Source organism: Pseudomonas sp. CHM02 (assembly GCF_000612585.1).
GTDB lineage: Bacteria > Pseudomonadota > Gammaproteobacteria > Pseudomonadales > Pseudomonadaceae > Aquipseudomonas.
On the sequence record NZ_JFCA01000038.1, the window covers coordinates 1 to 57,671 of the forward strand.

Sequence of the window (57,671 nt, forward strand, 5' to 3'; positions counted from 1 at the left end):
GGGCGGTCGAAAAGTACGTTGAGGCCTGTCCGCGAAAAGCATTAACGATGACCGGAAGCTCCAATCCTCCGGATCTTGCCCTTCCATCCCATCAACACCAGCCTTTCCACTGCCATTCTCCTCATAAAAAACGACTCATCAGCGTGCCGTTGGGGAAATCGATGCAAAGTGTTTCCGCATTTTTGGTATGGTGCAGCACATTTTCACAGGGATTGATCTTTCATCCGCAGGACGCGGCGTCGACCTTCTTCAACGAGATGCTGTAGAAATGCCTGAACCGATACCGATCAAGGATCACGAAAAAGAAAACCGCCTGGTCAACAAGCGCCTGCTCGCCTGCGCGCTGCTGGTCATTGGCATCACCTGCGCCCTGGTGGGACGCATGTACTTCCTGCAGGTCGTACAGTTCGACTACCACTCCACGATTTCCGAGAACAACCGCGTTCACGTATTGCCTATTACGCCGACGCGCGGGTTGATCTATGACCGCAACGGCGTTGTGCTGGCCGATAACCGTCCAAGCTACAACCTCACCATCACCCGTGAGCGCACTACCGACCTCAAGGGCGAGCTGGATGCCATCGTCAGTTTGCTGCACTTGCCCGCTGAAGACCGCGCGGTATTCGACAAGGCACTGAAACAGGCGCGCCACCCCTTCGTTCCTGTGACATTGTTCTACGAGCTGACCGAAGAGCAGATTGCGCTGCTGGCTGTGAACGAATTCCGTCTGCCTGGGGTAGATGTAGAGCCGCAATTCGTCCGCCACTATCCCTTGGGCGCCCACTTTGCCCATTCCATTGGTTACGTAGGACGGATCAACGAGAAAGAGTCCAAAGCCCTCGACTCGGTGGAGTACCGTGGTACGCAGTCCATCGGCAAGACCGGTATCGAGCGCTTCTACGAGTCCGAGCTGCATGGGCACGTAGGCTATGAAGAAGTCGAGACCAACGCCCAGGGTCGCGTATTGCGTGTGCTCAAGCACACCGACCCGATTCCCGGCAAAAATATCGTCCTGAGCCTCGACGTCCACCTCCAGGAAGCGGCGGAAGAAGCCTTGGGGGATCGCCGTGGCTCGGTGGTCGCTCTCGACCCGCAAACCGGTGAAGTGCTGGCCATGGTCAGCAAGCCGAGCTTCGACCCGAACCTGTTTGTTACCGGCATCAGCTTCAAGGAATATGCTGCACTGCATGATTCCATTGACCGGCCGCTGTTCAATCGCGTCCTCAGGGGGCTTTACGCGCCGGGTTCAACCATCAAGCCTGAAGTCGCCATCGCCGGCCTCGACAGCGGTGTCGTCACTGCGCAGACCCGCGTGTTCGACCCCGGTTACTACCAACTGCCGGATTTCGACCACAAGTATCGCAACTGGAACCACAGTGGTGACGGCTGGGTAGACATGGACGCAGCCATCATGCGCTCCAACGACACCTACTTTTACGACCTCGCCCACAAGCTCGGCATCGATCGTCTGCACGACTATCTGGCCGAGTTCGGCCTCGGGCAGAAAGTGTCGCTGGATATGTTCGAAGAGTCAGCGGGCCTGATGCCATCCCAGGCCTGGAAACGCGCTACCCGCCGCCAGCCCTGGTTCCCCGGTGAGACCGTGATCCTTGGCATCGGCCAGGGCTACATGCAGGTCACACCGCTGCAACTGGCCCAAGCCACCGCGCTGATCGCCAATAAGGGCGTCTGGAACAGACCCCACTTGGCCAAGACCATCAATGGCGTGCCGCCGGTGGACGAAAACCCCATGCCCAACGTAGTCCTCAAGGACCCACGGGATTGGGAGCAGGTCAACCACGGCATGCAGTTGGTGATGCACGATCCACGTGGCATTGCCCGCGCTGCAGCACAAGGTGCGCAATACCGCATCGCCGGCAAGAGTGGTACTGCGCAAGTGGTGGCGATCAAGCAGGGCGAGCGTTACAACCGCGATAAAACCCTGGAGCGCCACCGTGACAACGCCTTGTTCGTCGGCTTCGCGCCGGCTGAACACCCAAAAATCGTAATTTCGGTGATGATCGAAAACGGCGAGGCCGGTGGTCGTGTTGCGGGACCGGTGGTGCGCCAGATCATGGACGCCTGGTTACTCGACCAGGAAGGCCACCTGAAGCCGCAATATGCGACGCCGGCTAAAGCGCCTGGCGACCCAAAGGTGTGAATCAAACCTTCCACTCGTCCCATTGCTCTACGCCTTCATAGGCTAGCCAGGGCACTGCGTGGGTCGTCCAGATGTGCGCGGTGGGCCTGACGCCCGGATCATCATCCAGCGTCGCCACCCGCACAATGACGTGGGGTTGATGCCCACGCTCCGCCATGAGGTGCGAGCCGCAGCGCGAGCAGAAATGCCTGAGTTTGCCCGGCGATGATTCGAATGACGCCAACAGCTCTGTGCCCTGGGTCCAGCGAAAGCGCTCACGCATCACGCCTGCCGTCGCCACAAATGCTGCTGCATGCACCTTGCGGCAACTCTCGCAGTGGCAGTGGTTGATGGGCATGTAGAGGCTGTCTATCTGATAGCGCACGCCCTTGCAGAAGCAACTTCCATTCAACGGGTCAGTCATAACGTATTGCCGGTTCAAGGATGGGGTCATCATCATTGCTTACAACCCGAGGTTGCGCATTGTTTGATGTCGCCTACTGTCAATGGAGGAGGTGACTTATGCACGTATTAGATCGCATAGAACGAAAAGTCCTGCTCAATGCGTCACGTAAACAGGTGTGGGAAGCCCTCACCGATGCCGAGCAATTCGGCAGCTGGTTCGGTATCGCCCTTAAAGACCAAACCTTTGTTGCCGGGGCAACCATCGAAGCGCCGATCACTTATCCCGGTTACGAGCATGTGATCTGGAAAGCCAAAATCGAACGTATCCTGCCGCAAACGTTGTTCTCGTTCTGGTGGCACCCCTTTGCTGTCGATAAGGGGGTCGACTACGACAAGGAAACCCCGACACTGGTGGAGTTCACCATTGAGGACCGTGCGCCCGGCATTCTGTTGCGGGTGGTCGAGTCCGGCTTTGACGCCGTGCCTGAAGCCCGTCGACAAAAGGCCTTCAAGATGAATTCCCGGGGCTGGGACGAGCAGATGGGCAACATCGAAACCTTCCTGGGCCAAGCTCGCCAGGCCTGACCGTAACGGGCATCACGTTTGATGCCCGTCTCAGCCATACAACTCTTCCACGCGTTTAGCGATTGCAATCGTGGTTGTATCGCCAGTTGAAGTGCCCCCAACATGTGGCGGCCTGGCAACGGATGGGCAGCCTGTTGCAGCAACCGATTGGCGACTTGCACCGGCTCGAGGCCCACAGCCCCGGTCTACTGCGCGCCGTATCGCGGGCGCTGATGACCCCTGATACGGTCTCGCGGCGCAACGTGCTGCGAGGTGGCCTGGCCCTGGCCCTGGTGCTGTTCGGTGTCAGTGGTGTGGCTATTCTTGACCGCACCCAGCCGCTCAACGGTTTGTGGGCCGACCCTGCTCTACCTCGAACCCAGCGGGTGGCAGCGAAGGCTGCCACCCGTGGGTGATCAGAAGTCGACAGTGGCCGACAGCTTGGCGACACGCGGATCGCCTTGGCTGAGGAAACCGCCCTGGGCTGATTCCCAGTACTTCTCGTTGGCAACGTTCTCCACGGTGGCACCGAGAGTGACATCACGCTGAGCCACCTTGAAGTTGTAGCGTGCGCCCACATCGAAGCGGTTCCACGCTGGCAGGCTGAGGTTGTTGGCGGCGTCGGCATACTGCCCACCAGTGCGCAGCATACGGCCGTTGAGGGTCACGCCCTGCAGGCCGGGCACATCCCAATCCACGCCGGCGTTGAGCTGGAACGAAGGTACGCCGATAGCGCGGTTGCCGTCGTTGGCACCGTCCTGTGTGTCCTTGAGTTCGGTCTTCATGACCGTCACACCGCCCAGCAGGCGCAGGCCGCTGACCGGTTCGCCGAAGACGTTCAACTCAACGCCTTTGTTGATTTGCTGGCCTTCGCGAACGTAGCGCGCGGTGTCGTCGTCGATGACTTGAGCGTATCCATCCCCTGGCTGCTCAATGCGGTAGACACCCAGCGTTGCGCCGTAAGTGCCCATATCAACCTTGACGCCTGCTTCGATTTGCTTGGAACGCGCCGGTGCATAGGGCTGGCCACCGCCAATAACAGTCCTGCCCCCGGAACTGACTGGCGAAGTCGGACCTTGGGCCAGGCCTTCGATACGGTTGGCGTAGAAGGACACGTGCTCCCACGGCTTGAAGACGAGGCCATAGACCGGCGTGGTGATCGATTCGTCATAGTGGGCGGTACGCGTACCGCTCATGTAGTTGTAACCCTGCACGACGATCTGCTGGCGACGTGCACCGACCGTCACCAACAGACGGTCATCGAAGAACCCCAGGGTGTCGGACACCGCCGTACTGCGCACAAAGGTCTTGGCGGTGATGGTCGGGTCGCTGAAATCGGTGCCGGGTGTATTGCGTGGATTATTCAGGGCCGGTGGCGCGCCGGTCACAGGGTCGTAGATGTTGGTCGTTGTGCGTGGGGTGGCGAACACATAGGCATTGCGCGCCTGGGTCCAGATGCCGGCCAGGCCGAAGTTGAGACGATGGCTCACAGGGCCGGTCTGGAACTTGCCGTTCAGGCCACCCATCGCGCTGGTGTTGTCCTCTTCGTGAGCGATCGTCGAACCGCTGGCGGTTGCATTGCCGAGGTTGTCGGTCAGCGTCACCGACGAGTACTGCCCCATTTCACGGGTGTGCTTGGCCCCGCCTGCCGCATAGACTGTCCAGTTCTCGTTCAAGTCATACTCGGCGCGCAGCATCCCCAGGGTGTCTTCAAGGTTGGTGCTGCTCCAGCTCGGCGCGTAGTTGGTGTCGGCCGACGGTGCATCCGGTACATGCGTCGCCGTGCCCAGGAATACCGAGTTGCGCCCGCCGTTGATACGCTGCTTCTGATACACAAAGTCACTGGACACACGCAACGCATCGCCGCGGTAGTCCAGGCCGACGGCAAACAGTTTCGAGCGCTGGTTTTCATCATCGATGCCGGTATCGCCTTCGCGCTGGGACAGGTTGACGCGCGCGCCAAAACGGTTGTCTTCACCGAATCGCTGGCCAACGTCCAAGTGCTCGCCCACCCGGCCATCACTGCTGATATCGGTGCTGAAGCGACGCAGCGGCACATCGTCGGCGCGCTTGGGTTGCAGGTTCACACCGCCGCCGATCCCCGAGCCGCCTGGGGTTACGCCGTTGATAAAGGCATTGGGCCCCTTGAACACTTCCACACGTTCCAGGGCGTCAGTGGAGATGATCTGGCGCGGCAGGATGCCGTACAGGCCGTTGAAGGAAATGTCGTCGCCATTCAACGGCAGACCACGGATCATGAACGTCTGCGCCTGGTTGGCAAAGCCCGACGCCTGACGTACGGACGAATCATTGAGCAGCACATCACCGACGGTCTCGGCCTGCTGGTCGCGAATCAACTTTTCGGTGTAGGAGGACAGGCTGAACGGCACATCCATGATGTCCTGGTTGCCCAGCACACCCAACTGACCGCCGCGTGCCACTTGGCCACCGGCGTATACCGGGGGCAGGGCGCTTGGCGCAGGTGCGTCGGCGCTGATATTGGTCGCGCCCAGTTCCAGTGTGTTGCCATTCTGACCGTTGTTCGCATCCTGCGGGGTGGCTGGGGCTGCAGCGTGAGCCGTGAGACTCAGGGAGCAGCAAAGGGCGAGCAGGGTCGGGCGGAAAGGCACGGCGAACGGGGTACGGATGGGCATGGTCGATCCAGACGGCGAACCGTCAACGTGAGGGAAAGGGCAACAGCGGTGCGCGTCCTCACTGCGCGGATACGACTCCGGCGCGAATGATAGTAATTATTATTAACGTCCTGCAACAAATTTGTGAGATTAAGGTCTGCGTGCGCAGATGCCGAGTAGAATCACGCCCTGAAAGCGATTCCTGAGGTGCGGCACGGTGGATTTACAGCAGGGTTTTGTCCTGACCCGGCATTGGCGCGATACCCCGGCGGGCACGGAGGTCAGTTTCTGGCTGGCCACCGACCAGGGCCCGAGGTTTATTCGCCTACCCGTGCAGACCTCGGTGATGTTCATCCCCGAAGCCCATCGCAAGCCGCTGGACTGGCTGCTCAAGGGCGAGCGCGATATCGAGTTGCGCCCGCTACAGCTGTGCGATTTCCATCACCGTCCCGTGTTGGGCCTGTACACGCGCCAGCACCGCCAGGCGATGGACGTGGAGAAACGCCTGCGCGCTGCCGGGGTTGATGTCTACGAAGGCGACGTGCGCCCGCCCGAGCGCTACATGATGGAGCGTTTCATCACGGCGCCGGTGTGGTTCGGCGGCACGCCCGACGCCACCGGTGTGCTCTGTGACGCTCAGATGAAACCCGCGCCCGACTATCGCCCGCCGCTGAAACTGGTGTCCCTCGACATCGAGACCACCGCCCAGGGCGACCTCTATTCCATCGCCCTCGAAGGCTGCGGCGAGCGCCAGGTGTACATGCTCGGCCCGCCGAACAAAACCGATGCCGTGGACTTCAAGCTCGATTACTGCGACACCCGCGCCCAACTGCTTGAGCGCCTCAACGAGTGGCTCGTCCAGCATGACCCCGACGCGATCATCGGCTGGAACGTGGTGCAATTCGACCTGCGTGTCCTCCACGAACATGCCCAGCGCCTCAACGTGCCGCTCATGCTCGGGCGGGGTGAAGAACCGATGGCCTGGCGCGAACACGGCAGCCGCAACCATTACTTCGCCGCTGCGGCGGGGCGGCTGATCATCGATGGTATCGAAGCCCTGCGCTCGGCCACCTGGAGTTTCGAATCCTTCAGCCTGGAAAACGTCGCGCAGACCTTGCTGGGCGAGGGCAAGGACATCTCCACGCCGTACCAGCGCATGGACGAAATCAACCGCATGTTCGCCGAGGACAAACCTGCGCTGGCGCGTTACAACCTCAAGGACTGCGAGCTGGTCACACGGATTTTCGCCAAGACCGAACTGCTCAAGTTCCTGCTGGAAAGGGCCAGCGTCACCGGCTTGCCGGCCGACCGCAACGGCGGCTCCGTCGCCGCGTTCACGCATTTGTACATGCCGCTGATGCACCGCCAGGGCTTCGTCGCGCCGAACCTGGGCGACAAACCGCCCCAGGCCAGCCCCGGCGGATTTGTCATGGATTCGCGGCCCGGTCTCTACGAATCGGTGCTGGTGCTCGACTACAAAAGTCTCTACCCGTCGATCATCCGCAGCTTCCTGATCGACCCGGTGGGCTTGATCGAAGGGCTCAAGCACCCTGATGACAGCGAGTCGGTGGAAGGCTTTCGCGGTGCACGGTTCTCTCGCACACGGCATTGCCTGCCCTCCATCGTTGCGCGGGTCGCCGAAGGCCGCGAAGAGGCCAAGCGCGAACACAACGCACCGCTGTCCCAGGCGCTGAAAATCATCATGAACGCCTTCTACGGCGTACTCGGCTCCAGCGGCTGCCGTTTCTTCGATACCCGGCTGGCCTCGTCGATCACCATGCGCGGCCACCAGATCATGCGCCAGACCCGCGAACTGGTCGAAGCCCAAGGCTATGAGGTGATCTACGGCGATACCGACTCCACCTTCGTCTGGCTCGGCAGCGCGCATGCCCAGGAGGACGCCAGCCGCATCGGCCATGCATTGGTGCAGCACGTCAATGCCTGGTGGCGCGAGCACCTGCACACCGCGTTCGGCCTGCAAAGCGCGTTGGAGTTGCAGTACGAAACCCACTTCACGCGTTTCCTCATGCCGACCATCCGTGGCGCGGAGGAGGGCAGCAAGAAACGCTACGCCGGCCTGGTCGTGCGCAGCGATGGCAGCGAAGAGATGGTCTACAAAGGCCTGGAAACCGTGCGCAGCGACTGGTCGCCCCTGGCCCGTCGATTCCAGCAGGAACTCTACCAGCGCATCTTCCATCGCCAGCCCCATCAGGACTACATCCGCGACTACGTGCGTCGTACCCTCAGCGGCGAATTCGATGAGCTGCTGATCTACCGCAAACGCCTGCGCCGCCAGTTGGACGACTACGAACGCAACGTGCCGCCCCATGTGCGCGCCGCGCGCCTGGCCGACGAGTACAACGACCGCCTGAACCGCCCGCGCCAGTACCAGCGCGGCGGCTGGATCAGCTACGTGATCAGCGTCAACGGCCCCGAACCCCTGGAAGTGCGCCAGGCACCCATCGACTACGACCACTACGTCACCCGGCAATTACAGCCGGTGGCCGATGCGATCCTGCCGTTTGTGAATGACGATTTCAGCACCCTGGTCGGCGGGCAAATGGGCCTGTTTTAAAACGCTTGATTCGTGCGCGTAAGAGCCTGCACTCTCTGTCTCTGACGACCACCCAGACGGCGCAGCGCTCATGACCCACCTTACCTTGACCGGCACCACGGTCGAACTCCTGCCCCTGCAAAGGGAGCACAACACCGCCTTGCTCGAGGCCGCCGCCGATGGCGAACTGTGGAACCTCAAGGTCACCAACATACCGGGCCCGGACACCGTCGATAAGTACATCGACACCGCGTTGGCCGGACGCGATGCGGGTACGGTGATCCCGTTCACCCTGGTGCGCCGCGACACCGGCCAGGTGGTCGGTAGCACACGGTTCTGGAAGGTCGACCGGGTCAATCGCAAGCTGGAAATCGGCCATACCTGGCTGGCGCTGTCCACGCAGAAAAGCGGCATCAACACCGAAGCCAAACTGCTGTTGCTGACCTACGCTTTCGAAGTGCTCGACTGCGTGCGCGTGCAATTCACCACCGATGAACTCAACGAAAAGTCCCGCGCCGCGATCCTGCGCCTGGGGGCCGTGCAGGAAGGTATCGTGCGCCACGAGCGCATCATGCCCGACGGCCGCAAGCGCAACTCGGTGCGCTTCAGCATCATCGACTCGGAATGGCCGCAGGTGAAAGCCAACTTGCAGGCCAAACTGCAACGCTAGGAGGAAAGGCCCATGTACACGCTCTACGGCATCGACGAATCCGGCTCCTGCATGATCGAAATCGCCCTGCAGCGCTGTGCTGTGCCGTGGCGGCGGGTGGATGCGGCCTCGTGGGCAGACGGCGAGGGCAGCGACGAACTGGCGCGTATCAACCCGCTCAAACAGGTGCCGACCCTGGTCACCCCCGACGGTCAGGTGCTGACGGAAAGCGCTGCGATCCTGATTCACCTGGGGCTGGAATATCCTGCCTCGGACCTGCTGGCCGGCGACCGCGCGCAGATCATTCGCGGCCTGGTGTACATCGCCGCCAATTGCTACGCGGCGATCGGCATCATCGACTACCCGCAACGCTGGCTCGGCAACGTCAACGAAACCGTACAGGCGCAACTGGTCACCGGCACCCGGCGCTACCTGCACCAGGCCTGGGTGGTGTTCGCCGATCAGTTTGCCGACCAGCTGTTTGCCGCGAACCACATACCGAATGCATTGGGCTTGATGGCGGCCGCGGTGTCGCGCTGGGACGAGGCGCGAGAAGCGTTGAACGCCCTGGCGCCGAGCTTTGCGCAATCACTGGCGCACGTGGACGCCGACCCCCTCGTCGCGCCGGTGTTTGCTCGGCATTGGCCGGAGTGGAAGGTCTCATGATGTTTCCGCAATCAGTGGAAACAATGACACTCGTGCCCAGCAAACCCTTGCGTAGCGGGCGTCCTGACCTACGCTTTCTTAAAGTTGTGTAGGAATCATCCTTGAATTTGACTGTCGCAGACATGAAACTCAAGAACCCTGCATGGAATTCAAAGGAGGTGCGCATGCTCATCCGGTCGCTGACCCTGGCTACCTTGATGGCTTTTACGGGGCCGCTGTTGGCTGCTGATGATATCAACCCGCTCAAGCAGGACTTGGGCAAGGCCCGGCCGCTGGTGGTGGTGGAGCTTGATTCCGGCAACGACACCTTGGCGACCCTCAAGAAACAGTTGGACGAGCCTGCGACCAAGCAGTCCTTTGAAGAACGCAGCATGGTGTTCTACACCGTGAAGTTCGGCAGCATTGGAGCCGAAGGCGAGAAGTTCGCCAAAGACCCGAAAGACAGCAAAAAACTCACGCCACCGGAAACCAACGCGCTGATCCGTGCCCTCAAGCTGGGCGCCGGCAGCGGTACCAAAGTGATCCTGGTGGGCAAGGATGGCGAGAAGAAACTCGAGAAGACCGTGCCGCCGGATACCCTCGACCTGAAGGAGTTTTTCAGCACCATCGACCAGATGCCGATGGCCGAGAAAGAAACCGCCGCACCGGCCGAGCCTGAACCCGCTGCCGCACCGGCGGAGAAGCCGGGTGCCAAGGCTGGCACCAAACCTGGCAAGCCCGCCAAGCATGCAGCGCCGCAACCATTGGATGACTGACCCTGTGCGGGAGCCGGGCAGCTGGCTCCCGCAGCAGAAACTTGCAGTAACAGCGTTTCGAAGAATATGATAACCGTTATCATTTACGCCTTATTCTTCGCGCGCGGCCTCCATGTCTTCGACTCCTGCGGTAAGCCCCACTGAACTGGCCACCTTGTACCGCCAGCAACACCGTTGGTTGCAGCAATGGCTGTGGCGTCGCTTGAACTGCCCACAGAGCGCCGCCGACCTGGCCCAGGACACCTTCCTGCGCCTGCTGGCGAAGAACCAGCCCCTTGAAATCCAGGCGCCGCGCAGCTTTCTGGCGAAAGTGGCGCAAAGCGTGCTGTCCAACCACTTCCGTCGGCAGACAGTGGAAAAAGCCTACCTGCAGGCCCTGGCCCTGTTGCCGGAAGACGCCGCGCCCAGCGCCGAAACCCAGTGGATCCTTCTCGAAACCCTGATGGCCCTCGATGAAGTGCTCAGCCGCCTGGCCTTGCCCGTGCGCCAGGCGTTCCTGTGGTCGCAGCTCGATGGCCTGAGCCACGCCGAGATCGCCGAGCGCCTCGGCAGCAGCATCACTACGGTCAAACGCTACATCGTCAAGGCAGGTGCACAATGCATCCTGCTGGACAGCCAGCGGTCATGAATCCGTCGCCGTTATCGATCGAGGTCGCCGAGCAAGCGATGCACTGGCAACTGGAGCTGCAGGCGCCGGACGTCAGCGAACAGACCCGCGCCGAATGGCAGCGCTGGCGTGAGCAGGACCCGGCCCATGAACAGGCCTGGCAACATTCCCAGCGATTTTTCCAGCGTTTGCAGGATGTGCGCACACCGGCCCATCAAGCCTTGGCCCGCGCGACGTTGTTGCCGGCGTTGTCGCGTCGCCAGGTCGTCAAGCACCTCGCCGTGTTGCTGGCGGCAGGCACCGCCGCCTGGAGCCTCAAGGACGCGGAGTTGCTGCAACACTGGACCAGCGACTTCAGCACCACCGTTGGCGAGCAGTGGCGCATCGGCTTGGCGGACAACACCCAGGTGCAGCTCAATACCGACACCGCCATCGACGTGAAATACACCGCGGATGTACGCCAGATCCATGTGCTGCGTGGCGAAATCCTGGTGGATCCCAACCCCACGGATGCCCGCCCGCTGTGGGTGAAAACCGCCGAAGGCCTGACCCGTGCGGTCAGTGGTCGCTTCAGTGTGCGCCAGCGCGATGGCTTTACCCAATTGGGCGCAGACCAGGGCGCGCTGTCGGCACAGATCCCGTCGCGCAGCCTGGTGCTGCAGGCGGGCGAACTCATCAGTTTTGATGCCCACACCTTGCTCGCCCGTCGCCCGCAACGGGACGGTGAACTGGCGTGGAGCCGTGGCATGATCGTCGCCCAGGGCATGCGCCTGGAGGACTTCCTCGAAGAGCTGAGCCGCTACCGTCGCGGACGCCTGGCTTGTGATCCCGCCGTGCGCGGCTTGCGCGTATCCGGCACCTATCCGCTGTCCGACACCGACCGGATTCTCGCCGCGCTGGCGCAAACCCTGAAGCTGGACGTGCAGCATTTCACTCGTTTCTGGGTCACCCTCAAGCCGCGCCAGAAGCTTGTGTGAATTTATTTCGCGCTTGGGTGGTCCGTTTGCGAATCTCACGAGACTTATATCCCCAGACACTACCTTCACTGGGGAATAGGGCATGCAGCCGCGCACACCGCAGAAAAAAATAAACTTGAAGACATCATTGGCCCTTGCCGTCATGCAGGGCATTGCCCGCGTCACTGTCGCCACGCCGCTGTTGCTGGCGTCGGCCTGGGTGCACGCCGCACCGCCAGTGGAATTCGACATCCCGCCAGGTCCGCTGGCGCAGGCGCTCAACCGGTTCGGCCAGGCCAGCCAGATCCTGCTGTCCTACCCGGCCGCGCTCACCGATGGCCAGACCAGCCCTGGCCTGCGCGGCCGGCATGACCTGGATACCGGCCTGGCGATCCTGCTCAGTGCCAGCAACCTGCAAGCCGTGCATGGCAGCGGCAACACCTACTCACTGGAACCGCGGCCCACCGATGGCGCGTTGCAGTTGGGCGCGGTATCCATTTCCGGCAAGGCACCGGGCTCGACCACCGAAGGTACCGGCTCGTACACCACGCAGTCCTCCAGCAGTTCGACGCGCCTGAACCTGACGCCTCGGGAAACCCCGCAGTCGGTCACCGTGATGACCCGCCAGCGCCTGGATGACCAGCGTCTCACCAACCTCACTGACACTCTCGACGCCACCCCCGGCATCATCGTGTTGCGCGATGGCCTGGGGTCGGAGAGCGACAGTTATTTCTCGCGCGGCTTCCAGGTCCAGAACTTCGAAATCGACGGCGTGCCCACCGCCACACGCATGGACAACTACACCCAGAGCATGGCCATGTATGACCGGGTCGAAATCGTGCGCGGTGCCACCGGCCTGATCAGCGGCATGGGCAACCCGGCGGCCACCATCAACCTGATCCGCAAGCGTCCGACCGCCGAGGCGCGCGCCAGCGTGACGGCCGAAGGCGGTACCTGGGATCGCTATGGCACGGGCCTGGACGTCTCCGGCCCGCTGACCGAAACCGGCAATGTGCGCGGGCGCCTGGTCGCGGACTACAAGACCGAGCACGCCTGGATCGACCGTTACAAGCAGGAAACCCAGTTGCTCTACGGCATCACCGAATTCGACCTCAGCGAAGACACGCTGCTGACCCTAGGCTTCAGCTACCTGCGCACCGACGTCGATTCGCCGGCGCGTTCCGGTTTGCCCACACGCTTTACCGACGGTTCACGCAGTAACCTCAGCCGCTCGCTGAATACGGCGCCAGCCTGGTCCTACAACGATCATGAGCAGACCAGCTTCTTCACCGCCATCGAGCAGAAGTTCGATAGCGGCTGGAGCGCCAAGGCCGAATTCACCCACACCGAAAACCAGTTCGATGAAGTCTTCAACTACGTCAACGGTTCGCTCAACGCCGATGGCAGCGGCACCACCCAGTTGCCGGTGCGTTTTTCCGGTACGCCGCGCCAGGACAACCTCGACCTCTACGCCACCGGCCCCTTTGACCTGCTCGGGCGTGAGCACGAGCTGATTGCGGGCGTCACCTTGTCCAAATACAAGGAAAGCGTGCCGAGTTACGGCGGCTGGCATTACGACTATTCCGGCTCGCCGGCCGGTGCCATCGACAACCTCTTCAACTGGGATGGCCAGTCGGTCAAGCCCGCGTTCAACGTGACCGGTAAATCCTCGGTGGAGGAGAGCCAATATGCTGCTTACCTGAGCACGCGGCTGCGGGTTACCGATGACGTGAGCGTGATCCTCGGCAGCCGGGTGATCGACTGGAAGCGCGAGACCGAAGATCGCCCCTACGGCGGCACGGCGACCCGCACTGACGAATCGGAAACCGGCGTCTACATCCCTTACGCCGGCGTGGTGTATGACCTCACCGACAACTGGTCGGCCTACGCCAGCTACACCAAGATCTTCAATCCCCAGGCCAGTTGGGTGCGCGACATCAATAACAAGGCGCTGCCGCCGATGGAGGGCAAAGGGTATGAGGTCGGCCTCAAAGGCAGCTTCTTCGACGAGCGACTGAACACCAGCCTGGCGCTGTTCAAGCTGGAACAGGACAACCTGGCCATCTGGATCGACACCCCGGGCGGCAACACCTATCGCAACGAGCAAGGCACCACCACCGAAGGCGTGGAGCTGGAGCTCAACGGCGAGCTGGCTGAAGGCTGGCAAGCCTCCGCCGGCTATGCCTATGCGGTGAGCACCGATGCCGACGACAAACGTATCGTCACGACGTTGCCGCGCCAGAGCCTGAAGACCTTCACGTCCTACCGCTTGCCCGGTGCGTTCAACAAGCTCACCGTGGGCGGCGGAGTGAACTGGCAGAGCAAGGTCGGCGAAGACCTGCACACCTTCAGCCAGGGCAGCTATGCCATCACCAACCTGCTGGTGCGCTACGACCTGACGCCCAAGCTGAGCGCTTCGGTGAACCTCAATAACCTGTTCGACCGCGAGTACTTCAGCTACGCCGGTAACCACGGCATGTACGGGGCGCCGCGCAACCTGATGACCAGTGTCAAATACGATTTCTGACGCAATGATTGAGCGGCGCCCTTAAGGCGCCGTTTTTGCGACAGGCGCCTTGCGCACCGGAAACGGAAAGTAGAAAAAACGCAGGAACGCCACTCGCTTGATCACTTCCCCGATCAACAACGGCACCACCACCGCCACCACAAAACCCATGCAGGCCGCGACCAACGCGTGCAGCCCCAGGCGCTCCAGCAGGTCGACCGTCTTGTGCTGGATCTCGCCGTGGAAAATCAGCAGGATCAAGGTGTTCTGGCCAATATAGGTCATCGCCCGCGTGATGACGGCCGACACCATCAGCACCCGCGCCAGTGACCAGCAGGCATACACGCCGAGCACCGCCAGCAGGCTGGTCCACAGCCAGTGGTCGTAGCGCCGCTGCGCCAGGTCCATGGTGGCGTGGCTGTAGAGGAACACGGCGGCGAACAACGCCACCGAAATCACCAGCGCCAGCAACGATCCTTCATGACGATGCAGCCAGTCGCGCAGCAGGTAGCCGCAGATGAAGTAGGTGCTGCTGATCAGGGTGATTTCAAGGCTGAAGGGCAGGCCGGGCAGCGTCCAGGCCTGCCCGCCGACGGTCACCGGTATTTGCCAGAACCACGGCAATATCCAGATGCCGATCAACAGTTGCACCACCATCAGCAGGCAGCTCACCGGCAGTGATAGCTTCAGGCGCTGGATCAGGCGCAACATCACCCAACTGAACAGGATGGCGACCCAGAAGTGCGGCAGAAACCACAGTGCCTGCCAGGGAATGGTATCCACCGAGGCATACAACACGCCGCCCACATCCGGCAGCAAGGGTTGGCCGCGCAGTACGTCGCGCACCAGCACATACACCAGCAGGGTGAAGAAAAACGGCTTGAGCAGGCCATCGGCCTTGCGCACGGCCATCTCCACAAATGGCTGCTCGGGCTTGAAGAACACGCCGGACAGGAAAAAAAACAACGGCAATATGAACGAGGCGATGATCGGGTACTGCAGCTCCAGCGAGTTCGCCACGAACCAGCTGTGACCGTACACGATCATCAGGATGCCGATGCCTTTGGCAATATCCATTTGAATCCAACGATGCTTCACCTGATCACCCTCCCTCTAGCGGGCAAGCCCGCTCCTACAGAAAACCTCATGCCTTGCGCCACGGCTTGAGCCACAGCCCCATACCCAACAACACCACAGCACCCGCCAGCGTGCTCAGCCCCAGTTGCAGCCACACGCCTTCGATCCGAAACAGCACCAACGCCGCCACACTCATCAGCACGGCACTGAGCAACCATTGCCGGGCCCAGGGCAGGGCCCCGAGCAAACCCTGGCGCTGCATCAGCAACAACGCGGTGCAGATCACCCCGGCCAGCGCCGCCAGGGGAATGCCCGCCAGGCCGAACACAAACGGCAGCACGCCCAGCAACACCACGTTGAGCAGGCTGCCGAGCAACTCGCAGCGCAATGGTTGGCGCGTGTCGCCAGCGGCATAGGCATAGCGCGCCAGCATCGCGTTCCAGGCCCCGAACACCAGCGGTACGGCAAACCCGGCCAGCAGCAACGGCAGCGGCGAGTCCAGCGATTGCTTGGGCAGCAGCAACGCCACCAGGCTCGGGGCTGCCGCCACCAGGCCAACACCGGCGGGCAGGGTCAATACGCTGGCGGTTTCCAGGCCGCGTTTGAGCAGGGCCAGGCGCTCATCGCCCTGGCGGCGGCTCATCATGCCCAGCAACACTTGGTTGAGGCTCATCAGCGCAATCAGCGGCAGGTTCATCAGCTTGCGCGCCAGGTTGACCCAGGTCACCGCACCTTCGCCCAGCAACGACGCCACCAGCCGTTCAATGAGTGCCAGGCCCTGGCTGGCTCCATTGCTGAGCAACAGTGGGCCGATGCGTTGGCCCAATTCCCGCAGCGGCACCCACGACAGTTGCCAGCGCCACGGCCGCCAGCCCTGGCACCATACCGACGGCAGCAGCGCCAGCGGCATCAACAGGCTGCCGGCCAGGCAGGCCAGGGCCAGCGAATGAGGTTGGCTGGCGGTGCCGACCAGCGCGAGGTAGGTCACCGGCGGCAGGTTGAACAGCAACGAGCCCAAGCCCGCCAGCACAAAGCGCTCGCTGGCCTGCAAGGGAATACTGAACAGTGCATGCAGCATCAGCCCCGGCACGCACCAGGCGACAATCTGCAAGTTGCTGCTGGCGAGCGCCGTGGCAGTCGCCGCCAGTCCAGGCCCGAGCAGTTGCACCAGCCAGGGCGCCAACAACGTCAGCAGCAGGCTGGTGACCAGCGCAATCAGCAGCAACGCCGGAAACAGCACCGCCAGCCAGCCCAGTCGCTCATCGTCCTTGCGCGCCAGGTACAGCGGCAGCGCAGCGGCGCTCAGCACGCCACCGGCCAGGGACATGCGCAACGCCTCCGGCAAAAACAGCGCGATCAGGAACGCATCACTGCGCTCGCCCGCGCCCCAAGCCGCCACCAGCAGCCATTCGCGGGCAAAGCCCAGGCACAGGCCGAGCAGCGTCGCCAGCGTCAGCCAGACGGCAGAGCCCAGCATCAGAGCTGCGCGCCATCAAGCATGGGTTTGCGAAACGCCACGCTTTTTACCGGCGGCAGGCGTGCCGGAAACAGTCGCCGGGCCTCCAGCACATTGATGCCGACCATCAGCCAGAACAGCGCGACCATCACCACCGCAAAGCTGAAGTAGTGGTCGAACAAGCCGCTGACCAGTGCCGAGAGAATCCCGGCCGTGGTGCCCAGCCACAGCGCATTGTCCTTGGTCAGGCGGATCGGGCCGCTGTCCGGGCGCGCTTCCCGCCACCAGCGCACGGTCACTGCCACAAAGAACAGCATGCCGACGATGCCAGTCTTGTAGATGAAGTTCAGCCACAGGTTGGAGATGCCCAGCAAGTGGGTGCCCGGCACTGGCGGGTCGACCTTGAAGCCGATGCCGAACGGATACGAGACCACCGCCTGCGGGAACATGCGGTATTCGTCGAAACGCACTTCGGTACTGGCGTTGCTCGAGGAAAAAATCGTCGCCAGGCGTTCCTGCAACGGCGGATACGCGATCACCAGCGCCACGGTCAGCGCCGCGCCGATCATCAGCAGCCGGCCGGTATACGGCACCCGGCGCGTGGCCATCCACAGCAGCACCAGCGCCAGGCTGACCATCGCGCCGCGGCTACTGGCCAACAGCAAGGCTGCCGCGCCCAGGCACGCTACGCTCAGGCCCAGTGCGCGTTTCCAGCCTTGCTCGGTCATGCCGAAACAGAAAGCCAGGGGCAGCAGCAACGCCATGATCCCGCCGATGGCATTCGGGTGCATCCAGGGCGAGCCCATGCGCGAAGACATGGCCTCCAGGCCGAATTTCAACATGTCGAAGTTGCCGTAGTTGAACAGTGCCAGGACCGGCGCAATGCCGGCCCCGGAGCGCGTGCGCACGAACACCGCAATCGACAGCACCAGCATCGCCAGGCTGCCCAGCAGCAGGGCGATCACCAGGGATTCACGGTGCTTGTGGTCCACCAGCAACTTGGCGCAGAGGAACACCCCCGACAAATTCAGCAACCAACGCAGCCAGTTGGCCACGCCGCTGGTGTCGGCGTGGATGGTGACCTGGCCGACGATAAACGGGAACACACTGAACAGCATCAGCCACAACAGCATCTGGTCAGTCGGGCGCCGGGTGAGGCTTGGCGTATCCGGCAGGCGTACCAGGAAACTTTGCCAGAGTACCGCGCCCCAGGTCATCGCCAGGATGGCTTCGCTGACGGTGCTGCGAATGCCCAGGTTGACCGTGGAATAGGGCATGAACGTGGCGACCAGGGCAAACAGCAACAGGCCCCAGAACGGAAAGCGCAGGATCGTCACCACGCCGGCCAGGCCGATCACGGCGAGGAACGCCTTGGCCGGTGACAGCAACAGCGCGAGGGCGCCAAACAGCAGGCCGAACAGGATCGCAACGAGGCTGGGCAGATTCACGTTCACTTCAACTCCTCGATCAGTTCCGCCAGGCGCCGGCGATAGGCGTGATGGTTGAAGCGTTCGGCCCACTGCCGGCGTTGCTCGGGCGATTCCTCATCGGCCCGTTCGCCCAGGCTGACCATCAACTGCGTCAGCGCCGTGCCATCGGAGGGCGAAAAACGCGGTGCCGACGGCGGGGTGATTTCATCCAGCGAGGTGCCGCTGGCCACCGCCACCGGAGTGCCGACACTCAGGGCTTCGATGACCGGCAGACCGAAGCCTTCGGCATACGAAGGCTGCCACAGACGCGAGGCCTGGCGGTACAGCGCGTGCAACTCGGCATCCGACACGCCACTCAGCGCACGAATGCCTGGCAGTGAGCGCTGGGCTTCGGGCAAATGGTCGAGGCTGCCCACCAGTACCAATTCCGGCACGGCGGGTGACTGGCGCCGCGCCTGTTGCCAGGCCTCTACCAGGAACGGCACGTTCTTGCGCAGCTCGCGGGTGCCCACCAACAGCCAATAACGCTCGGGCAGTTGGCGTGCACTGAGGTCCGCCGCCAGCTCGAAAAAGCCATCGACCTGATTGGGCAGTACTCGAATCTTGCCCGCCGCCTTGGGGAACAACCGCGCGGTTTCATCGGCGCTGTACCGTGACGGCGCCCACACCCGGTCGGAGCTGTGCACCGCGTAGGCAATCGACAGGCGATCGCTGGTCTTGTAGATCAGCGCTTTCAAACGGTTGGCGTGGTAGTTGTTGAGGGTAATCTGGAACAGGTCGTGCAACAGCACCACGGTGCGCAGCCCCTTCGGCTTGGGCGGCAACGGCAGGCCCATGTTGAAGGTGCTGATGTACAGATCGATCTGCTCCTCACGCAAGGCCCGCGGTAGAAAGCCGGCCTCGAAACGCAAGCGATTCTGCGGCTGGTGCATGGCGGTCTTGGCGCAGCCCCAGGCCGGGCAGTGGGCCTGCAAGCGGGTTTCATCGCCCAGGGGCGCCACGGCAAACCGCTCAAGCTCGATGCCCGGCAGGCTGAGCAGGGCGCTTTCCAGCGCATACACCTGGCGGCTGATGCCCGATTGTGGCGAGGTGCCGACGGTGCGGTAATCCAGGCCTACACGCATGCGCGCTCCTTTTGATTCAACGGTGAGAGGGCGGCGTACACCGTTTCCAGTTGGCTGGCGGCGACGCTCCAGTCATGGGCGCGACGCACATAGGCGCGGCCGGCCTCACCCATGGGCGCGGCGGCGTCGGGAGATTGCAACAGGCGCACCACAGCGTCCGCCAGGGCGGCGGCGGTTTGCCCGCCGAGGTAGTCCAGGCCTTCCACCAGGTCCAACCCTGAGACGCCTTGCTCGGTACTGGCCAGCGGCAAGCCGGCGGCCAGCGCTTCGAGCACCTTGAGCTTGGAACCGCCGCCATGGCGCAACGGCGCCAGAAACACCGAACAACTCGATTGCAGGTTCAGCAGGTTGGGCACAAAACCCTGCCACTCGATGCGCGGGTCCTGCCAGCGCTCACGCCAACTGGCGGGCATGCCGAAACCACACACGCTCAGGCGTGCGTCCGGGCAACGCGCCCAGACCTTGGGCAGGATCTCGTCCAGGGCCCACTCGATGGCGTCCACGTTGGGCGCGTATTCATAGTTGCCCAGGAACAGCACGCGGCGTGTCGACGGGTCGGGGCGGGCGGCCGCGAAGTGATCGCAGTCCACGCCATTGACCACCACCGACACCGGTTTGCCAGCGATTTTCGCCAGGGTCTGTGCATCGCTGTCGGTCACCGCCACCACCTGCGTGGCCTGGCGCATCACGCGCCGTTCCCAGCGCGTGTAGCGCCATTGGTCATAGCGAATGAACGGCAGCGACCAGCCTGGCAGACGGTCGTAGGTGGCCGCGCCCAGGGCTGATTCGACATTGTGTTCAGTCAGCACGAACGGTTGGGATCTGCGCGCCAGCGCATCTTCGTACGGCTGAAAGCTGTAGCTGTGCTCGATCTGCACCACGTCCCAATGCTCGTTGAGCAATTGCTTGAACGTATCCTGCAGGGCGCCCGACAAACCATTCACACTGGCCAGCAGCGGGTAGGGCGCAAACAGCGCGGCGACCAGGGTCTTCACGCTGCGCAACGGGCGGCGCGGCAGGATGATCAGGTGCTCGACAAACGCCTCCAGCACCTGGCGGTCGGTGAGGGAAACCGGGTGCTTGTCATGCAGCAGCAAGGTGATCCGATGCCCACGCGCGGCCAGGCTGCGCAGCAGGTGGAACTGGCGCGTCTTGCCGCCGCTGGTGGCAGGCCAGGGTGAATAGGGCAGGATCCATAAAATGCGCATGGCAGGCCTCAATCCCATAACAGTATTTGCAGGTTCGACTTGACCGGGACGGTCAGGCCGCTGGTGCCGCTCACCGGGGTTTGTGTGCCGCGCAGCGGGTCGTACAAGGTGGCGCTGGACAGGCCCGGCAAATGCGCGTTACCGCCCTGGGCTGACCAGAAAAACCACACTTTGCGGCCGTCGGCGCGGGTCCAGCCGATGCTGAACAGGCCGTCGGGCAACGAGTCGGCCACCGGTGGATCGCCCGGAGTAAGTTGCGGCCCGGTGACGTCGAGGAAGTTTTTCAGGGCGGTGTAGACCGGCTTGGGGTTGGTATCGATATCCAGCAAGCCATAAGACTGATCACGCACGCTGGCGCGCTGATCGAGGTCGCTCAAGGTGAACAGAAAGATCTTGTCGTAATCCATCGCGCTCATCAGTGCCAGGCGGCGAATCACGTAGTCGGCCTGTGCCTGGGGCGTGATGAGGTCCTGGGCATCTTTTGGACCCTTGTAGGTCGACCAGCCCCATTCGGTACTCCACAGGGTTTGCACACCGCCATTGCGCAGGGCCTGGTTGAGCTGAGTGGCCTTGGTGATGAAATCCAGGTGGGCCGGGTCGTTGCCTTCGGGCAACTGTGTGTAGGGATGGTACGAGATGATCGTGTTCAAACTGGCCACGCCCAGCGCGCCCAAGGCGTCGAACATGGTCTGGCCGTTGGGCATCTCACTGAAAAACGCCATGCCGGCAGCCACCACCGGCTTGTTCGGGTTCACCGCGCGCAGGGCCGTGGTGGTCGCGGTGAGCAGTGCGGCGAAACCGGCCGGGTCCGCCGCAGGGCGCCAGAAGCCCAGCAAGTTCGGTTCGTTCCATACCTGCCACGCATCCACGCTGGGGTAGCGCTGCGACAGCAACGCCATGCGGTTGGCGAACACGTTCGGATCCTTGGGCGGATACTGGTCCTGATACGGCGCACCCGCTGGCGCGGTGGTGGCGAAAGGCGCCGAGCCCACGAGATAGAACACCGACTTGAGCTGGTTGTCCTGCAACTTGCCGACCAACTGGTCCAGGGCTGCGACCTGATACTGGTTCTCGGCGGGCTCCAACTGATCCCAGTGCAGATCCAGGCGAACCCACTCCAGGCCCAGGGCCTTGAGGCGGTCGATCTGCTTCTGATAGCGCTCGGGGCTGAACCACAAGAATTGCGCATTCACGCCCAGGAAATCCTTCCAGATCACCGCCTTGTTGCCCTTGAGCACATGGCTTTCGGCATCGGCCTGGCGTCCCCACAAGAATGCGGTCAAACCCAGCGCGGTAACCACGGCAAGGGTGGCGAGGTAGGTGCGTTTACGCGCCATAAGCGTCTGCGCCAATAGCGTGCTCGAAGAGCTGCTTGAATTTCTGCGCGGTCAACGGCCACAGGCGTTCGCGGCCAATCTCCCCGGCGCGCTCGGCCCAGTCCCGCGCCAGCAGCGGGGTGCGTGCCAGGCGCGACAGTTGCTGGCCGAGCGCAGCCACATCGCCCTCGGGGTAGATCGCGCCATTGCCGCTGGCAACTTCCTCGGCAAACGCGCGCGCGTCGGAGGTGATCGCGCCGCGCCCGCAGGCGGTGGCCCAGGACAACGCGCCACTGGTGCCGCGCTGGCGCCCCAGCAGGGCGAGTTTTTTCGATTCGCGGTAGGGCAGCACCATCACATGGTGGGCCTGGATGGTCTGGGCGATTTCATCGGCCGGCAGGTTCAGGCGCCAGTCGATGGAACCGGTCAGACCCAGTGCAGCGATCTGCGCGTTCAACTGCTCCAGGTAGTTACCGCACGCACCAAAGGCCATTTCCGCAAAGGTGCCACCGGCCAGGGTCAGGCGCACGCGGTCGCGCAATTCGGGGGCTTGCTTGAACACATCGGCCAGGGCTTGCACCAGGTCTTCGATGCCTTTGCCACGGTAGATAAAACCGAAATACAGCAGGCGCAGGGTGTCCAACGCCGGCAGCGGTGCCGGTGCAATCGCCAGGTTGGCATGGTTGATCACCGCCACGTTGCCGGCCGGCAATTGCATGCGCTGGCTCAAGCAGTCGGCGCCCAGGCGCGTGAGGGTCACCAGCCGGGTCAGCCCCTTGGCGACCTGGCGTTCTTCGCGCAAGGTCAGTGGGTCGGCCAGCACCACGGCGGCCTGGGGCAGCGGGCTGGGCAGGCGCTCCAGCAGGTTCAAGGGGAAGGGAAGATGCTCACGCCTCCAGACGATGCGCTCCGGGTCATGCACGGTGGCCGTCAACGGCAACCGAGGGTAAGCCTTACGCAGTTCACGCAAGGCCAGGAACTCCCCCAGCCGCCCGCCGCCCAGCTCGGCGTGCACCAGGTCGACGGTGTGCCAATCGAAGCCGGCAATGGCTTGCTTGATCGCCTCCGAGTTGCTCGCCACACCGGCCAACGGCGTCAGCACCGTCACCCCGAGATGTTCCAGTGCCGTGCGGAAATGGTTCGCGTAGTCGGCGATCCCGTTTTTCTCCGGTGGCAACGGCGCGAGCAGGGCGATACGCATCAGAATGCCCCCCGGTATTTACCGATGGTCTGCAGCACTTTGCTCGGTACTTCGAACTTGCGCCGGTTGATGATGATGCCGTCCACTTTGCCGAACGCGGTGTTGAGGATCGACAGCGCATGCTCGACCACCGGTACGGTACTTTTGCGGGCTTCTACCACCAGCCCGATCAGGTCGGCGCGGCGCAGGGTAATAAACGCTTCGCGGTTGTCCAGCAGGGCCGAGGCGTCCAGCAATACCACTTCACCCGGCGCGGCAGCTTCCGGCCCGCCGACCCGCACGCTGATGCCGTTCTCGTGCAGCAACTGGCGCAGTTGCTCGACCACAAAGGTCACGCCTTCGCCGTGGCGTGCCGAGGTCAGGCCCAGCGTCAGGCCCTGTTCGGCAATGCGGTCGGGCTGCAGCAAACTGTACAGCCGGTAGATGCTCGCATTGAACGCGTTGGCACTTTGCGCGGTGGTGGTGTCCAGTTCCGGCAGGGTGGTCCACAGCGGCAGGCCGAACTTGCGCTCCACCAGACCGCCGTCGTGAATGCGCTGGTCCAGCAGGTAGCATAGGTAGATCACCAGCAAGCCGACGACGATGGCGAACGGGATCGCCAGGATCAGCATCACCAGGGTTTTCGGGAAGATGCGGCCCGGGTTCAGGGTGGCCTCTTCGATCACCGCGATGTTGCTGATCTGGCTATTGTCCAGCTCGCGGTCGATGCGCGATTTTTCCAGGTTGTCGACATACAGCGCGTAGTTGCGCTCGGTGGCGCTCAACTCGCGGGACAGGCGCGCCAGCTCCGGCTCGATCTCCAGGGCTTGCTTGCGTTGCGCTTCGAGGTTCTCCAATTGCTTCTGCTGCTGAACCAGCTGGGTGCGCAGCGCCTGGTTGTTGCTGGTCTCATCCAGCAGCACGCGCTGCAGGTGGATTTCCAGGGTGTTCGGCGCACGGTTTTCGGAGGACTGCACCGTGTTGCTCTCGTTGGCGACCTGGGCCTCCATGGCCCGGATCGACGCATCCAGGGCTTTGACCGGCGGCGCGTTGTCGGTGTAGGTGCGCATCATGTCGGCCTTTTCCAGCAGCTTCTGGTTAAGCAGGCGCCGCAAGTCCTGCTGCTGTGGGTTCAGTGCGATCTGGCGCACCGTGGTGACTTCCTTGGGCTGGCCCTTGAGCTGATTGCGCGTGCTCTGGATGGCACTGTCGGACGAGGCGATCAGCCGCGTGGTGTTGAAGGTCTCGCCGCGCAGCACGTTGATGCGCTCGGACAAGTCTTCCAGGCGGTCGGTGATGCTCGCCGCGCCGATCTCGTTCAGGTGGGTGAGGATCTGTTGCTTGTAGCTCTTGATCTCGGCAGCGCTGTTGGACACCTGGCCTTCATAGAAGGCATACAGGCTCTTGCGCCCCAGGGCCTGGGTACGTTCGTTGATGTAGGTCTCGACCCAATCCTTGACCACCGCCTGGGCGATTTCCGGGTCGCTCCATTTGAACGTGATGTCCATCACCGTGGAACCGGCGGCGTGGCTGACCTCGAAGTTCTTCTCCAGGCTGGCGGCCAGACGCTCCACCGGCGTGGTTTTTTCGATGATGCCAACGGTTTCCAGCACTACGCGCAGGCCATCGAACACGGCGCCCACGCCACTCTTGACGTAGTACTTGGTGCGCTTCCAGAAGCCTTCCGGTGGTGGTGCGTTTTCGATCACTTCCAGGTAGTGCTCGGCCACGGCGCGCACGATAGGCCGACCGGTGAGCAGGCGCTCCTCGTCGACAATCGGGTCGCGCTGGGTGCTGGGCATTACCAGCGCCTGGCGGTTGCTGATCTCGATGGGCAAGGTCGAATCCCGTCCCGGCTTGACCAACAGGCGCGCGGTGGATTCGTACTTGGCCGGCAGCAGGAACGCCCCGAGCAGGATGATCACCAGCGCGGCAATCGCCGCCAGTTTGAACGCGTGCCGGAAGATGAAGAACAAGCGCAGAAGATCACGAAAAGAACGGATCTCGATCATTGGGATGTCGCTCCTTTAGTTATTGCCGCCGCTGGTTCGGGTGTAGTTGTAGCCAACCCCAATGGACTTGGTGAACGGGATCAGTTGGTTCATGTAGGTATCCACTCCCTGGATTCGCTCGCCAACGTTGGATTTGGGCACGAACACCACATCGCCGCGTTGCAGGTGCACGGGTTTGCGTCCGTTGGCGCCGGTCTTGAGCAACTGGCTGAAGTCCAGGAAGTAAGCGCGGTATGCGCCCTGGGCGTCTTCACGCAGCAGGGCGACCATGCTGGCGTTGCCCGCCGGGCTGACCCCGCCGGCACCGATGATCGCCTGTTCCAGGGTATTGGCCGTACCGAGTTGCACCGCCGTCGGGTTGTTCACCGCACCGCCGACAATGATCGAGCTGCCCGGCGCCTGGTTGATATTCACCGTCACCCGTGGCTCGCGGTAGGTCGGCGCGAGCTTGTTGGTCAACTCGGTGGCCAGCTCCGAAGGCTGGCGCCCGGCAACCTGGATCGGCCCCAGGAACGGGTAGTTGATCTTGCCGTCGGTCTGCACTGTGTACAGCGTCAGCTCGTAGATGGTACTGACGTTGAACGCCGACAGCGTTGGCATCTCGCCGGCATCGCGCACGATGCGCAACTGGTCGCCGATGCGGATGCGCTCCACCGCCGGTGGCAATTGGGCCAGTTGGTCGAGGGCGCGTTTGCCTTCCTCGACGGTCTTGCCGTCCGGCGGCACGATACGCGCCGGTGTATTGCAGGCGGCCAGGGCCATCATGGCCATGACGAGCAGGGTACGTTTCATCAAGGGGGACTTCCTGTAGGTCATGATGCTCACCTCCAATAACCGGGAAACATGCTGATGCGCCGCTTGAGGGCGAGGGGGAGGCGGCGCTCCAGATGGCCCAGCCGGTAGCCGAGCCATTTGAACGCGCTGCGCACCAGTACTTCGGGGACACGGTGCAGGGCACCGGCCTTGCGCAAGGCCGCAAGCTCGGCCAGCACATAGCGCTTGCCTTCGCCTCCCGCGTCGCCAAAGGCTTGCTTGATCCACGGCTCGCGGCCATAGAACACGCCGATGTCGAAGTAGCGGTGAAACTCATCCATGAGTGTGTAATCGTGGGAGTGATGCACCAAGGCGGTGGCGGCGTAGCGCACCTTGTAACCGTCGAGCAGCATGCGCGCCGCGACGAAGGCGTCTTCGCTGCCGATCACATCGGCCGGGAAACCGCCCACCGCTTGCAGCACGCTGCGCCGGTACACGGAAAACGAGTCGGAACTGAAGCAAGTCTTGATCCCCAGCTCCGGCGCATCGACCAGGCTCTTGCTGCGGCTCTGTTCCGGGTAATTGAAGTGCCGCGACTGTGCGCCCAGCACACCGGCATCGGGGTGGGGCAACTGGCGCCCGTAGGCCACGCCGTTGAGCGGGTCCTGCTGCAATTCGGCGAGCAGGTTGGCGAAGGTGTCGGGGCTGGCGGGAATCGCATCCTGGGTCATCACGATCAGCGCGTCGCCGCCCACTTGTTCGCTGGCCCAGCGCCGGGTGCCGCCGTGGTTGAAGTCGCGCGCGTCGATCACCTCGACCCGTGCACCGAACGCGCGAAAGCGCGCCACGGTGTCATCACTGGAGGCGCTGTCCACCACCAGCGTCTCGTCAGGTTGCAGGGTCTGCATCTTCAGCGCCGGCAGCAGGCGGGCCAGGTGGCTGGATGCGTTACGGGTCGGGATGATCAGTGACGTGCGCATGTCATTTTTTCACTTCTGCGGGGGCGCGCCCGTAGATGTCGTCGAAGCGCACAATGTCGTCCTCGCCCAGGTACTCGCCGCTCTGCACTTCGATCATCACCAGGTCGATGATGCCGGGGTTGGTCAGGCGGTGTTTGTGCCCGGCGGGGATGTACGTGGACTCGTTGGCATTGATCAGGAATTCGCGCTCACCGTTGGTGATCTGCGCCGCGCCGCTGACCACCACCCAGTGTTCACTGCGGTGGTGGTGCATCTGCAGCGACAGCGACGCCTGGGGCTTGACCACGATGCGCTTGATCTTGAAGCGGCTGCTTTCCTCCAGCACGGTGTAGGTGCCCCACGGCCGAGTGACGGTGCGGTGCAGGCTGTACGCCGGATGGTTCTGGCGCTTGAGCTCGGCGACGATATAGCGCACATCCTGGCTGCGGTGGGCGTCGGCGATCAGCAGGGCGTCGGGGGTGTCGACGATGATCAGGTCGCGCACGCCCACGGCACCGAGGACGCGCTTGGGCGAGTCGATGTAGCAGTTGTGCACGTCATGCAAGATCGCTTCGCCATTGACCTGGTTGCCATGGGCGTCGCTGGGGGTGAGCTGGCGCAGGGCTTCCCACGAGCCGATATCGCTCCAGCCGATGTCACACGGCACAACCGCGACTTGCTTGGACTTCTCCATCAGCGCCACATCGATGGACACATCCGGCGCACGGCCAAACGCGTCCGGGTCCAGTTCACGCTGGCGCGAGGTCTTGTTCTGCAGGCTCTGGCTGTGGTCCAGCGCAGCACGGGCGGCTTCCAGCACATCGGGCGCATGGGCGGCGAGCTCGTCCACCAGGGTGCTGGCCTTGAAGCAGAACATGCCGGCGTTCCACAGATGTTTGCCGCCGTCCAGATAGCCCTGGGCGGTGGCCAGGTCGGGTTTTTCGACGAAGCGTTTGACCCGGTTGCCGGTGCCCAGCGGTTCACCCTGTTCGATATAGCCAAAGCCGGTCTCGGGGTGATCGGGCTGGATGCCGAAGGTCACCAGATAGCCGGCTTCAGCCAGGTCGCGGGCCTGGGTTACAGCCTCGGCGAACGCGACTTCATTGAGGATCAGGTGGTCGGCGGGCATCACCAGCAACTGTGCCTCAGCGCCGAAATGTTCTTGCACATGCAAGGCTGCCACGGCAATTGCCGCCGCCGTGTTGCGGCCGAAGGGTTCCAGCAGCAGGTCGAGGTGCAGGTGGCTTTTGTTGACCAGGCGATAGTCATCCAGGGTACGGAACAGCAGGTCGCGGTTGGTTACCGTCAACACGCTTTCCACGCCGGGCAGTTTGGCGGCGCGCTGGAAGGTTTTCTGCAGCAGGCTCTGCCCATCGCGCATGCGCATGAATGGCTTGGGCATGTTCTGCCGGGACACCGGCCACAGCCGCGTGCCCGAACCACCGGAAATGATGCAGGGAATTAATCCGTTGAGCGTGTTCATCAATAGACTTCCTTGGTGGAAAGGACGGCCGGGACCGTCATGAAGACGATGTACAAGTCAAACCACACCGACCACTTGGAGATGTACTCCAAGTCGTACTCGACACGTTTCTGGATCTTGAACAGGGTGTCGGTCTCCCCCCGGTAGCCGTTGATCTGCGCCCAGCCGGTGATGCCCGGCTTTACCCGATGGCGCGAGCTGTATTCACTCACCGCCACCTCGAAGGGGATGCCCGCGGCTTTTGTCGCGGTGGCGTGCGGGCGCGGACCGACCATGGACATGTTGCCCAGCAGCACGTTGAACAGTTGCGGCAGCTCGTCGATGCTGGTCTTGCGGATGATACGGCCCACGCGGGTGATGCGCGGGTCTTCGCGGGTGGTCTGGCGTTCGGCGGTGAAGTCGCTCTGGTCGGTGTACATGGAGCGGAACTTGAACACGCGGATTTCGTTGTCGTTGTAGCCATAGCGGTTCTGGCGAAACAGCACCGGGCCCCTGGAGTCGAGCTTGATCGCAATGGCGGTGGCAACCATCACCGGCGACAGCGCGACCAGCGCGAAGCTGGCCAGCAGCAGGTCCTCACAGCGCTTGATCACCGGCGACCAGCCGCGCAGCGGCAACTGCGAGGTGTTGAACATCAGGATGCCGCCCACATCGGTGATCTTGCTGTGGCCGTAGCGCAGGGCGGCCATGTCCGGCACCAGCATGACGTTCACCGACATCTGGCGCAGGCGGTTGACCAACCCATGAATGCGTTGCTCGGCGGCCCACGGCAGGCAGATCATCACCTGGTTGACCTGCTCGGCGCGGATCAGCTTTTCCAGGTCACGGGTGTTGCCCAGCAGGGGCAGGTTGCTCAGTTCCTTGGGAATGCGTTCGGTGCGGTCGTCAATGAACCCGATCAGGCCGGAGCGAATGTCACCATTGCGCTGCAGGTGATCGGCGACATGCACGGCGGTGTCGGTAAAACCCAGGATCACCGTGCGCTGCAGGTATTTGCCGGCACGCATCAGCTTGCTGTACAGGCGCAGCATCACCAGGCGCTCAAGGCAGAACAGACCCAGGCTGGCGACGTACCATACCGCCAGGTTGCGCGGGGTCAATTGCGGGAAAAACTGCAGGATCTGGTACATGAACAGCAGGATGCAAAAGGCGGCCGTCCAGGCCTTGATCTTGGTTTTCAGGCGCAGGCGGTTGCTGAACAACTCTTCGGAATAGATGCCCAGCGCCTGGAACAGAATAATGCTCAGGATCGCGAAAAAAACCAGCAGGCCCAGGAAATGGGCGCGCAACTCCTGTGCCATCGGGTCGAGGAAGAGCACCAGGACCAGCGGGGGCAAAATAGCAGTGATGCCATGGATCAATTTGACGAAAACAACAAAGAACTCAACAAAACCGGCGCGCGTTAAAAACAAGCTGTCGACGGACGACTTTTCTCGCATAAAAACATCCCTCATTGCACGCCAGAGTTCACTGTTCGAGTGTTTATTCAATTAAGCAGAGGGCTGCTTTAGAACACAGGTCGAACGACTACTCTGGGTAATACGCAACTTTCCAATCCAAATGCACAATCCAGATACAACTATCCATTTGAATTGATTTCACGGGGGTGGTGGCTAAAGGAGTGTTCCCTTGTGCGCCAGGTCAACAAATTGACTGTGGTGCGGAGGCGGCATGCTAGACAGGTTTATCAGTCTTTTTTGCGGCATTTTATTGACATTCCTTGTCTGGATGCTCGGTGGATGGGTGTTTTTTTGAGTGTAGAAACAAATGTGAGATTTTTCCTGCTTAAAGGAAAAACCTTTTTTGACGCGAGGTAGGAGGGGGGACAAAGAGGGGAGTGGCAAGGTGCACTGAATGCCTTGCCACCGGGGCTTTCGCCCGATCAGAAGTTGCCTTTCAAACTAACCGTGAAATTGCGGGGTTCACCGTAGAAGTTGCCCCAGGAGGCTGTACCGACCGTGTTGTAATAGCTTTTATCGAACAAGTTGTTACCGTTGAGCGCGACGGTCCAGGTGTCGTCGATGCGGTACGCCACGCGTGTGCTCCAAGTCGCGTAACCGGCCTGCTCCAGCTTGATGGTCTGGACGCGGTAGTTGCTGCTTTGGGCATTGACCCCGGCGCCCACGCTCCATTTCGACAGCGCGCCGTCGAGCTGGTAGTCACCCCACAAGCGCAGCATGTGCCGAGGCACGTAGGTGTTGGACGAGCCGCCTTCGATCTTGCTGTCGATGTTCTTCAGGGATTTGGTCTGGGTGTAGGTGTAGCCGCCGAAGAGTTGCAGGCGCTCAAGCAACTCACCGCTGATTTCGGTCTCCACACCCTGGGCACGCACCTTGCCGGTGTCGGTGTAGCAATAGCCATCGGCGGAGGTCGGGCACATCGTGGTGTAGTCGGATTCGGCGCCGTTTTTCTCGATGGCGCGGAACAGTGCCAGGGAGCTGTTGAGGCGCCCGTCGAACCATTCGCCCTTGATTCCCAGCTCGTAGTTGTCACCGATCTTCGGCTTGAGCGCCGCGCCATCGACGGTGGCGTAGGAACTCTGCGGCTGGAAGATGTCGGCGTAGCTGGCGTACACCGACAGGTGCTCGTCCAGGTCGTAGATCAGCGCGGCGAACGGCGTGACTTCGCCGGTCTCCTTGGTACGTGCATCCTGCACCGCCCATTCACCCCAGGCCAGGTTGTTGGACTGGCGACGGTTCTCGTACCAGCTCACGCGGCTGCCCACGATGAACATCAAAGGCTCGGCCAGGCGCAGGCGCAAGGTGGCGTAGGTGCCGTATTGAGTGGCGGTTTCCTTGACCGTACCGCCGCGGTACATGTTCGGCCAGAAAGTGTTGTCATCCGGCTCCGGGAAGTGGTGGTCGGGCTGGTAGATGCTCTGGCGCTTGGGCAGGTTCTGGATTGCGTAGACGTCGTCCTGGGTGCCACGGCTGCCGTTGGCGCCGAGGATCAGTTCGTGTTCCAGGCCGAAGGCTTCGAACTTGCCGTCCACGTAGGCGTCGAGGCCGAAGTCCTTGTGGTCGTAGTCCATCAGCGCCGCATAGGAGTTGGCCGTTGGCGCCGGGTCGCCATAATTGATGGTGCCTTCGCTGGCGGCGTACTTGGTGTCTTGCAGGTTGCGGCTGTGTACCGCCGCGACCTTGAGTTTCCAGTCATCGTTGAAGTGGTGGGTGACGTCGGCGAAGAAGGTGGTACGCCGGCTTTGCCAGTCGTTCCAGGATTGGCCCAGGCAGGTCGAGCGACTGAGGTTGGCGCTTTTGCCGTCGGCGTAGCGCGGCAGGCCGCCCCAGCACGGTGTGGAGTCCACATCTTCGTAACTGGCGCCGACGCCCAGGGTGGTGTCGGGGCTAAGGTCGAAATCCAGGGCGCCGTAGAACGCCTGGTCCTGGCGCTTGGCGATGTCCATGTAGGACCCGCGCTTCTGCTCGCTCACCGATGCGCGCCCGCGCAGCGTACCGCTGTCATTCAGCGGGCCGCCGGTGTCGAAGTCGGTGCGGTAGTTGTCCCAGGTGCCGGCGGACAACGACAAGCTGGTGGTGGGCTTGGCCTGCGGCCGCTTGCGCACGAAATTCACCGCGCCGCTGGCCGTGCCGGCACCCTTGAGCATCCCGGCGGCGCCCTTGAGTACTTCCACGCGATCATAGATCGCCATGTTCGCGCTGAAGCTGTCGGCCTGCACGTAGTCCTTGCCCATGTCCAGGGGCACGCCGTCGTACTGGTACTGGCCGAGCATCTTGAAACCACGGGAATAGAAGTACTTGCCGCCCATGGGCGACTCGTAGGTGGTGATGCCGGGCGTGCGTTCCATCACGTCGTCGATGGTGCTGACGTTCTGGTCGTCCATGAATTGGCGGGTCATCACGCTGACCGATTGCGGGGTTTCCCGCAGGCTGTGTTCGCCTTTGCCGATGGTGACCGCGCCGGTGGTGTAGGAACCGGTGCCGTCGGTGGTCGCGCCCAAACGTTCGCCGCTGATCAGCGTGGCACCCAGGTTCAGCGCACTGGCATCGGCCACCTGTGGCAGCAGCAACCAGGTGCTGTTGCTCTGGCGCTGGGCTTGCAGGCCCTGGCCGCGCAGCAATCGGTCGAGTGCCTGCTGGGCGTCGTAGCTGCCGCTCAAGCCGGGGCTGGTCTTGCCGGCGACGCTGGTGGCGTCGTACGACAGGCTGATGCCGGCCTGGCGCGCGAACTGGTCCAACGCATTGGCCAGGGTACCGGAAGCGATATTCCAGTCGCGGGCCTGTGTGTCACTGGCCGGCGTTTCGGCGAGCGCAGCCAGCGGTGCGATGGCATAGCCCAGGCAGGCGCCGAGCACGGCGGCCTGCACCGCCTGTTTGAGGGGGGAACGTTTGGAGGGGAACGCTTGCATGACCGCGGGATGCTCCTGAAGAAAGTGAACAGAACCGGCCTGTTGATCGGCCTTTCCTTACAGGTCGAGCGGCAATGAGAATTCACCTCATTTATTTTTGAGAAATTAAACGCGCGCTGAAACGGTCACCCAATAGCGGCTGCGGTAAGTGACATCGAGCTTGAGTGATTGCGCGACCAGCGCCAGCACCCGATCGGTGTCGTCCAGTTGGTAAGTGCCCGACACGCGCAACCCCGCCACGGCCTCGCTGCAGCGCACCAGGCCGTTGCGGTAGCGGCCCAGTTCGGCGAGGAAGTCGTCCAGGCGCATCGCGTGGGCGCTGATCACGCCGTCGCTCCAGGCCCAGGGGTCGAGGCCGTTGGCGACGGCCGGGCGAATGCCGCTGCGGTTGAACAGCACCTGCTCGCCGGGCTTGAGCACCTGTCGGGCGTTGGCATCGTGGCTGTCGGCAAACACCGCCACCGCGCCCTGTTGCACCGCCAGCAATGTGCCTTGGGCTTCTTCGCGTACCAGGAAACGCGTGCCGAGCGTACGCAGGTAACCGTCGCGGGTCTGTACCCAGAACGGCCGGCTGTCGGCGCCGGTGTTCACCAGCATTTCACCTTGGCGCAAGTGCACCAGCCGCCGCTCGGCAGTGAATGCCGTGTCGATGGCACTGGCGCTGTTCAGTTGGATCCGGCTGCCATCGTTCAACGCCACCCAGCGCCGTTCGCCGGTGGCGGTGCGGTAGTCGGCCATCAAGGCGGGCAGGGGCGTGTAGTCGCGGCCGAGCCAGGTCAAACCGGCGGCACCGGCGAACAGGCCCAGCAGTTTCAAACCCTCACGGCGGCTGATGCGTTGACGCGCTCCGCGCAGTGCGTGCCGGCCGACCTGGGCCGGCAATTGGCCCAAATCGTCATTCATCGTGGCTACCCGCTGCCACACCTGCCGGTGCTCGGCGCTGGTCTGCAGCCAGCGCTCGAACGCGGCGGTGCTGGCGTCGTCGGCCACATTGAAGCGCAGCTTGATCATCCACTGGATAGCCTGGTCTACCAGGCGCGGGTCAGCATTCGGCATAACGCAACCGGTAACACGCATGCAGGGCCTTGGACAGGTCGCGCTCCACCGTGGCCTTGGACACACCGAGGCGCACGGCGATCTGCGCGCAGGTCAGGCCGTCCAGTTGCGCCAGCAAGAAGGCTTCGCGCACCCGCGGCTTGAGCTGGTCGAGCAAACGGTCGATACGCTCCAGGCTGTCGAGGATCAGCAGGCGGGTTTCTTCCGAAGGCACCTCGACTTGCGGGAAGTGCGCGAGGCTTTCCAGGTAGGCGCGTTCCAGTTCACGGCGCCGGTATTGGTCGATCATCAGGCTGCGGGCAATGCTGCTCAGGTACGCGCGCGGCTGCTGCAGGGTTTGCTGCTTGCGCGCATTGAGCAGGCGCACAAAGGTTTCCTGGGCCAGGTCGGCGGCGTGTTCACGGCAACCGGTGCGGCGGCTCAACCAGCCGCGCAGCCAAGAGTGATGGGCCTGGTAAAGCTGGCCGATGGCGGCATGGTCCAGTGGGTGATCGCTCGACATGGGCATCCTGGCGCAGCAGTCTTAATTGATAATGTTTCGCATTCTAGACGTTGGTCGTGGCCCTTCGCAATTACCCGAGGGCAATGTATCCAGCACAATTTTTTGTCGACCCCCGGTGCGCGGACTAATCTGCAGGCTTTTCGCGGTGGAAGGCTTGAGCATGATCGACCTGGCGACCCTGGCGGTTTTTTCCGGTGCAGTTCTGTTGTTGCTGTTATCCCCGGGGCCGAACATGGCCTTTGTGGTCAGCCATGGCGTCACTCACGGCTGGCGCGGGGGGATGGCATCGGCCTTGGGGATCGGCGTGGCTGACGTGCTGCTGACCGCCTTGACCGCCACCGGAGTGACGGCGCTGGTCGCCAGTTGGCCGCCATCTTTTGACGTGATCCGATACGCGGGTGTAGTCTACCTGGCGTGGCTGGTGTTCAAGACTTTGCAGAAAAGCCCTGGGCCGGACGCGGCTCACGTCAGCCGCGTGCCGTTGGGCCGGGTGTTCCTGCAAGCCATGCTCAATAGCCTGCTCAACCCCAAGGCGTTGCTGTTTTTTGTGGTGTTTTTGCCGCAGTTCGTACGGCCGGAAGCAGGGTCCATCGCGGTGCAGTTGGTGGTGCTTGGGGGTGTATTGACCTTGATTGCAGCCGTATTTCATGTGCTGCTGGGCATTTTTGGCGGGGCACTGAGCCGGTTCTTCGCCAGTCGCTCGAAAGGCGCCTGGCTTCAGAAATGGGGCTTGGCGACGGTGCTGACGGTACTGGCGGTGCGCCTGGCGGTGATGTCTCGCCCGGCCTGATTTGACGAGCGTACGACTGATCCAAATGTGGGAGCTGGCTTGCCTGCGAAAGCGGCCTAACAGCCGACCAGAATGTTGGATCAGTCTGAGTACATATCCGTTATTTAGGTAACGGCTGCTATGGGTTCCGCCCTTACGGCGGGTCACTTTGGAAAAGCCGAAATGCCGGCCCAGCCCAAAGTAACCAAAGGGCTCTTGCCCCAACACTCGGCACCTCGCTCACGCTCGGTGTGCCCCAAATCCCTGTCGAATTACGGCCAGCGTGTTTGACGGGGCGCCTGAGATCAAAAGCAGGATCAAGATCAAGAGCGGCTCGCTTCGCATCGTGGTTAGCTTGGGGGGCTGCGTGTCTATCGCCGGCAGGTGCTTTGTAGAATCAGCCCAACCGAGCAGCCGCGCGTGCGACGATCTCGCCGCGCACCCTGCGCGATTCGGCGGTGCGTTTGTTGGCTTCTTCCAACACATGTTTGGGCGCGGTGTCCGGGCGGCCGGAGTCGAAGGGTGGCGCGGGGGCGTATTCGATCTGCAACTGCACCAGTTGCGCCGCCGCTTCGCTGTACAGCTCTGCCGCCAGGGTCAAGGCGAAGTCGATGCCGGCGGTGATGCCGCCACCGGTCAGCAGGTTGCCGTCACGCACCACGCGCGCCTGCACAGGGATTGCGCCGAGCGGGGCGAGCAGGTCGTGGTAGGCCCAGTGTGTCGTCGCCTTGCGCCCACGCAACAGACCGGCCGCGCCCAGTACCAGTGAACCGGTGCACACCGAAGTCACGTAGCGTGCGGTTTGCGCCTGGGCCGCGAGGAAGTCCAGGGTCTGCGGGTCTTCCATCAACGCGCCCACGCCGGAACCGCCGGGCACGCAGATCACATCCAGGCGCGGGCAGTCGGCATACGTCATGGTCGGGGTGAACACCAGTCCGGTACTGGAGGTGACCGGAGCGAGGTCTTTCCACACCAGGTGCAGTTTCACATCCGGCAGCGAACCCAGTACGTCGTAGGGGCCGGTGAGGTCCAGTTGCTGGATGCCGGGGAACAACAGAAAGCCGATCTGCAAGGTCATGAGTGAAGCTCCGTCAAAGGGGTGGACGGCTTCACTCTAGAGGCCTAGGATTTGGCGAATACGCCATTGAGCCCACGAATCACGCCAATCATGCCTCGAATTGTCCACGTCCTCGCTTTCGATAACGCCCAAGTGCTCGATGTCACCGGGCCGCTGCAGGTGTTCGCCTCCACCAATGACCTGGCGCGCCAGCGCGGCGAACCTTTGCCGTATGCCGTCTCGGTGATCGCCGCGCAAACGCAGCCGGTGATGACCTCGGCCGGCCTGGCGCTGGTGGCCGAGCCACTGCCCGCCGTCGACGCACCATGCGACACGCTGGTGATCGCAGGCGGCTGGGGCGTGTACGGCGCGGCCGAAGACCCGGCGCTGGTGGAGTGGGTACGCGAGAAAGCCAGGCACACCCGGCGCATGACGTCAGTGTGTACCGGCGCGTTCCTCTTGGCCGCCAGCGGCATGCTCGACGGCTGCCGCGTGGCCACCCACTGGACGCGTTGCGAGGAACTGGCGCGCAAGTTCCCTTCGCTGACGGTGGAGTCCAACCCGATCTTCATCCAGCAGGGCGCCGTCTGGACGTCCGCTGGTGTCACCGCCGGCATCGACCTGTGCCTGGCGCTGGTGGAAGAAGACCTGGGCCGCGCGGTGGCCCTGGAAGTGGCGCGGCATCTGGTGGTGTTCCTCAAGCGGCCCGGTGGCCAGTCGCAATTCAGTGTGACGTTATCGCTGCAAAAGGATGACAGCCGCTTCGCCGAACTCCACGCCTGGATGGCCGAGAACCTGACCCTGGATTTGAGCATCCCCACCCTGGCCGCCCAGGTCGGCATGAGCGAGCGCAGCTTCGTGCGCCACTACCGCGCCGAAACCGGCCAGACCCCGGCGCGTGCCGTCGAATTGATCCGCGTAGAGACCGCGCGCCGGCAACTGGCCGACAGCAATGCGTCGATCAAGCGCATCGCCGTGCAGTGTGGGTTTGGCTGTGAAGAGACCTTGCGGCGCAGTTTTTTGCGAGCCCTGTCAGTGACACCCCAGGCTTATCGCGAACGCTTTTCGCCAAGCAATTCCAGCAGCGCATCCAGCGTGGCTTGCGGTGCTTCCTGAGGAATATTGTGGCCTACACCGGGCAACACCTGGCGGCGGTAAAATCCACTGAAATGCTCAAGGTCATCGTCCTCTTCGGGCGGCGGGCCGACGCCATCATCCGCGCCGCACAGCGAAATGCTCGGCACCGAAATCGCCGGTTGCAGGGCCAGCGCGGCTTCAATGGATTCCAATGCCGGGTCGCCGGGCGCGTACATGAAACGATGGCGATACGAGTGAATCACCACCTCGACAAAATCCGCGTTATCGAACGACGGTGCCGTCTGGTCATACAGACTTGGCCCCGCGGCCCAGGACGGCGACCACAGCGACCACAACAACTGGCAGAGTTCGCGACGGTTGGCGGTCAGACCGTCCACCCCGCGCTGGGTGTGAAAGTAGAACTGGTACCACAAGCGATGCTCCGTCTCCGGTGCCCGTGGCTTGAGGGATTTGGCGATGTTCTGGATGTTGTAGCCATCCCCGGTCACCAACCCGCGCACCCGTTCGGGCCACAAGGCCGCGACGATACACGCAGCACGTCCACCCCAGTCATAACCGGCGAGGGTCGCCTGCGGGATGTCCAGCGCGTCCATGAAATCCAGCAGGTCCTTGGCCAGCGCCGCCTGCTGACCGGAGCGCATCACCTGCGGGTTGATAAACCGCGTCGGGCCATAGCCGCGCAGATACGGCACCAGCACCCGACACCCCCGCGCAGCCAGCACCGGCGCGATCTCGTCATAGCCGCGCGGGTCGTAGGGGAAGCCATGCAGCAGGATCACAGGCGTACCGTCGGCGGGGCCGTGGGCTTCATACGCCACATCAAGCATGGACGTGCGCACAACGTGCAGTGGGAAAGCGGTGGTCATGATCGGCTCCTGTCAGGTGCTGGAACTCTAGTCGATGGGCGTGACGGGACAGCGCTCGATTGAAGGCAGTGGTGTTACTTGTCCACGCCATCGTCAAGGACTGCCCATTGTGCACAGGCCCTCCTCAGGGCTGCCAGGTGGTTTTCTCCCCGCTGAGTTTGCGGTCCAGGAACGTCGCTGCGCTGATCAACGCCAGGTGACTCAAGGCCTGGGGGGTATTGCCCAGGTGGCGGGCCTGGCTGTCGAACTCTTCGGCGTACAAACCCAATGGGTTGGCGTAGCGCAGCAGTTGTTCGAACTCCAGGTGGGCCTTTTCCACTTGCCCGGCGCGGGCCAGGCATTCGACGTACCAGAATGAGCAGGCCGCAAAGGCGCCTTCGGTGCCTTGCAAACCGTCGATCTGGCTGTCGTCGTTGCGATAGCGATAGACCATGCCGTCGCGCACCAGGCTTTTCTGAATGGCTTCCAGGGTCGAGAGCCAGCGTGGATCGGTCGCCGCGACGAAACGCACCAACGGCATCAGCAGCATCGAACCGTCGAGTGCCGTGCTGCCGGTATGCTGCACGAAATGCCCACGCTCTTCGTTCCAGAAGTTGCTCCAGATGTCGGCGTAGATCGCCTGGCGCGTCTGGTCCCAGCGCGCGAACGGTGCCGGCAGCGAGCGCTTGGACGCCAGGCGGATGGCGCGGTCCAGGGCGACCCAGCACATCAGTCGCGAGTGCAGGAAGTGATGCTGCTCGCCGCGCATTTCCCAGATGCCCACGTCCTGGGTGTTCCAGATCTCGCAGACCTGGTCGGCGACTTCCACGGTGTGTTTCCAGCCCTCGTGGGAGATCGCTTCGCCGTACTTGTTGACCAGGTACACCGCGTCCATCAGCTCGCCATAGATGTCCAACTGGATCTGGTCGAAGGCCTCGTTGCCGATGCGCACCGGCTTGGCGCCGCCGTGGCCCGTGAAGTGGTCAAGCTCGGCTTCCGGCAATTCCTGGCGACCGTCGATACCGTAGAGGATATTGATCTTGGTCGGCTGGTCGCAGCAGTCGCTGACCCGGCCTTTGAGCCAGCGCATATAGGCGTTGGCTTCTTCGACAAAACCCAGGCGCATGAACGCGTAGACAGTGAACGATGCATCGCGGATCCAGGTGTAGCGGTAGTCCCAGTTGCGTTCGCCGCCGGGCGTTTCGGGCAGGCCGAAAGTGGCGGCGGCGATGATCGCGCCGTGTTTGCGCGAGGTCAGCAGCTTGAGGGCCAGCGCCGAGCGATTGACCATTTCGCGCCAGCGTCCACGGTAGTTCGATTGCGCAATCCAGCCGCGCCAGTACTTCAAGGTGTGGGCCAGCGCCAGGTCGGTGCAGTTGCTGTCTACACGTTCATCGTCCTGGCCTCCGAGCACGAACTCGGCACCTTCTTCCTGGCCCAGGGCAAAACTGGCCACGGCGGCGCCGTCCTTGATCTGCAGCGAATGGCTGCCGGACAGGCGCAGGCCGGGTTGGCCATCGGCACTGAACACGACGGTACCGTTGTCGCTGGCGGCGTGGGTAGGCGTGCGCGCATAGTCATGCCGCACCGCGCAACGCAGATGAATGTCGGCCTTGCCACTGACCACCCGTACCCGGCGGATCAGCAACGGCAAGTCATCGATCTCTTCGCTGATGGCCAGCAGGTCAGTGATCTCCACCACGGCTTCGTCGCTGAGCCAGCGGGTTTGCAGCACGTTGGTGTCGGGCAGGTAGATCTGTTCGCGGCGTGCGTTGGGCAGGTCCGGGGTGAGTTGGAAAATACCGGCGTCGGGGCTGTCCAGCAGCGAGCAGAAGATCGACGGGCTGTCGAATTCCGGCCAGCAGAAAAAGTCGATGCTGCCTTTATCGTTCACCAGCGCCGCGCTGCGCATATCGCCGATGATGCCATGGGCATCGATGGCGCTCTGTTGTTCGTTCTTCAAATCAACCATTGCCACGGAACTCCGGATAAAGGCTCATGCCGCCGTCAATAAAAAGCGTGCTGCCGACTACATAGTCGGACGCATCACTGGCCAGCCACACCACGGCGTTGGCCACGTCTTCCACATCGCCTACGCGGCCATAGGGAATCAGCTTGAGCAGTTCTTTTTCCGCCGCGCCTTCGGTGGCCGCACGGTTGATCGCGGTACGGATCGCCCCCGGCGCAATGCCGTTGATGCGGATGCGCTGTTCACTGACTTCCTGGGCGAGGGTACGCATCAACATCTCCACGCCGCCCTTGGATGCTGCGTAATTCACATGCCCGGCCCAGGGAATCAGTTGGTGCACCGAGCTCATATGAATGATTTTGCCGGCAGCTCGCGACACCCCTTCGCGCACGCCCTGGCGGTTGAAAATGCGCACGGCCGCACGGGCACACAGGAACTGGCCCGTGAGGTTGACGCCGATCACCGCATTCCAGTCGTCGAGGCTCATGTCCACCAGGTTGGCGTCCTTCTGCATGCCGGAGTTGGCCACCAGGATGTCCAGGTGGCCGAAGGCCTCGAGGGTCTGGGCAAAAAGCCTTTCCACATCGTCCTCTATTGAGACGTTGGCACCGATGGCAATCGCCCGGCCGCCCTCGGCATTGATCTGCTCGGCCAGCGCCTCGGCCGGGGCGGCCTGGCTGTTGTAGTTCAGCACCACGGCCGCTCCGGCTTGCGCCAGGGCCTTGGCCGCGCCGGCGCCGATTCCGGAACTGGCGCCTGTCACCAGCGCCACTTGTTGATCCAACGAAATACGCATTGCTCACCGACCTTAAATTCGTGAGTTCAAGTAGCTGACTGACTGCGCGCAAGGGAAGTTCAGCCGTGTGAAATTAGCGACTACAACCATGGTGGAAAATGGAATAACAGAACTATAAAAAATAACCATAAGATACTAAAAAACCGCTCAAAAGCGTTTGACAGGCTTTTTTGCCGCGTGTCTTATAGGCACACCTCAACCCGCTCCGTTGGTAGTTCGGAAGTCATCGCGGGGCCACCTATAAGAGATATCTATGTGCCTTTCGGCCGATATAGGGGAACTACCAGGTCAGGTAAAAGCAACGGCCTTAGTTGGCGTGCCCAAGTTAGTCATCTTCGATTGCGACGGCGTACTCGTGCAAAGTGAAGAGATAACCCTGTCTGTATTGATTTCCCTGCTGAATGCGCGTGCTCAGCGCGATACGATTCTTGATGTAACACGTTTTATCGAACACTTTCGCGGGCGCAGGATCGCTGATTGTCTGCGTGAAGCGGAACAACTATTAGATATCAGTCTAGATGCTGAGTTTGAACAGTATTTTCGCCAGCGGGCATGGGAAGCACTGACGCTCAACTTGAAAGCCACGGAGGGAATAGTCGACGTACTGGAAAGTCTGGAAGTTGCCTATTGCGTCGCTTCCAGTGCGCCGCGCAATAAGATCGAGCATTGCTTGCGTCTTACAGGACTGCTTTCTTATTTCGAGGGGCGAATATTCAGTTGTTATGAACTGGGCCGTTGGAAACCCGATCCGTTGGTATTTCTGACGGCGTGTGACACGTACCGTATTGATGTCAGTGAAGCGCTGGTTGTTGAAGACAGTGTGGCGGGTATTCAGGCTGCTGTTGCCGCCAATATAAGTGTCCTGGGTTTTGGCCCGAAAGAACGGCATTCGCAACTGGCGGAGGCCGGGGCATTACCGATTGCCGATATGCGTGAATTACTGGCCATTTTCAATTGATCCTATTACTCAGGGAGGAGGCATTGTGAACACACTTGGTTACCTGGAGCGGCTCAAGCGCAACGATCAATGTTCAGAAGTGTGGTGGGATTCATCGCCTGCCGTGTACCTGCCTTATAAACAACACCTGCTGGAAAAGTACCCGGCGGCGACGACTTATATAGAAGCGTTGATGCCGGATGATTTCTCCCAGCCCTGGGGCTTGTGCAGCGTCACCACCAACCCGCGGCTGGTGACAGCCGTGATTCTCGAGAAACGCGAGTACTGGTCGTCGCGCTTCAACTTGGCCAGCCTGTCGCCCAATGAGTTGCGCAAGCAGCTGTACAACGAAGTCATCGTCGAAGGGGCTTCGACGCTCAAGCCGCTGTGGGTTCAGTCGGCCCAGGCCGAGGGCTGGATTTGCGCGCAGGTCGACCCGGTGGATGTGCGCTGCACCGAGCGCATGACCGCCAGGGGCCTCGAGCTGCATCGCCTTGCACCGAACGTGATGGTCAAGGTGCCGGGCAGCCAGGAGGGGTTGGCGACGGTCGAGCAGTTGGTGGCTCAGGGCGCCTCGGTCAATATCACGTTTTGCTTCACGGTCGCCCAATTCCAGGCCGGTATCCAGGCCATCGAACGCGGCAGGGCGAGCGCGCGCAGCAACGGTGTCGATACGTGCCGCTGCAAGTACGTGATCACTTTCATGATTGGGCGTTTCGCCTGCCAACCTGAATTCACACTGCAGGCGGCCGAACGTGGCCTGGTATTGAGTGCCGAGGAACTGCGCTGGGCCGAGTTGATGATCTACGAGCAGATCCAGGCACTGGTGGCGGCGTCTGATGTGCCGGTCAAAACCCTGCTTTCCAGCATAAAAGTCGATGTGGACGAGCGGGGCAACAAGCACTGCTGGCATCTGGAAAGGACCGGGCAGACCGCGACCTGCTACACGCTGACGCCGGATGTCGTGGAGTTCCTGATCGAACGTGAAAGCCACGGCAAACCAGTAGCGCCGGCCACGGAACCCCAGAAGCCGCCGGCGTCGACCTTTTCCAAGTTGGTCCGCATCCCGTACTTCTACGAAGCCTGCTTTATCGACAGCATCGAGCCGTACGACTTTGGCAACCATGAGGCGTTCATCAACGCCTGCAACGAAGCCAACAGCGCGCACCGGCGCCTGGCGGATTACTGCGTGCGGCTCTGCCCGGTGGCAAAACCGTTCAAGCGCGCGCTCAACGCGCTGTTGGCCGCCGAATTCGGGGTGATCGCATGAACCGCATGATCGGGTTGTGGGCCCATCCACGTTCGCGCTCCACCGTACTGGAACGCGTGTTTATCGAGCGCGGGGATTTCGAGGTCTTCCACGAGCCCTTTGCGCACATGGCGTTTTCAGAGGCGTCGGCAATTCCTTCGGATGAGTGGGATCACAGTTTGCCCACCACTTACCAGGGCATCAAAGAGCATTTACTGAGTGCGCGCGAACGTACCCACGTGTTTCACAAAGACATGTGTTACCACTGCCTGGATGATTTGAAAGTTGACACTGGGTTTCTCGCACAACAGGACAATATCTTTCTTATTCGCGAACCCGCCAGCAGCATTATTTCCCATCACCGAGTACACCCGGATATGCCGCTGCAGGCCATCGGGCATAAAGCGCTGTACGAGATATTTTGTGTGGTCACCAAACTTGCCGGGAAAGTGCCCTATGTGATCAATGCCGATGACCTTGCCGCTGACCCGGAAAGAGTGATCCGCAAACTGTGTGATCACTTGGGTATCGAGTTCCTGCCACACGCCATGACCTGGAAACGTGAGTGCCCGCAACAATGGAAAACCTGGCGTAGTTGGCACACGGCGGCGGAAAACAGTGAGCGCATTGTGTCGCCGGATAATCAGGCTGTCGACCTGCAGGTATTCGAACAGTATCCAAAGTTAAAGGCGATGTATGAATACCATCGAACCTTTTACGCGCGCATGAATGAATTTTGTCAATAAGGATTATTGTATGAAAAAGCTGATTGTAACCGGGGCGGCCAACGGAATTGGTCGGGCGACTGTTGAAATGGCGATTCAACAGGGTTACTTCGTTATCGGTGCCGACAAGGACGCCGAAGGTCTGAAGAGTCTGCAAGGTCTTTATGGGGCGGATGTGTTCGAAGCGCATATTGCCGACTTTTCCGATAGGGCTGTTATCAAGGGTTTTATTCCGACGCTGTATGAGCGCCATGCAACTATTTACGGCCTGGTCAATAACGCCGGTATTTATCACGGTAAAAGTGTCTACGCCTATTCCGATGAGCAGATAGACGAAATCCTCACCGTCAACCTCAAGGCCCTGGTCTACCTCTCCAAGGACTTCGCTGAACGGGAGATGCGCCACGAAGCCCCGCGCAGCATCGTCAATATTGCTTCGGTGGCCGGTGAGGTGGGCAGCTGCGACGCGCTCTACGGTGCCACCAAGGCGGCGGTGATCGGCCTGACCAAGGCCAACGCCTGGAATTTCGCCCCGTTCGTGCGGGTGAACGTGGTGTCCCCGGCGCTGATCCACGACACCGCGATCTACGGCACCATCCCCGAATACCGACGCGCCGAGTACGCACGCCAGGAAGTCCTCAAGGACCCGATCCTGCCCAGTGGGGTGGCCGAGGTCATCTTGCTGCTGGTCGGCGATGCGATGCGTCACATCACCGGCCGGGTGATTCCGGTCGACAACGGAGCCTACCCACGGTGAGCCATTCCATGCGCAAGAAAAAGCTGCTGCTGGTGGGCGCCGGCAACCTGTGCCTGCAGATCCTCAAGATTCTGGGGCCGAAAAACGCGTTCGAGTTTGTGGTGCTGGGCCGCACTGAAGAGGCAACGATTCGATTGTGCAACCTGGTGGCGCTGTCGTGCGCGCAACTGGGGCAGTTCATTGCGATCAAGCCGGTGATTGCCGACCTCACGGACATCGGCAGCGTAGCGCAGCTGCTGCGCGAAGAGGCGCCGGACCTGCTGGTGAACTGCGCGTCGCTGCAGTCATGGCGGGTCATCACCGGGCTGCCCAAGCTGTCGTTCGAAAAGCTCGACCAGGCCCAGTTCGGCCCCTGGCTGCCCATGCACCTGACGTTGATGCATTGCCTGATGCAAGCGGTGAAAGCCTCGGGCATCACCACCAAAACCGTCAACGCAGCGTTCCCCGATGCGGTCAACCCGATCCTGGCCCGTGTCGGCCTGGCTCCCGATATCGGCGTGGGCAATGTGGCCAACCTGATTCCGGCGGTGCGCCTTTCTATCGCCCGATTGCTGGAGTGTGCACCCGCCGATGTGCAGGTGCAGCTCTATGCCCAGCATTATTTCAGCCATTACGTGCCACGCGCGGGTTTGCCGCCTCGTGCCAGCTACCGCCTGTTGTATGAAGTGCGTGACCGGCCTGAGCTGACACGCCTGCCGAATGAGGCGATTTTCTCTACGGTGAAAGCCGAGTTCCGTCGACTCGGCGGGGTAGATGGGCAGTTCCTCACTGCGTGCTCCGCCGTCACCGTCATCGAAGGGTTGTTCTCGCCCACGCCGGTATTGGTGCATGCCCCTGGCCCCCTCGGGTTGCCAGGCGGCTATCCGGTGTGGCTGCAGGATGGACGGATCGAGGTGCAGTTCTCCGAGGCCTGCCCCCAGGACGAGGCGGTGCGCCTCAACACCATCTGCCAGAGCCAGGACGGTATCGACGAAATCCACTGTGATGGTTCGGTCACGTACAACCTGAAGTGCATGGCCGTCATGCAATCGATGTTGGGGTATTCCAAGCACACCATGTCCATCGAGCAGTCCGCCGAGTTCGCCCGTGAGTTGGCGAGCAAGTACCTGTCCTTCAAGAATTCGACCTGGTAGGTATGTCATGAATCAGATGACCAGAAACAAGCACAACGAACCGGCCAATTACTCGGCGCAGTACTCGACGGAATTTGTCGAGCGGTGGGATGAGTTGATCGATTGGGAGAAACGCAAGGCGGGTGAGGATGGGTTCTTCGAAAACCTGTTGCGAAGCCACGGCGTGCAGTCGGTGATCGACGTCTCGACGGGCAGTGGTTTTCATGCCGTCCAGCTCAAGCAGGCGGGCTTTGAGGTGGTCGCCACTGATGGCAGCAGCACCATGCTGACGAAGGCGCGGGCGAACTTTCGCAAGCAGGGTCTGGACATCCAGTCCCATTACCGCGACTGGCATTCCCTGGACCCGCAGGAGCTGGGTCAATTCGACGCCGTGGTGTGCCTGGGCAGCTCGCTGTGCCATGTGTTTGAGGCCCATGATCGATTGCGAGTGCTGGCGAAATTCAGGGCCTTGCTCAAGCCGGGCGGCCTGCTGATTGTCGACCAGCGCAATTTTTTCGCCATCCGTGCCGGCAAATTCAAAGCCAGCGGTCATTACTATTACTGCGGTACGAACGCTTCGGTGAGCTTGGGACGGGTCGATGAGCACCTGTGTGAGTTCATCTATTCCTTCGATGATGCGGAGCAGTACAAGTTGCAGGTTTACCCCCTGTTGCCGGGGGAATTGAAGGGGGAAGTGCTCAAGTCCGGGTTTATCGACCACGAAAGCTACGGTGATTTCGAGCGTGACTACGACATGATGGATTGTGATTTCGTCATCCACACTGCGCGCGCCGTGTAAGGGGGGAAGATGAGCACACTCGTACAGAGCAATGCGCGCCCACTGGACAGCGTCGTGCTGGCGGTGGTCCTCACCGGGTTCGTGGCGAGTACCTATGGGTTTGGTGTCTACCTGTTCGCCAACCTGGTGGTGGACATGCGCCGCGACATCGGTTTCGACTACACCACGGTGGGCCTGATCACCGGCGGCGCGCAGATCGGCTTCCTGTTGTTTTCATCGGTGACAAGCATCATCAGCCGGTATTTCGAGGGCTGGAAAATCAGCCTGGTGTCCACGGTGATGACTTCCCTGGCGCTGTTGGGCCTGAGTGTGAGTGACAGCATCTGGTTGTCGGGCGCCTTGCTGATCCTGCTCGGTGGTTGTTCCGCCTCGGTATACATCCCGTTGGCGGAAATCGTCACCAAGGGCTTCAGCCCCGGCAATCGCTCGCGGGTCATGGGGCTGATCTCCAGCGGTACCAGCTATGGGGTGTTTATCAATGGCTTGCTGGTGTCGTTCCTGACCTTGAATGGCGGCTGGCGCTCGATCTGGCTCACTGCCGGCCTGATTTCGGTGGCGTTGTGCGTGGCGGCCTGGTTTCTGCTGCGCAACCTGGCCGCGAGCCAGGACCGCGGGTTTTCCGGGGCGCGCGCCACAGCGTTCGACAGCCAGCAACCCTGGCTCAGCCGCTCGTTGTACCTGACCTGGATCATCGCCTTTCTCAATGGCATGGCGCTGCTGCCGTTCCAGACTTACCTGGCGCCGTTCCTTCGCGATGAACTGGGCGTGTCGGTACAGGACGCCGGGTTCATCTGGACCACCATCGGCGCCGTGGGCATGGCCTCGGGCTTTCTGGTGGGATGGATCGCCGACAAGGTCGGGGTGCGGGCGTCGCTGGCGATGTGTTTCCTGAGTGCGGGGCTGGCCGCCACCCTGGTGTTCAGTTTCAACAGCCTCCCGCTGTTCTACCTGGCTGCATTTTTGTTCGCGCTGGCGTTTTACCCCATCTTCGGGCTGGTCCCCAGTTACATCGGGCAAATCGTGCCGGTCAGCCGGCTGACCCAAGCCTTCGGCATTGCCAATGTGCTGATCGGCCTGGGTGGCGTGTGCGGCAACTTCCTCGGCGGCTTTTCCAAGGACCTGACCGGTTCGTTCTCGACGGTCTACGGGGTGGTTGCGCTGTTGCTGTTCGTGCAATGCGTGATGGTGTTCATGTTGGGTAAACAGCCGGTGTCGGTGACGGAGGAGGAGCGGCCATGAGTTATTTTCCAGACAGTCAAAACCTGAACCTGCACGCGTTTGCGTTCAGCCACCCGCGTGCCGGACACACACGGCTGAAGCAAAAGCCGGCGGTGATCTGGATGACCGGGATCTCGGCGTCCGGCAAGTCGACCATCGCCGATGCGCTGGACATTGCCCTGCAGGAACAGGGGCGGATCACCGCGATTATCGACGGTGACTCGGTGCGTGGCGGGCTGTGCCGGGACCTGGGGTTTACCGACAGCGACCGTGACGAGAATATCCGGCGGGTTGCCGAAGTGGCGCGGTTGATGCTGGAAGCGGGGCTGATTGTGATCGTGGCGCTGATCTCACCTTCGTCGGCCAGCCGGCACTACGCGCGCTCGATCATCGGCAATGAGTATTTTGTCGAGGTGCATGTGGATGTGCCGTTGGAAACCGCCGAACAACGTGACCCCAAGGGCCTGTACAAAAAGGCCCGCGCGGGATTGATCAAACACTTCACCGGTATCGACTCCCACTATGACGTGCCGGTCTTCCCGGAAGTGCACTTGAATACCCAGGCGCTTTCGGTGGCGCAGTCTGTGGAAACGATTCTTGACTGGGTGGCGCGCAACGACGATCACACTTAGCCGTTGGTCTTGGCGTCAGGACGTCAATGTCTGCCATTCGAGAAAACAAGGTAATCTGCGCCATCGCAGGGAGAACGCGTTTTTTCAGGAGCAGGCATGACACATTTCACGGGCACTGCAAAATCGATCCGTCTGATTGGTGGGGCCCGGGTATTGGACTTTATCAATACCACCAATGGCCGTCGTCCCGGCACCGCGCTCAAGGTCATCGAAGAACGACTCACCAGTTTTCAGTTCTTCTTCGAATGGGCCTTGCATGCGTCATTGATCTCAGCCCAGGAGTTCGATGACTACAAACCCATGGTGTTCGAGTCGTCGATGCCCTATCAACCTGACCTGGACGCGATTATTGCGTTCAGGGAATGCCTGTACGAGGTGTTCTACCCCTTGTCGCTGCAGCACGCCGCACCCGATGAGGCCCTGCAGCGTGTCAACCAGATGTTCCAGCAAGGCGTCGCCTGGCGGGTGCTGCGGTCTGTCGATGGCAAACCTGCCTGGGCGTGGAAGCCCTGCACCACTGCGCAGGAACTGACAGCCATGGTGCTGGGGCGCCTGGCGATAGACGCCACGCAGTTGCTGGTGTCCGCTGATCTGCAGGCGTTACGCAGTTGCAGCGCTACTGACTGCGACTGGGTGTTCCTCGACATCTCCAAGAACAAACAGCGCAAATGGTGCCAGATGAGCGTGTGCGGCAGCCGCGAGAAACTCAGCCGTCTCAAGCAGGTCGCCAGTCCCCATTAGATTCAATGCCCAGGCAATGGGCGACGGGTAGCAATTGCCCCGCTTAATAGGAAGCATTACTATTCACACCCCGCCTCCCCAGTGTCCCCGCGATGATTCCTCAGCCGCCCCGCAGAACAGGCTTTTTCGAACACTACGAAGAGTTGATCGGAACCTGGACGCGCCGCCTGAGAAACCGTCAGCAGGCCGAAGACCTGGCCCATGACACTTTCGTGCGGGTGCTGGAGTCAAGATCCTCCGAGGTTGAACAACCTCGCGCCTATCTGCATCAGACGGCGCGCAATATCGCAGTGGACGCCTATCGACGCGAAGACCGTCGCGAAGCCATCACGCTGGAAGCCTTTGATCAGAGTTCGCCCCACAGTGGCGACCCGGAGCATTTCATGCACGCGATCCAGTTGGCGGACTCTATCGAGCGGGCCTTGGCCGAGTTGCCGCTCAACTGTCGCAAGATTTTCATCTGGCAGAAAATCGAGGGCCTGACCCAGCAGGAAATCGCCGAACGCCTGGGGCTGTCTAAAAACATGGTGGAAAAGTATATGATCCGCACCCTGCGGCATCTGCGCGACCGCCTGGACGCGATGGCGCCATGACCGCCCGCCATGAAACAGGATCTTCCATGATGGATAACCGTGCCCGAGACGAAGCTGCACAATGGTTTGTGCGCCTGCAAGACGCCGAGTTGAGCGTTACCGAGCGCCAGCGCTTCGACGCCTGGCGCAATGAGCATGCCGATCACCAATATGAGTTCGACGTGCTGCAAGGCTTGTGGAGCGCCACCGACTTGCTGCCCAAGGCGCGCCTGCAAGCGCTGTGTGAAGCGCCTGCAGAACGCCCCAGACGCCGAGCGGTTCTGCGTTACGCGGTGGCCGCCAGTGTGGTGGCCGTTGCCCTGGGGTTGGGCCTGTTCAGCGGGCTCGATCATCCGAAGCCCTACAGTGCCGAATTCACTACTCGTTTGGGCGAGCATCGCCAAGTGGCATTGCCCGATGGTTCGGTGATGGACCTCAACAGCCGCAGCATCGTCGCGGTGCACTATGAAAAAGGCCGGCGTGGGGTGGAGCTCAAGCAGGGCGAAGCGATGTTCAGCGTCGAGCATGACACCAGCCGGCCTTTTGTCGTGGCGGCCGGGGCAGGGCAGGTGACAGTGACCGGCACGCGATTCGATGTGCGTCGCGATGAAGACCAGACCCGCGTGATGGTCGAAGCCGGTACGGTGAAGGTGCAAGGCCGTTCGCCGGACAAGGTGGTGACGCTGACCGCGGGCCTGGGGACCCATGTCGACAACAAAGGCCTGGTGGCGGCGGCCTACGGCGTGAACACCGACGAGTTGACCGCCTGGCGGACGGGCAAGCTGGTCTTCAACAATGCGTCGTTGGGCGAAGTGGCGCGGGAAGTCTCGCGTTATCGTGAGCAACCGCTGCGCGTCAGTTCGCCTGCCGTGGGTAACCTGCGCCTGACCAGCGTGTTCAAGGCCAATGACACCGATGCCTTGCTCAAGGCCTTGCCGCACATCCTGCCGGTGGCCTTGCGCACCTTGCCGGACGGCAGCCAGGAAATTATTTCACGCTGACATTCAGGTTTTTTTCGAGTTCTTCGTCTTCTCCTGCAACTGCAACTGGTTTGCATTAACAGCCGCATACTCTTGCGATCACAGGACTAGGTTCGACGTGAAAAAACTTGCCGTGAACAACAATAAAATCTCCCGCTGGGCGCCGCTGGCGCTGGCGCTTGCAGTCAGTGCCGCGCTGCCTGCGGCCTACGCCGCCGATGCCATCCATATCCAGGCCCAGCCCCTGGGTTCGGCGTTGAGCCAACTGGGCCAGCAGACTTCCCTGCAAGTGTTCTTCAGCCCCGACATGGTCGCGGGCAAGCAGGCACCTGCAGTAGACGGCAACCTTTCGCCAGAACAAGCGCTGCGCCAGTTACTGCAAGGCAGCGGCCTGGACTACCAGATCGACGCCGGCTCCGTGACCCTGCGCCCGCTGAACAGCGGCACCGGTGAAGCCGGTTCGCCCCTGGAACTGGGCGCCACTGACATCAAGGTGGTCGGCGACTGGCTCGGCGACGCCAACGCCGAAGTGGTGCAGAACCACCCCGGCGCGCGCACGGTGATCCGTCGTGAAGCCATGGTGGAGCAGGGCGCGATGAACGTCGGCGACGTGCTGCGCCGCGTGCCGGGTGTGCAGGTGCAGGAATCCAACGGTACCGGCGGCAGCGATATTTCCCTCAACGTCGGCGTACGTGGCCTGACGTCGCGCCTGTCGCCACGCTCCACCGTGCTGATTGATGGCGTGCCGGCTGCCTTCGCGCCGTACGGCCAGCCACAGCTGTCGATGGCACCGATTTCCGCCGGTAACCTGGATAGCATCGACGTTGTGCGTGGTGCCGGTTCTGTGCGTTACGGGCCACAGAACGTCGGTGGTGTGATCAACTTCGTAACCCGTGCCATCCCCGAGAAATTCTCCGGTGAGGTCGGCACCACATTGCAGACCTCCGCCCACGGTGGCTGGAAGCATGTCGACAACGCCTTTATCGGCGGCACCGCCGACAACGGCATCGGCGCCGCCTTGCTGTACTCCGGCGTCAACGGCAACGGTTACCGCAACAGCAACAATTCCAACGACATCGACGACGTGATCTTCAAGACCCACTGGGCGCCGACCGATCAAGACGACTTCTCGCTGAATTTCCACTACTACGACGCCAGCGCCGACATGCCCGGTGGCTTGACCCAGCAGCAGTTCGACGCCAATCCCTACCAATCGGTACGTGACTGGGACAACTTCAGCGGGCGCCGCAAGGACGTGTCCTTCAAGTACATCCGCCAGATCGACGACCGCACCCAGGCCGAAGTGCTGACGTACTACTCCGACAGCTTCCGCGGCAGTAACATTGCCAACCGCGACCTGAAGACAATCGGTTCGTACCCGCGCACCTACTACACCTTCGGGATCGAGCCACGGGTGTCCCACGTGTTCGACGTGGGCCCGAGCACCCAGGAAGTCAGCCTGGGTTATCGCTACCTCAAGGAAGGCATGCATGAGCAGGCCAGCAGCCTGAACCTGGTCAACAATGTGCCGACGCCGGGCGGGCAGAATGACGGCCACGTTTACCAGGACCGCACCGGGGGCACCGAGGCCAACGCGTTCTATATCGATAACAAGGTCGATATCGGCAAGTGGACCATTACCCCCGGCATCCGTTTCGAAGACATCCGTACCGAATGGCACGATCGCCCGGTGATCGCGTTGAACGGCACCCGTACCCAGGAAAAACGCCGCGAAGTCCACAACAACGAACCGTTGCCTGCGTTGAGCGTGATGTACCACGTTTCCGATGCCTGGAAACTGTTCGCCAACTACGAAACCTCGTTTGGTAGCCTGCAATACTTCCAACTGGGTCAGGGCGGCACCGGCGACCAGACCGCCAACGGCCTGAACCCGGAAAAGGCCAAGACCTACGAAGTGGGTACGCGCTACAACGACAATGTCTGGGGTGGTGAACTGACGTTCTTCTACATCGACTTCTCGGATGAACTGCAATACGTCAGCAACGATGTGGGCTGGACCAACCTCGGCGCGACCAAGCACACCGGTATCGAAGCCTCGGCCCACTACGACCTGTCGAACCTGGACCCGCGCCTCGATGGCCTGACCGCCAATGCCGGCTTCACCTACACCAAGGCCACCTCCGAGGGGGACGTGCCGTTCAAAGGCCGTGACCTGCCACTGTATTCCCGTGAAGTGGCGACCCTGGGCCTGCGTTACGACGTCAACCGCTGGACCCACAACCTGGATGTGTACGCCCAGTCCGGCCAGCGTGCGCCAGGTACAACGAGCACCTACGTCACCCAGGGCACCGCCGATGGTCAATTTGGTGATATTCCCGGCTATGTCTCGGTCAACGTGCGCAGCGGTTATGACTTTGGCGAGCAACTGTCCAACCTGAAACTGGGGGTTGGCGTGAAAAACGTCTTTGACCAACAGCACTACACCCGTTCCAGCGACAACAATGCCGGGTTGTACCTGGGTGAGCCACGTACGTTCTTCGTACAGGCCAGCGTTGGGTTCTGATCCTGCGTTGACTCTATAAGTTACCGCTCTTCCTGACTTGGTCGAGCGGTAACTCCTGCCAAGACAGGGGTGTGTCTCGCCCTTCTGCAGAAGCTCTTCCTACTTGGGGCCTGGACGTTTTCAGCTGTCTCAGGAACCGGTTCCCACAGTTCTGCCACACAGGATATGCCTGCCTTCGCTGATTTCCTTGACGACCTGTCGGCCGTCGGGGTGGTTGGGACAGTGAGCTCAGGCGCCTGAACACGCCGAACTGGAGAACTAAATGTCGGTATCAGCATTCAATCACAGCGTCGCTTCTTCCTCCGATAATGCCGCGTTCGCCGGCGCAAAACCCAACACTGAGCAGTCGAGGCTCTCGTCAAATGCCCGGCCCACGGTAGGCGTCAATTTCTCATCGTCACTCGATCATTGCGGCTGCGGCCCGGTATTCGGTGGCCCGCCGCCGCGTCCACTGCCAATCGGCGTGCGTCCAAACCCGGGCCCGCCGCCGCGCCCTAACCCAGCGTTGCCGGACCCCCATTACGCCAAGCAAAGTAACGAGCAACTGGCCCAGGCGCTTCTGGATAATTATGAGGCGTTCAAAGGCCGCTGGCCTTCACGCAGTGTCACGCCCCAGAGCCTGCAAAGAATGGCCGACCGACCGTTGACCGGTGACCCGTCCATAGACGCCAATATTCAATTGGCGAAGGAACTGTTGCGGCGTCCCGCTCTGATGCAAGCGCTCGATCGAAATGGCCGCAGCGGTGCACTGGACGGTCGTTTGTCCAAAAGCGATATCAGGAGCGTCGTTCGTTCCGATAACCCCTTGAAACTGCATGACGACAAGCAACTCGTGCAGGAAATGCTGAAGCATTTCGACGCGCTGAAGGGCAACTGCTTCAGTCGCACGATCAAGCTTAAGGACCTGCGCACGCTCGCGTCACAACCGTTGACCGGCAACCCGTTCAACGACCATCTCATCCAGCTGTCGAGGGAAATCATGGCCCGCTCGGACCTGACGTCGTCGATGGACAACAGGTTCAGTTGGCAGCGCGACGGCAAGATCTCTCGACACGAGCTGCGCGCATTGCTTCGGTAACCTTGAGACTGCCCCTCTGCCGCGCACGGTGCGGCAGAGGTGGGCAAGCGCCGGCGGGGAAAACACGGCCCCCTTCATGGGGGAACCGTGCGCGAAGACGCGCCACACAGAAAACATCCACCGGTCATTGATTGCCGATGGGGGCCTTCATCTAACGGATCAGGTCTGGACCATGAATTCGACATCATTTGAATCCCTTCACACCCAGTACAGCGTCTCGACCCTGGCTGCGCTCGCGCAAGAGACAGAAAAATCCAGAGCGCCACAGCGGCTCAACCTCACGTCTTCGCCCAGGTTCAGCTTCAAGGCACCCACTGCGGAGGACTTCGACAAGGGCTCGCGCCTGTTCATTGAACCGCCGATGTCCAGCCCCCTGTCTGGAATATTTGCCAGCCTCTGGAGCAAGGTGTTCCGTCGGTAGGCGACGCTGTCGTGCCATGGACGGCCCGGCCCGGTTGGCTGGTTACAAACGCTCAAGATTGACCTGGGCCTATCGGCGTTCTGGCCCGAGACCTTCGGAACCATTGTTTTGCGCAGACCACTCAGTCGGTGCTTGTGCCATGTTGATTTCGAGGCGTTTTCGAGGATCAGGCAATCAAGGCCCAGGCTACGGAATCTAGATAGGGTGGAGGTGAATCATGATTGGCAGTGTCAATAATCTGGGCTTTACGCAAACGGCAGCAGTACATGCGCCGAATACACCCCCGGCAGGTGCGGGCAGTGGTCAGTCTCGCTATGAGGTGGACGCCCGCGCACTGGGTAAGCCGCTGCCGGCGGCGCAGCCAATCAACCCCCGATTCGCGAATGGCGCCGACCGGCACTTTGACGGCCAGAATCTGTACGGTGGCATGACAAAGGTGGGTAACCCGTTTGTCAGCTCGGACGACCACCTACTGGCGACCGATCTGAAGAACAATCTGCCATTGCTGGAGGCTTTCAAGAAAGACGGCCGGCTGACCCAGGGTTCTTTGCAGGAGATCGCCAAGGAGGCGCCCAGCAGCAACAAGGTTTCGGAGCGCACCATCATGTTGGCGCGAGAGATACTCAACCGCCCACGACTGAACGAGGCAATTACCGCAAAGGGCGGTGAGATCACGCATGAAAGCCTCGCCAAGGCTGGCGATTCGCAGGTCGGCAATACCAACCCCAATACGCAGAGCGCGGATCCGTTCCACGCAAAAACCGATGCACAGGTTGTCCAGGCATTCAGGGGCATGTTTGATGATTTGCGGGACAAGTCGGAAGACCGTACGTTCTTTTTCGAAAAGCATCGCTACGTGAAGAAAGACACGATTATCGAGATCAGCAAGGACCCCAACCAGACCGACAAGAACGGTGAGCCTTTGCGAGATGTGCGCACCGGGTTCCCGTTGAAAATGTACAGTGAACAACAGGTGTACCTGGCCAAGAATCTGATGGAGAGACCGGGGTTGATGGCCTCTCTGGATAGTCACAAAGCCAACGGTTACAACCTTTTCGGCAGTCATAACGACGACGGGTGGTTGAAGAACTACAGCATTGACCGCTGGCTGGCGAACGACAAGGAAGAGAAGGGCTATTAACGCGGGCAGGCGCACATGAGCGGCTTGAAAGGCTCAAGCTGCTCATGCCGTTTCGGGTTCATACCCGCAGTATTTTTCCGCTGACCGCCACGGCCGCCAGCAACCCTGCAATCAGCAGGAAGGCGGTAGCCAGGCTGCTGCCATGGGCGATGAACCCGATCAAGGCGGGCCCGGTCAATATCCCGGCATAACCCAGGGTGGTAATGGCCGGCACGGCAATGTGTTCTGGCATGACGTTCTGCTTGCCGACAGCGGTATACAGCACCGGGACAATATTGGAGCATCCGGCGCCTATGAGCGCATAGCCCAGCAACGCCATTTCCCAGGCCGGGGACAACGTGGCGAGGAATGTGCCGGCTGCAGCCAGTGCGCCACCGACCACGATCACCCGGGTCGCACCCAGCCGGCGCACGATTGCATCACCGGTCAACCGCCCGGCCGTCATGGTCAAGGCAAACGCTGCGTAACCCAGGCCTGCGTAGGCTTCATCCAGGCCGCGCTCGGCACTGAGGGACACGGCACTCCAGTCGAGCACCGCGCCTTCGGCCAGAAACACAATAAAACACAGGCCGCCGATAAACAGCACCACGCCGTGGGGCACGGCAAATGCCGGGCCCGAACTTTCACTGCCGTAAGGCAGCAAGTGCGGTGCGGCCTTGAGCAGCGCCGCCAGCGTAATGACGATCACCACCAGGGTTGCCTGCAGTGGTGACAGACCCAGCCCCAGTAACCCCGACACCCCCGCCGCGCCGAGAATCCCCCCAAGGCTGAACAGCCCGTGGAACCCGGACATCATGGTCTTGCCGCTGGCGCGTTCGACGATCACCGCCTGCAGGTTGACGGTGGAATCCACCGTGCCCAGGCCGGCACCGAACAGGAACAACCCGGCCATCAACAACGGAATCGAACTGACCGTCGCCAACATCGGCAACGCCAGGCAGATCATGATCGTCCCGGCGCTCAGCACCCGGCGGCAGCCATAGCGCGATGCCAACGCGCCCGCTGCAGGCATGGCGATGATCGAGCCGACGCCCAGGCACAACAGCAGCAGGCCCAGCGTGCCTTCACTCAGTTCGGCGCGGGCCTTCGCATACGGCACCAGCGGCGCCCAGGCGGCGATGCCGAAGCCGGCAATGAAGAAAGCGATACGGGTCGACATTTGCTCCAGCCGCCCGGGAACCACGGGCGCTGAGGTGGGGATGGCAGTCATGAAAAATCCTTGGTTTTGCGTTCAACGAACGATGTCCGGCGCGACATCCTTGCATATCAGGCCTTGGTGCGCGAGCCGGGTTCCCCTGGGCCTGCGCCGCCGTGAATTTTATTTTTACACACCTGGAACGCCGGGGCGGTTTGCAGCCACGTAAGCAGTATCGAGTCCGTAGGAGACGGTCTTGAAGGTGCGTAATCCTCGTGAGCGCTTCTGAACCCCAGGGTTCTTGCGGTGATTACCACCTTCCAGGCCGCCTCCCATTCTCGGCAGGTTCTGTAATACGCTGGTGTCCCAATCTGCAGGCAACCGGACGGACCCATCGATGAAGCATTTCAGGCGAGTAGCACCATGACCCTGTTCTACGACGCCCGAGGCAATATCTATGGCGTGGTCAGCCCGACCTCATTGAGAAACAACGGCATTGATATCCCCGAAAGCGCTGCCCTGGCCGCGTCTACTCGCAACCTCTGGACGGCATCGGCCATCGCCTCCGAGTGCGATTGGGGCGCGACTCCACGCCCGGCGGGCGCCAAGGCCCATCGCTGTGACGGGCTGCTGGTCGGGCCGTTCCAGACGGAGCCGCCGTTTGACCTGCTCATCGTCAATACCGATGGCTCCCTGGCCGAGCGCAGCGGCAATGGCCTGACGATTTTCGCCCAGGCCCTTACTGACCATGGCCTG

General features: G+C 61.7%; 51 protein-coding genes (1 of these 51 running past the window's edge). 29 read left to right on the forward strand and 22 right to left on the reverse strand.

What is annotated here, in order from left to right:
* The coding region (locus BM70_RS33465) for a hypothetical protein (RefSeq protein ID WP_218187297.1) at positions 1-266 on the forward strand (266 nt) is incomplete at its 5' end.
* A 2-nt stretch (positions 267-268) separates the two neighbouring features.
* Positions 269-2,161, forward strand: a complete 1,893-nt coding sequence (mrdA, locus tag BM70_RS0121650) for a penicillin-binding protein 2 (protein WP_025857942.1) — start codon at positions 269-271, stop codon at positions 2,159-2,161.
* A gap of 1 nt (position 2,162) precedes the next feature.
* On the opposite strand, the gene BM70_RS0121655 is transcribed toward mrdA, so the two are convergent.
* Positions 2,163-2,564: a GFA family protein gene (locus BM70_RS0121655; RefSeq protein WP_025857943.1), complete on the reverse strand. Its 402-nt coding sequence runs from the start codon at positions 2,562-2,564 to the stop codon at positions 2,163-2,165.
* Between the two features lie 98 nt (positions 2,565-2,662).
* On the opposite strand from BM70_RS0121655, the gene BM70_RS0121660 reads away from it, so the two are divergent.
* Positions 2,663-3,130: an SRPBCC family protein gene (locus BM70_RS0121660; protein WP_025857944.1), complete on the forward strand. Its 468-nt coding sequence runs from the start codon at positions 2,663-2,665 to the stop codon at positions 3,128-3,130.
* An 86-nt stretch (positions 3,131-3,216) separates the two neighbouring features.
* Positions 3,217-3,525, forward strand: a complete 309-nt coding sequence (locus BM70_RS0121665; protein ID WP_177326576.1) for a hypothetical protein — start codon at positions 3,217-3,219, stop codon at positions 3,523-3,525.
* Here BM70_RS0121665 and BM70_RS0121670 read toward each other — a convergent pair whose 3' ends face one another.
* Positions 3,526-5,763, reverse strand: coding sequence for a TonB-dependent siderophore receptor (locus BM70_RS0121670; protein WP_025857946.1), 2,238 nt, complete (start codon positions 5,761-5,763; stop codon positions 3,526-3,528).
* A gap of 196 nt (positions 5,764-5,959) precedes the next feature.
* Here BM70_RS0121670 and BM70_RS0121675 point away from each other — a divergent pair, with 196 nt between their 5' ends.
* The 7 genes from BM70_RS0121675 (at position 5,960) to BM70_RS0121705 (ending at position 14,456) form a co-directional block, all read left to right on the forward strand.
* Positions 5,960-8,317, forward strand: a complete 2,358-nt coding sequence (locus BM70_RS0121675; RefSeq protein WP_025857947.1) for a DNA polymerase II — start codon at positions 5,960-5,962, stop codon at positions 8,315-8,317.
* Positions 8,318-8,387: 70 nt separating this feature from the next.
* A complete protein-coding gene (locus tag BM70_RS0121680) occupies positions 8,388-8,966 on the forward strand; it encodes a GNAT family N-acetyltransferase (protein ID WP_025857948.1) in 579 nt (192 codons plus the stop codon).
* 12 nt (positions 8,967-8,978) lie between these two features.
* Positions 8,979-9,611: a glutathione S-transferase N-terminal domain-containing protein gene (locus BM70_RS0121685; RefSeq protein WP_025857949.1), complete on the forward strand. Its 633-nt coding sequence runs from the start codon at positions 8,979-8,981 to the stop codon at positions 9,609-9,611.
* 164 nt (positions 9,612-9,775) lie between these two features.
* Entirely contained in the window at positions 9,776-10,366 is a 591-nt protein-coding gene (locus BM70_RS0121690) for a DUF4174 domain-containing protein (RefSeq protein ID WP_025857950.1), read from the forward strand.
* Between the two features lie 112 nt (positions 10,367-10,478).
* On the forward strand, positions 10,479-10,994 hold the full coding sequence (locus tag BM70_RS0121695) for a sigma-70 family RNA polymerase sigma factor (protein ID WP_025857951.1): 516 nt from the start codon (positions 10,479-10,481) through the stop codon (positions 10,992-10,994).
* Positions 10,991-11,950, forward strand: coding sequence for a FecR domain-containing protein (locus BM70_RS0121700; protein ID WP_025857952.1), 960 nt, complete (start codon positions 10,991-10,993; stop codon positions 11,948-11,950). Before BM70_RS0121695 ends, BM70_RS0121700 begins: the two co-directional genes overlap by 4 nt.
* Positions 11,951-12,092: 142 nt before the next feature.
* A complete protein-coding gene (locus BM70_RS0121705; RefSeq protein WP_043274327.1) occupies positions 12,093-14,456 on the forward strand; it encodes a TonB-dependent receptor in 2,364 nt (787 codons plus the stop codon).
* Positions 14,457-14,477: 21 nt separating this feature from the next.
* Here BM70_RS0121705 and BM70_RS0121710 read toward each other — a convergent pair whose 3' ends face one another.
* The 15 genes from BM70_RS0121710 to BM70_RS0121780 form a co-directional block, all read right to left on the reverse strand.
* Positions 14,478-15,512 carry an acyltransferase family protein gene (locus BM70_RS0121710; protein ID WP_043274325.1) on the reverse strand — a complete coding sequence of 345 codons (1,035 nt, stop codon included), beginning with the start codon at positions 15,510-15,512 and terminating at the stop codon, positions 14,478-14,480.
* Positions 15,513-15,579: 67 nt separating this feature from the next.
* Positions 15,580-16,989 carry a lipid II flippase MurJ gene (locus tag BM70_RS0121715; protein WP_025857955.1) on the reverse strand — a complete coding sequence of 470 codons (1,410 nt, stop codon included), beginning with the start codon at positions 16,987-16,989 and terminating at the stop codon, positions 15,580-15,582.
* Positions 16,989-18,416 (reverse strand): O-antigen ligase, encoded by a 1,428-nt coding sequence (locus BM70_RS0121720; protein WP_025857956.1) that lies wholly within the window; start codon positions 18,414-18,416, stop codon positions 16,989-16,991. Before BM70_RS0121720 ends, BM70_RS0121715 begins: the two co-directional genes overlap by 1 nt.
* Positions 18,417-18,418: 2 nt before the next feature.
* On the reverse strand, positions 18,419-19,522 hold the full coding sequence (locus BM70_RS0121725; protein ID WP_025857957.1) for a glycosyltransferase family 1 protein: 1,104 nt from the start codon (positions 19,520-19,522) through the stop codon (positions 18,419-18,421).
* Positions 19,513-20,730 (reverse strand): glycosyltransferase family 4 protein, encoded by a 1,218-nt coding sequence (locus tag BM70_RS0121730; protein WP_025857958.1) that lies wholly within the window; start codon positions 20,728-20,730, stop codon positions 19,513-19,515. The genes BM70_RS0121725 and BM70_RS0121730 overlap by 10 nt, the downstream gene beginning before the upstream one ends.
* 8 nt (positions 20,731-20,738) lie before the next feature.
* Complete coding sequence (locus BM70_RS0121735; protein WP_025857959.1) at positions 20,739-22,067, reverse strand: cellulase family glycosylhydrolase; 1,329 nt, start codon at positions 22,065-22,067, stop codon at positions 20,739-20,741.
* Positions 22,057-23,247 carry a glycosyltransferase gene (locus BM70_RS0121740; RefSeq protein ID WP_025857960.1) on the reverse strand — a complete coding sequence of 397 codons (1,191 nt, stop codon included), beginning with the start codon at positions 23,245-23,247 and terminating at the stop codon, positions 22,057-22,059. The genes BM70_RS0121735 and BM70_RS0121740 overlap by 11 nt, the downstream gene beginning before the upstream one ends.
* On the reverse strand, positions 23,247-25,238 hold the full coding sequence (locus tag BM70_RS0121745; RefSeq protein ID WP_025857961.1) for an exopolysaccharide transport family protein: 1,992 nt from the start codon (positions 25,236-25,238) through the stop codon (positions 23,247-23,249). The genes BM70_RS0121740 and BM70_RS0121745 overlap by 1 nt, the downstream gene beginning before the upstream one ends.
* Positions 25,239-25,253: 15 nt before the next feature.
* Positions 25,254-26,030: a polysaccharide biosynthesis/export family protein gene (locus BM70_RS0121750; protein WP_025857962.1), complete on the reverse strand. Its 777-nt coding sequence runs from the start codon at positions 26,028-26,030 to the stop codon at positions 25,254-25,256.
* A gap of 29 nt (positions 26,031-26,059) precedes the next feature.
* Positions 26,060-26,971, reverse strand: coding sequence for a glycosyltransferase family 2 protein (locus BM70_RS0121755; protein ID WP_025857963.1), 912 nt, complete (start codon positions 26,969-26,971; stop codon positions 26,060-26,062).
* A gap of 1 nt (position 26,972) precedes the next feature.
* Positions 26,973-28,433 carry a mannose-1-phosphate guanylyltransferase/mannose-6-phosphate isomerase gene (locus BM70_RS0121760; RefSeq protein WP_025857964.1) on the reverse strand — a complete coding sequence of 487 codons (1,461 nt, stop codon included), beginning with the start codon at positions 28,431-28,433 and terminating at the stop codon, positions 26,973-26,975.
* Complete coding sequence (locus BM70_RS0121765) at positions 28,433-29,872, reverse strand: undecaprenyl-phosphate glucose phosphotransferase (RefSeq protein ID WP_025857965.1); 1,440 nt, start codon at positions 29,870-29,872, stop codon at positions 28,433-28,435. Before BM70_RS0121765 ends, BM70_RS0121760 begins: the two co-directional genes overlap by 1 nt.
* A gap of 443 nt (positions 29,873-30,315) precedes the next feature.
* Positions 30,316-32,802, reverse strand: coding sequence for a TonB-dependent receptor (locus BM70_RS0121770; RefSeq protein WP_025857966.1), 2,487 nt, complete (start codon positions 32,800-32,802; stop codon positions 30,316-30,318).
* A 105-nt stretch (positions 32,803-32,907) separates the two neighbouring features.
* On the reverse strand, positions 32,908-33,858 hold the full coding sequence (locus BM70_RS0121775) for a FecR domain-containing protein (RefSeq protein ID WP_025857967.1): 951 nt from the start codon (positions 33,856-33,858) through the stop codon (positions 32,908-32,910).
* Positions 33,845-34,360 carry a sigma-70 family RNA polymerase sigma factor gene (locus BM70_RS0121780; RefSeq protein WP_025857968.1) on the reverse strand — a complete coding sequence of 172 codons (516 nt, stop codon included), beginning with the start codon at positions 34,358-34,360 and terminating at the stop codon, positions 33,845-33,847. The genes BM70_RS0121775 and BM70_RS0121780 overlap by 14 nt, the downstream gene beginning before the upstream one ends.
* 160 nt (positions 34,361-34,520) lie before the next feature.
* Between BM70_RS0121780 and BM70_RS0121785 the strand changes: the two genes are divergently transcribed.
* Positions 34,521-35,150: a LysE family translocator gene (locus tag BM70_RS0121785; protein ID WP_025857969.1), complete on the forward strand. Its 630-nt coding sequence runs from the start codon at positions 34,521-34,523 to the stop codon at positions 35,148-35,150.
* Positions 35,151-35,526: 376 nt separating this feature from the next.
* Here BM70_RS0121785 and inhA read toward each other — a convergent pair whose 3' ends face one another.
* Positions 35,527-36,207 (reverse strand): isonitrile hydratase, encoded by a 681-nt coding sequence (gene inhA / locus BM70_RS0121790; RefSeq protein ID WP_025857970.1) that lies wholly within the window; start codon positions 36,205-36,207, stop codon positions 35,527-35,529.
* A gap of 90 nt (positions 36,208-36,297) precedes the next feature.
* On the opposite strand from inhA, the gene BM70_RS0121795 reads away from it, so the two are divergent.
* Positions 36,298-37,302 carry a GlxA family transcriptional regulator gene (locus tag BM70_RS0121795; RefSeq protein ID WP_025857971.1) on the forward strand — a complete coding sequence of 335 codons (1,005 nt, stop codon included), beginning with the start codon at positions 36,298-36,300 and terminating at the stop codon, positions 37,300-37,302.
* On the opposite strand, the gene BM70_RS0121800 is transcribed toward BM70_RS0121795, so the two are convergent.
* The 3 genes from BM70_RS0121800 to BM70_RS0121810 form a co-directional block, all read right to left on the reverse strand.
* Positions 37,236-38,150, reverse strand: a complete 915-nt coding sequence (locus BM70_RS0121800; RefSeq protein WP_025857972.1) for an alpha/beta fold hydrolase — start codon at positions 38,148-38,150, stop codon at positions 37,236-37,238. The genes BM70_RS0121795 and BM70_RS0121800 overlap by 67 nt on opposite strands.
* Positions 38,151-38,274: 124 nt before the next feature.
* Positions 38,275-40,101: a glycoside hydrolase family 15 protein gene (locus BM70_RS0121805; RefSeq protein WP_025857973.1), complete on the reverse strand. Its 1,827-nt coding sequence runs from the start codon at positions 40,099-40,101 to the stop codon at positions 38,275-38,277.
* Entirely contained in the window at positions 40,094-40,894 is an 801-nt protein-coding gene (locus tag BM70_RS0121810; RefSeq protein ID WP_025857974.1) for a glucose 1-dehydrogenase, read from the reverse strand. Before BM70_RS0121810 ends, BM70_RS0121805 begins: the two co-directional genes overlap by 8 nt.
* A gap of 253 nt (positions 40,895-41,147) precedes the next feature.
* On the opposite strand from BM70_RS0121810, the gene BM70_RS0121815 reads away from it, so the two are divergent.
* The 15 genes from BM70_RS0121815 to BM70_RS31485 all read left to right on the forward strand — a co-directional run bounded on the left by BM70_RS0121815 (position 41,148) and on the right by BM70_RS31485 (position 55,780).
* Complete coding sequence (locus BM70_RS0121815) at positions 41,148-41,852, forward strand: HAD family phosphatase (RefSeq protein ID WP_025857975.1); 705 nt, start codon at positions 41,148-41,150, stop codon at positions 41,850-41,852.
* A gap of 25 nt (positions 41,853-41,877) precedes the next feature.
* Positions 41,878-43,101, forward strand: a complete 1,224-nt coding sequence (locus tag BM70_RS31470) for a transaldolase family protein (RefSeq protein ID WP_043274326.1) — start codon at positions 41,878-41,880, stop codon at positions 43,099-43,101.
* Positions 43,098-43,826 (forward strand): sulfotransferase family protein, encoded by a 729-nt coding sequence (locus tag BM70_RS0121825; protein WP_025857977.1) that lies wholly within the window; start codon positions 43,098-43,100, stop codon positions 43,824-43,826. The genes BM70_RS31470 and BM70_RS0121825 overlap by 4 nt, the downstream gene beginning before the upstream one ends.
* A 10-nt stretch (positions 43,827-43,836) precedes the next feature.
* On the forward strand, positions 43,837-44,562 hold the full coding sequence (locus BM70_RS0121830) for an SDR family NAD(P)-dependent oxidoreductase (RefSeq protein WP_025857978.1): 726 nt from the start codon (positions 43,837-43,839) through the stop codon (positions 44,560-44,562).
* A complete protein-coding gene (locus tag BM70_RS0121835) occupies positions 44,559-45,695 on the forward strand; it encodes a hypothetical protein (protein ID WP_025857979.1) in 1,137 nt (378 codons plus the stop codon). Before BM70_RS0121830 ends, BM70_RS0121835 begins: the two co-directional genes overlap by 4 nt.
* Positions 45,696-45,702: 7 nt before the next feature.
* Entirely contained in the window at positions 45,703-46,473 is a 771-nt protein-coding gene (locus BM70_RS0121840) for a bifunctional 2-polyprenyl-6-hydroxyphenol methylase/3-demethylubiquinol 3-O-methyltransferase UbiG (protein ID WP_025857980.1), read from the forward strand.
* 9 nt (positions 46,474-46,482) lie between these two features.
* Positions 46,483-47,712, forward strand: coding sequence for a nitrate/nitrite transporter (locus BM70_RS0121845; protein WP_025857981.1), 1,230 nt, complete (start codon positions 46,483-46,485; stop codon positions 47,710-47,712).
* Positions 47,709-48,323 carry an adenylyl-sulfate kinase gene (gene cysC, locus BM70_RS0121850; RefSeq protein WP_025857982.1) on the forward strand — a complete coding sequence of 205 codons (615 nt, stop codon included), beginning with the start codon at positions 47,709-47,711 and terminating at the stop codon, positions 48,321-48,323. The genes BM70_RS0121845 and cysC overlap by 4 nt, the downstream gene beginning before the upstream one ends.
* Positions 48,324-48,419: 96 nt before the next feature.
* Positions 48,420-49,064: a CGNR zinc finger domain-containing protein gene (locus tag BM70_RS0121855; protein ID WP_025857983.1), complete on the forward strand. Its 645-nt coding sequence runs from the start codon at positions 48,420-48,422 to the stop codon at positions 49,062-49,064.
* A gap of 92 nt (positions 49,065-49,156) precedes the next feature.
* The gene (locus BM70_RS0121860; RefSeq protein ID WP_025857984.1) at positions 49,157-49,657 is read left to right on the forward strand and encodes a sigma-70 family RNA polymerase sigma factor; all 501 of its coding nucleotides are present in this window, start codon (positions 49,157-49,159) and stop codon (positions 49,655-49,657) included.
* Positions 49,658-49,683: 26 nt separating this feature from the next.
* Positions 49,684-50,637 carry a FecR family protein gene (locus tag BM70_RS0121865; RefSeq protein WP_025857985.1) on the forward strand — a complete coding sequence of 318 codons (954 nt, stop codon included), beginning with the start codon at positions 49,684-49,686 and terminating at the stop codon, positions 50,635-50,637.
* Positions 50,638-50,734: 97 nt separating this feature from the next.
* Positions 50,735-53,140, forward strand: coding sequence for a TonB-dependent receptor (locus tag BM70_RS0121870; protein ID WP_025857986.1), 2,406 nt, complete (start codon positions 50,735-50,737; stop codon positions 53,138-53,140).
* A gap of 262 nt (positions 53,141-53,402) precedes the next feature.
* On the forward strand, positions 53,403-54,218 hold the full coding sequence (locus BM70_RS32615) for a hypothetical protein (RefSeq protein WP_081782109.1): 816 nt from the start codon (positions 53,403-53,405) through the stop codon (positions 54,216-54,218).
* 172 nt (positions 54,219-54,390) lie between these two features.
* The gene (locus BM70_RS31480; protein ID WP_025857989.1) at positions 54,391-54,639 is read left to right on the forward strand and encodes a hypothetical protein; all 249 of its coding nucleotides are present in this window, start codon (positions 54,391-54,393) and stop codon (positions 54,637-54,639) included.
* A 217-nt stretch (positions 54,640-54,856) separates the two neighbouring features.
* A complete protein-coding gene (locus tag BM70_RS31485) occupies positions 54,857-55,780 on the forward strand; it encodes a hypothetical protein (protein ID WP_025857990.1) in 924 nt (307 codons plus the stop codon).
* Between the two features lie 58 nt (positions 55,781-55,838).
* Here BM70_RS31485 and BM70_RS0121890 read toward each other — a convergent pair whose 3' ends face one another.
* Positions 55,839-56,990 carry an MFS transporter gene (locus BM70_RS0121890; RefSeq protein WP_025857991.1) on the reverse strand — a complete coding sequence of 384 codons (1,152 nt, stop codon included), beginning with the start codon at positions 56,988-56,990 and terminating at the stop codon, positions 55,839-55,841.
* A 348-nt stretch (positions 56,991-57,338) separates the two neighbouring features.
* On the opposite strand from BM70_RS0121890, the gene BM70_RS0121895 reads away from it, so the two are divergent.
* Positions 57,339-57,671, forward strand: partial view of a DeoR family transcriptional regulator gene (locus BM70_RS0121895; protein ID WP_025857992.1) — the beginning only. Its footprint extends 654 nt past the window's final position; the window shows 333 of its 987 coding nt (coding positions 1-333); it begins with the start codon at positions 57,339-57,341; its stop codon lies off the right edge, out of view.

Excerpts from the sequence above, each read along its gene's own strand:
- mrdA (WP_025857942.1), top strand. The coding sequence starts at position 269 with ATGCCTGAACCGATACCGATCAAGGATCACGAAAAAGAAAACCGCCTG.
- BM70_RS0121655 (WP_025857943.1), bottom strand. The coding sequence starts at position 2,564 with ATGACTGACCCGTTGAATGGAAGTTGCTTCTGCAAGGGCGTGCGCTAT.
- BM70_RS0121660 (WP_025857944.1), top strand. The coding sequence starts at position 2,663 with ATGCACGTATTAGATCGCATAGAACGAAAAGTCCTGCTCAATGCGTCA.
- BM70_RS0121670 (WP_025857946.1), bottom strand. The coding sequence starts at position 5,763 with ATGCCCATCCGTACCCCGTTCGCCGTGCCTTTCCGCCCGACCCTGCTC.
- BM70_RS0121680 (WP_025857948.1), top strand. The coding sequence starts at position 8,388 with ATGACCCACCTTACCTTGACCGGCACCACGGTCGAACTCCTGCCCCTG.
- BM70_RS0121685 (WP_025857949.1), top strand. The coding sequence starts at position 8,979 with ATGTACACGCTCTACGGCATCGACGAATCCGGCTCCTGCATGATCGAA.
- BM70_RS0121690 (WP_025857950.1), top strand. The coding sequence starts at position 9,776 with ATGCTCATCCGGTCGCTGACCCTGGCTACCTTGATGGCTTTTACGGGG.
- BM70_RS0121695 (WP_025857951.1), top strand. The coding sequence starts at position 10,479 with ATGTCTTCGACTCCTGCGGTAAGCCCCACTGAACTGGCCACCTTGTAC.
- BM70_RS0121700 (WP_025857952.1), top strand. The coding sequence starts at position 10,991 with ATGAATCCGTCGCCGTTATCGATCGAGGTCGCCGAGCAAGCGATGCAC.
- BM70_RS0121705 (WP_043274327.1), top strand. The coding sequence starts at position 12,093 with ATGCAGGGCATTGCCCGCGTCACTGTCGCCACGCCGCTGTTGCTGGCG.
- BM70_RS0121710 (WP_043274325.1), bottom strand. The coding sequence starts at position 15,512 with ATGGATATTGCCAAAGGCATCGGCATCCTGATGATCGTGTACGGTCAC.
- BM70_RS0121715 (WP_025857955.1), bottom strand. The coding sequence starts at position 16,989 with ATGCTGGGCTCTGCCGTCTGGCTGACGCTGGCGACGCTGCTCGGCCTG.
- BM70_RS0121725 (WP_025857957.1), bottom strand. The coding sequence starts at position 19,522 with ATGCGTGTAGGCCTGGATTACCGCACCGTCGGCACCTCGCCACAATCG.
- BM70_RS0121730 (WP_025857958.1), bottom strand. The coding sequence starts at position 20,730 with ATGCGCATTTTATGGATCCTGCCCTATTCACCCTGGCCTGCCACCAGC.
- BM70_RS0121735 (WP_025857959.1), bottom strand. The coding sequence starts at position 22,067 with ATGGCGCGTAAACGCACCTACCTCGCCACCCTTGCCGTGGTTACCGCG.
- BM70_RS0121740 (WP_025857960.1), bottom strand. The coding sequence starts at position 23,247 with ATGCGTATCGCCCTGCTCGCGCCGTTGCCACCGGAGAAAAACGGGATC.
- BM70_RS0121745 (WP_025857961.1), bottom strand. The coding sequence starts at position 25,238 with ATGATCGAGATCCGTTCTTTTCGTGATCTTCTGCGCTTGTTCTTCATC.
- BM70_RS0121750 (WP_025857962.1), bottom strand. The coding sequence starts at position 26,030 with ATGAAACGTACCCTGCTCGTCATGGCCATGATGGCCCTGGCCGCCTGC.
- BM70_RS0121755 (WP_025857963.1), bottom strand. The coding sequence starts at position 26,971 with ATGCGCACGTCACTGATCATCCCGACCCGTAACGCATCCAGCCACCTG.
- BM70_RS0121760 (WP_025857964.1), bottom strand. The coding sequence starts at position 28,433 with ATGAACACGCTCAACGGATTAATTCCCTGCATCATTTCCGGTGGTTCG.
- BM70_RS0121765 (WP_025857965.1), bottom strand. The coding sequence starts at position 29,872 with ATGCGAGAAAAGTCGTCCGTCGACAGCTTGTTTTTAACGCGCGCCGGT.
- BM70_RS0121770 (WP_025857966.1), bottom strand. The coding sequence starts at position 32,802 with ATGCAAGCGTTCCCCTCCAAACGTTCCCCCCTCAAACAGGCGGTGCAG.
- BM70_RS0121775 (WP_025857967.1), bottom strand. The coding sequence starts at position 33,858 with ATGCCGAATGCTGACCCGCGCCTGGTAGACCAGGCTATCCAGTGGATG.
- BM70_RS0121780 (WP_025857968.1), bottom strand. The coding sequence starts at position 34,360 with ATGTCGAGCGATCACCCACTGGACCATGCCGCCATCGGCCAGCTTTAC.
- BM70_RS0121785 (WP_025857969.1), top strand. The coding sequence starts at position 34,521 with ATGATCGACCTGGCGACCCTGGCGGTTTTTTCCGGTGCAGTTCTGTTG.
- inhA (WP_025857970.1), bottom strand. The coding sequence starts at position 36,207 with ATGACCTTGCAGATCGGCTTTCTGTTGTTCCCCGGCATCCAGCAACTG.
- BM70_RS0121795 (WP_025857971.1), top strand. The coding sequence starts at position 36,298 with ATGCCTCGAATTGTCCACGTCCTCGCTTTCGATAACGCCCAAGTGCTC.
- BM70_RS0121800 (WP_025857972.1), bottom strand. The coding sequence starts at position 38,150 with ATGACCACCGCTTTCCCACTGCACGTTGTGCGCACGTCCATGCTTGAT.
- BM70_RS0121805 (WP_025857973.1), bottom strand. The coding sequence starts at position 40,101 with ATGGTTGATTTGAAGAACGAACAACAGAGCGCCATCGATGCCCATGGC.
- BM70_RS0121810 (WP_025857974.1), bottom strand. The coding sequence starts at position 40,894 with ATGCGTATTTCGTTGGATCAACAAGTGGCGCTGGTGACAGGCGCCAGT.
- BM70_RS0121815 (WP_025857975.1), top strand. The coding sequence starts at position 41,148 with ATGTGCCTTTCGGCCGATATAGGGGAACTACCAGGTCAGGTAAAAGCA.
- BM70_RS0121825 (WP_025857977.1), top strand. The coding sequence starts at position 43,098 with ATGAACCGCATGATCGGGTTGTGGGCCCATCCACGTTCGCGCTCCACC.
- BM70_RS0121830 (WP_025857978.1), top strand. The coding sequence starts at position 43,837 with ATGAAAAAGCTGATTGTAACCGGGGCGGCCAACGGAATTGGTCGGGCG.
- BM70_RS0121840 (WP_025857980.1), top strand. The coding sequence starts at position 45,703 with ATGAATCAGATGACCAGAAACAAGCACAACGAACCGGCCAATTACTCG.
- BM70_RS0121845 (WP_025857981.1), top strand. The coding sequence starts at position 46,483 with ATGAGCACACTCGTACAGAGCAATGCGCGCCCACTGGACAGCGTCGTG.
- cysC (WP_025857982.1), top strand. The coding sequence starts at position 47,709 with ATGAGTTATTTTCCAGACAGTCAAAACCTGAACCTGCACGCGTTTGCG.
- BM70_RS0121855 (WP_025857983.1), top strand. The coding sequence starts at position 48,420 with ATGACACATTTCACGGGCACTGCAAAATCGATCCGTCTGATTGGTGGG.
- BM70_RS0121860 (WP_025857984.1), top strand. The coding sequence starts at position 49,157 with ATGATTCCTCAGCCGCCCCGCAGAACAGGCTTTTTCGAACACTACGAA.
- BM70_RS0121865 (WP_025857985.1), top strand. The coding sequence starts at position 49,684 with ATGATGGATAACCGTGCCCGAGACGAAGCTGCACAATGGTTTGTGCGC.
- BM70_RS32615 (WP_081782109.1), top strand. The coding sequence starts at position 53,403 with ATGTCGGTATCAGCATTCAATCACAGCGTCGCTTCTTCCTCCGATAAT.
- BM70_RS31480 (WP_025857989.1), top strand. The coding sequence starts at position 54,391 with ATGAATTCGACATCATTTGAATCCCTTCACACCCAGTACAGCGTCTCG.
- BM70_RS31485 (WP_025857990.1), top strand. The coding sequence starts at position 54,857 with ATGATTGGCAGTGTCAATAATCTGGGCTTTACGCAAACGGCAGCAGTA.
- BM70_RS0121890 (WP_025857991.1), bottom strand. The coding sequence starts at position 56,990 with ATGACTGCCATCCCCACCTCAGCGCCCGTGGTTCCCGGGCGGCTGGAG.